This is a genomic window from Nocardia sp. CC201C (genome assembly GCF_030010695.1).
GTDB classification, from domain to species: Bacteria; Actinomycetota; Actinomycetes; order Mycobacteriales; family Mycobacteriaceae; genus Nocardia; species Nocardia otitidiscaviarum.
The window spans coordinates 1-48,202 of record NZ_JASCXP010000004.1 but is presented as its reverse complement, the minus strand read 5'-3'; the positions used below and the strand labels follow the sequence as shown (position 1 = coordinate 48,202).

47 protein-coding genes and 4 tRNA genes are annotated in these 48,202 nt (G+C 67.4%); 15 read left to right on the top strand and 36 right to left on the bottom strand.

Annotated elements, in window-relative coordinates; translation table 11 throughout:
- Positions 1-560: serine/threonine-protein kinase (locus tag QK444_RS01130; protein ID WP_282776151.1), on the bottom strand; the 560-nt coding region annotated here is incomplete at its 3' end.
- 197 nt (positions 561-757) lie between these two features.
- On the opposite strand from QK444_RS01130, the gene QK444_RS01125 reads away from it, so the two are divergent.
- The gene (locus QK444_RS01125) at positions 758-1,531 is read left to right on the top strand and encodes an acyl-ACP thioesterase domain-containing protein (protein WP_282776149.1); all 774 of its coding nucleotides are present in this window, start codon (positions 758-760) and stop codon (positions 1,529-1,531) included.
- Positions 1,532-1,591: 60 nt separating this feature from the next.
- Here the strand turns inward: QK444_RS01125 and QK444_RS01120 are convergent, their stop codons facing one another.
- Positions 1,592-3,262, bottom strand: a complete 1,671-nt coding sequence (locus QK444_RS01120; protein ID WP_282776147.1) for an FAD-dependent oxidoreductase — start codon at positions 3,260-3,262, stop codon at positions 1,592-1,594.
- Between the two features lie 288 nt (positions 3,263-3,550).
- Here QK444_RS01120 and QK444_RS01115 point away from each other — a divergent pair, with 288 nt between their 5' ends.
- A complete protein-coding gene (locus QK444_RS01115; RefSeq protein WP_282776145.1) occupies positions 3,551-4,042 on the top strand; it encodes a histidine phosphatase family protein in 492 nt (163 codons plus the stop codon).
- 4 nt (positions 4,043-4,046) lie between these two features.
- Here the strand turns inward: QK444_RS01115 and QK444_RS01110 are convergent, their stop codons facing one another.
- Complete coding sequence (locus QK444_RS01110) at positions 4,047-4,250, bottom strand: hypothetical protein (protein ID WP_039817494.1); 204 nt, start codon at positions 4,248-4,250, stop codon at positions 4,047-4,049.
- 31 nt (positions 4,251-4,281) lie between these two features.
- Entirely contained in the window at positions 4,282-4,851 is a 570-nt protein-coding gene (locus QK444_RS01105) for a Uma2 family endonuclease (protein WP_282776143.1), read from the bottom strand.
- A 151-nt stretch (positions 4,852-5,002) separates the two neighbouring features.
- On the opposite strand from QK444_RS01105, the gene QK444_RS01100 reads away from it, so the two are divergent.
- The 3 genes from QK444_RS01100 (at position 5,003) to QK444_RS01090 (ending at position 7,096) form a co-directional block, all read left to right on the top strand.
- Entirely contained in the window at positions 5,003-5,455 is a 453-nt protein-coding gene (locus QK444_RS01100; RefSeq protein ID WP_282776141.1) for a MerR family transcriptional regulator, read from the top strand.
- Entirely contained in the window at positions 5,452-6,462 is a 1,011-nt protein-coding gene (locus QK444_RS01095; RefSeq protein WP_282776139.1) for an aldo/keto reductase, read from the top strand. Before QK444_RS01100 ends, QK444_RS01095 begins: the two co-directional genes overlap by 4 nt.
- A 208-nt stretch (positions 6,463-6,670) precedes the next feature.
- The gene (locus QK444_RS01090; protein WP_282776137.1) at positions 6,671-7,096 is read left to right on the top strand and encodes a VOC family protein; all 426 of its coding nucleotides are present in this window, start codon (positions 6,671-6,673) and stop codon (positions 7,094-7,096) included.
- Between the two features lie 4 nt (positions 7,097-7,100).
- Here QK444_RS01090 and ribA read toward each other — a convergent pair whose 3' ends face one another.
- Both ribA and QK444_RS01080 read right to left on the bottom strand, forming a co-directional pair.
- Entirely contained in the window at positions 7,101-7,724 is a 624-nt protein-coding gene (gene ribA, locus QK444_RS01085) for a GTP cyclohydrolase II (RefSeq protein WP_282776135.1), read from the bottom strand.
- A 97-nt stretch (positions 7,725-7,821) separates the two neighbouring features.
- Positions 7,822-8,793, bottom strand: coding sequence for a helix-turn-helix domain-containing protein (locus QK444_RS01080; RefSeq protein WP_282776133.1), 972 nt, complete (start codon positions 8,791-8,793; stop codon positions 7,822-7,824).
- Between the two features lie 100 nt (positions 8,794-8,893).
- Between QK444_RS01080 and QK444_RS01075 the strand changes: the two genes are divergently transcribed.
- From QK444_RS01075 to QK444_RS01060, 4 genes are all read left to right on the top strand, one after another.
- The gene (locus tag QK444_RS01075; protein ID WP_306356959.1) at positions 8,894-9,838 is read left to right on the top strand and encodes an NADP-dependent oxidoreductase; all 945 of its coding nucleotides are present in this window, start codon (positions 8,894-8,896) and stop codon (positions 9,836-9,838) included.
- Between the two features lie 113 nt (positions 9,839-9,951).
- Positions 9,952-10,434: a carboxymuconolactone decarboxylase family protein gene (locus tag QK444_RS01070; RefSeq protein WP_282776131.1), complete on the top strand. Its 483-nt coding sequence runs from the start codon at positions 9,952-9,954 to the stop codon at positions 10,432-10,434.
- A 3-nt stretch (positions 10,435-10,437) separates the two neighbouring features.
- Positions 10,438-10,749: a GNAT family N-acetyltransferase gene (locus QK444_RS01065; protein WP_282776128.1), complete on the top strand. Its 312-nt coding sequence runs from the start codon at positions 10,438-10,440 to the stop codon at positions 10,747-10,749.
- Positions 10,746-11,717: a pirin family protein gene (locus QK444_RS01060; RefSeq protein ID WP_282776126.1), complete on the top strand. Its 972-nt coding sequence runs from the start codon at positions 10,746-10,748 to the stop codon at positions 11,715-11,717. Before QK444_RS01065 ends, QK444_RS01060 begins: the two co-directional genes overlap by 4 nt.
- A gap of 61 nt (positions 11,718-11,778) precedes the next feature.
- Here the strand turns inward: QK444_RS01060 and QK444_RS01055 are convergent, their stop codons facing one another.
- A complete protein-coding gene (locus QK444_RS01055; RefSeq protein WP_282776125.1) occupies positions 11,779-12,615 on the bottom strand; it encodes a helix-turn-helix transcriptional regulator in 837 nt (278 codons plus the stop codon).
- A gap of 100 nt (positions 12,616-12,715) precedes the next feature.
- On the opposite strand from QK444_RS01055, the gene QK444_RS01050 reads away from it, so the two are divergent.
- The gene (locus QK444_RS01050) at positions 12,716-13,720 is read left to right on the top strand and encodes an aldo/keto reductase (RefSeq protein WP_282776122.1); all 1,005 of its coding nucleotides are present in this window, start codon (positions 12,716-12,718) and stop codon (positions 13,718-13,720) included.
- A gap of 217 nt (positions 13,721-13,937) precedes the next feature.
- Here the strand turns inward: QK444_RS01050 and QK444_RS01045 are convergent, their stop codons facing one another.
- The gene (locus QK444_RS01045) at positions 13,938-14,408 is read right to left on the bottom strand and encodes a DUF4442 domain-containing protein (protein ID WP_282776121.1); all 471 of its coding nucleotides are present in this window, start codon (positions 14,406-14,408) and stop codon (positions 13,938-13,940) included.
- A 158-nt stretch (positions 14,409-14,566) separates the two neighbouring features.
- Here QK444_RS01045 and QK444_RS01040 point away from each other — a divergent pair, with 158 nt between their 5' ends.
- Positions 14,567-15,199, top strand: coding sequence for a hypothetical protein (locus QK444_RS01040; RefSeq protein WP_282776119.1), 633 nt, complete (start codon positions 14,567-14,569; stop codon positions 15,197-15,199).
- A gap of 283 nt (positions 15,200-15,482) precedes the next feature.
- Here the strand turns inward: QK444_RS01040 and mqo are convergent, their stop codons facing one another.
- Together mqo and QK444_RS01030 are read right to left on the bottom strand one after the other, a co-directional pair.
- Positions 15,483-16,997 (bottom strand): malate dehydrogenase (quinone), encoded by a 1,515-nt coding sequence (mqo, locus tag QK444_RS01035; RefSeq protein WP_282776117.1) that lies wholly within the window; start codon positions 16,995-16,997, stop codon positions 15,483-15,485.
- Between the two features lie 218 nt (positions 16,998-17,215).
- Positions 17,216-17,746: a CGNR zinc finger domain-containing protein gene (locus tag QK444_RS01030; protein ID WP_282776115.1), complete on the bottom strand. Its 531-nt coding sequence runs from the start codon at positions 17,744-17,746 to the stop codon at positions 17,216-17,218.
- Positions 17,747-17,784: 38 nt separating this feature from the next.
- Between QK444_RS01030 and QK444_RS01025 the strand changes: the two genes are divergently transcribed.
- Both QK444_RS01025 and QK444_RS01020 read left to right on the top strand, forming a co-directional pair.
- Positions 17,785-18,756, top strand: coding sequence for a DMT family transporter (locus tag QK444_RS01025; protein WP_282776113.1), 972 nt, complete (start codon positions 17,785-17,787; stop codon positions 18,754-18,756).
- Between the two features lie 113 nt (positions 18,757-18,869).
- Positions 18,870-19,583: a hypothetical protein gene (locus QK444_RS01020; protein WP_282776111.1), complete on the top strand. Its 714-nt coding sequence runs from the start codon at positions 18,870-18,872 to the stop codon at positions 19,581-19,583.
- Between the two features lie 40 nt (positions 19,584-19,623).
- Here QK444_RS01020 and QK444_RS01015 read toward each other — a convergent pair whose 3' ends face one another.
- The gene (locus tag QK444_RS01015; RefSeq protein WP_282776109.1) at positions 19,624-20,082 is read right to left on the bottom strand and encodes a hypothetical protein; all 459 of its coding nucleotides are present in this window, start codon (positions 20,080-20,082) and stop codon (positions 19,624-19,626) included.
- Positions 20,083-20,203: 121 nt separating this feature from the next.
- Here QK444_RS01015 and QK444_RS01010 point away from each other — a divergent pair, with 121 nt between their 5' ends.
- Positions 20,204-20,593 carry a hypothetical protein gene (locus QK444_RS01010; RefSeq protein WP_282776108.1) on the top strand — a complete coding sequence of 130 codons (390 nt, stop codon included), beginning with the start codon at positions 20,204-20,206 and terminating at the stop codon, positions 20,591-20,593.
- Positions 20,594-20,674: 81 nt separating this feature from the next.
- Here the strand turns inward: QK444_RS01010 and QK444_RS01005 are convergent, their stop codons facing one another.
- The 25 genes from QK444_RS01005 to QK444_RS00885 all read right to left on the bottom strand — a co-directional run bounded on the left by QK444_RS01005 (position 20,675) and on the right by QK444_RS00885 (position 47,537).
- Positions 20,675-24,628, bottom strand: a complete 3,954-nt coding sequence (locus tag QK444_RS01005; protein WP_282776106.1) for a DNA-directed RNA polymerase subunit beta' — start codon at positions 24,626-24,628, stop codon at positions 20,675-20,677.
- A gap of 93 nt (positions 24,629-24,721) precedes the next feature.
- Positions 24,722-28,231 (bottom strand): DNA-directed RNA polymerase subunit beta, encoded by a 3,510-nt coding sequence (locus QK444_RS01000; protein WP_282776104.1) that lies wholly within the window; start codon positions 28,229-28,231, stop codon positions 24,722-24,724.
- 484 nt (positions 28,232-28,715) lie between these two features.
- Positions 28,716-29,417, bottom strand: a complete 702-nt coding sequence (locus tag QK444_RS00995; protein ID WP_282776102.1) for a hypothetical protein — start codon at positions 29,415-29,417, stop codon at positions 28,716-28,718.
- 321 nt (positions 29,418-29,738) lie between these two features.
- Positions 29,739-30,545: a hypothetical protein gene (locus tag QK444_RS00990; protein ID WP_282776100.1), complete on the bottom strand. Its 807-nt coding sequence runs from the start codon at positions 30,543-30,545 to the stop codon at positions 29,739-29,741.
- A gap of 28 nt (positions 30,546-30,573) precedes the next feature.
- On the bottom strand, positions 30,574-31,836 hold the full coding sequence (locus tag QK444_RS00985) for an MCE family protein (protein ID WP_282776098.1): 1,263 nt from the start codon (positions 31,834-31,836) through the stop codon (positions 30,574-30,576).
- A complete protein-coding gene (locus tag QK444_RS00980; RefSeq protein WP_282776096.1) occupies positions 31,833-33,140 on the bottom strand; it encodes an MCE family protein in 1,308 nt (435 codons plus the stop codon). Before QK444_RS00980 ends, QK444_RS00985 begins: the two co-directional genes overlap by 4 nt.
- A complete protein-coding gene (locus QK444_RS00975) occupies positions 33,137-34,393 on the bottom strand; it encodes an MCE family protein (protein ID WP_282776094.1) in 1,257 nt (418 codons plus the stop codon). The genes QK444_RS00980 and QK444_RS00975 overlap by 4 nt, the downstream gene beginning before the upstream one ends.
- A gap of 2 nt (positions 34,394-34,395) precedes the next feature.
- The gene (locus QK444_RS00970) at positions 34,396-35,403 is read right to left on the bottom strand and encodes an MCE family protein (protein WP_282776092.1); all 1,008 of its coding nucleotides are present in this window, start codon (positions 35,401-35,403) and stop codon (positions 34,396-34,398) included.
- The gene (locus tag QK444_RS00965; RefSeq protein ID WP_282776090.1) at positions 35,403-36,482 is read right to left on the bottom strand and encodes an MCE family protein; all 1,080 of its coding nucleotides are present in this window, start codon (positions 36,480-36,482) and stop codon (positions 35,403-35,405) included. The genes QK444_RS00970 and QK444_RS00965 overlap by 1 nt, the downstream gene beginning before the upstream one ends.
- The gene (locus QK444_RS00960) at positions 36,479-37,831 is read right to left on the bottom strand and encodes an MCE family protein (RefSeq protein WP_282776088.1); all 1,353 of its coding nucleotides are present in this window, start codon (positions 37,829-37,831) and stop codon (positions 36,479-36,481) included. The genes QK444_RS00965 and QK444_RS00960 overlap by 4 nt, the downstream gene beginning before the upstream one ends.
- Positions 37,832-37,841: 10 nt before the next feature.
- Complete coding sequence (locus QK444_RS00955; protein ID WP_029925925.1) at positions 37,842-38,708, bottom strand: ABC transporter permease; 867 nt, start codon at positions 38,706-38,708, stop codon at positions 37,842-37,844.
- A 3-nt stretch (positions 38,709-38,711) separates the two neighbouring features.
- On the bottom strand, positions 38,712-39,506 hold the full coding sequence (locus QK444_RS00950; protein ID WP_282776084.1) for an ABC transporter permease: 795 nt from the start codon (positions 39,504-39,506) through the stop codon (positions 38,712-38,714).
- 10 nt (positions 39,507-39,516) lie between these two features.
- Positions 39,517-40,569, bottom strand: coding sequence for an ATP-binding cassette domain-containing protein (locus QK444_RS00945; RefSeq protein WP_282776083.1), 1,053 nt, complete (start codon positions 40,567-40,569; stop codon positions 39,517-39,519).
- Positions 40,570-40,836: 267 nt separating this feature from the next.
- Complete coding sequence (gene rplL / locus QK444_RS00940) at positions 40,837-41,223, bottom strand: 50S ribosomal protein L7/L12 (RefSeq protein ID WP_029925930.1); 387 nt, start codon at positions 41,221-41,223, stop codon at positions 40,837-40,839.
- Between the two features lie 71 nt (positions 41,224-41,294).
- Positions 41,295-41,825, bottom strand: coding sequence for a 50S ribosomal protein L10 (rplJ, locus tag QK444_RS00935; RefSeq protein ID WP_029925932.1), 531 nt, complete (start codon positions 41,823-41,825; stop codon positions 41,295-41,297).
- Between the two features lie 493 nt (positions 41,826-42,318).
- Entirely contained in the window at positions 42,319-43,032 is a 714-nt protein-coding gene (rplA, locus tag QK444_RS00930; protein ID WP_029925934.1) for a 50S ribosomal protein L1, read from the bottom strand.
- 144 nt (positions 43,033-43,176) lie between these two features.
- On the bottom strand, positions 43,177-43,611 hold the full coding sequence (rplK, locus tag QK444_RS00925; protein ID WP_029925936.1) for a 50S ribosomal protein L11: 435 nt from the start codon (positions 43,609-43,611) through the stop codon (positions 43,177-43,179).
- Positions 43,612-43,783: 172 nt separating this feature from the next.
- A complete protein-coding gene (gene nusG, locus QK444_RS00920; protein WP_282776154.1) occupies positions 43,784-44,569 on the bottom strand; it encodes a transcription termination/antitermination protein NusG in 786 nt (261 codons plus the stop codon).
- 131 nt (positions 44,570-44,700) lie between these two features.
- The gene (secE, locus tag QK444_RS00915; RefSeq protein ID WP_282776079.1) at positions 44,701-45,087 is read right to left on the bottom strand and encodes a preprotein translocase subunit SecE; all 387 of its coding nucleotides are present in this window, start codon (positions 45,085-45,087) and stop codon (positions 44,701-44,703) included.
- A 31-nt stretch (positions 45,088-45,118) separates the two neighbouring features.
- Positions 45,119-45,191 (bottom strand) — tRNA-Trp (locus tag QK444_RS00910).
- 205 nt (positions 45,192-45,396) lie between these two features.
- A complete protein-coding gene (locus tag QK444_RS00905; RefSeq protein WP_282776152.1) occupies positions 45,397-46,452 on the bottom strand; it encodes a fused (3R)-hydroxyacyl-ACP dehydratase subunits HadA/HadB in 1,056 nt (351 codons plus the stop codon).
- Positions 46,453-46,674: 222 nt separating this feature from the next.
- Positions 46,675-46,845, bottom strand: a complete 171-nt coding sequence (gene rpmG, locus QK444_RS00900) for a 50S ribosomal protein L33 (RefSeq protein ID WP_029925945.1) — start codon at positions 46,843-46,845, stop codon at positions 46,675-46,677.
- Positions 46,846-46,886: 41 nt separating this feature from the next.
- Positions 46,887-46,959, bottom strand: a tRNA-Met gene (locus QK444_RS00895).
- A gap of 79 nt (positions 46,960-47,038) precedes the next feature.
- Positions 47,039-47,111 (bottom strand) — tRNA-Thr (locus QK444_RS00890).
- A gap of 343 nt (positions 47,112-47,454) precedes the next feature.
- Positions 47,455-47,537, bottom strand: a tRNA-Tyr gene (locus QK444_RS00885).
- A gap of 142 nt (positions 47,538-47,679) precedes the next feature.
- Between QK444_RS00885 and QK444_RS00880 the strand changes: the two genes are divergently transcribed.
- On the top strand, positions 47,680-48,171 hold the full coding sequence (locus QK444_RS00880) for a YajQ family cyclic di-GMP-binding protein (RefSeq protein ID WP_039817512.1): 492 nt from the start codon (positions 47,680-47,682) through the stop codon (positions 48,169-48,171).
- Positions 48,172-48,202 lie beyond the last annotated feature (31 nt).

Sequence of the window (48,202 nt, the reverse complement as noted above, 5' to 3'; positions counted from 1 at the left end):
TGTTCGAACCGCTCGGGGGCCATGTAGGCGAAGGAACCGATGGCGCTGCCGGTGCTGGTCAGCTGCACATCCGATTCGGTGTACGCGATACCGAAATCCACCAGGTAGGCGAACATGTCGTCGGTCAGCAGGATATTGGCGGGCTTGATGTCGCGGTGTACCAGTCCGCCGTCGTGCGCGGCATCGAGCGCGGCGGCGATCTGCTCGACCACCGCGACCGCCGCGTCCGGCGCGAGCGGCCCCTCCGCCCGCAGCCGCGCCTTCAGATCGCGCCCGCGCACCAGCCGCATGTCGATGTAGAGGACCCCATCCACCTCACCCCAGTCGTGCACCGGGATGACGTGCGGTTCCTGCAATCTGGCGGCGGTCCGGGATTCACGCCGGAAGCGCTCCACATAGCTGGGGGTCCGGGCCAGCTCTTGGTCCAGCAGTTTCAGAGCCACCACGCGGTCCCGGACGGTGTCGTACGCCTCGTAGACCTCGCCCATGCCGCCGACCCCGAGCAGCGTACGAAGTTCGTACTGCCCGAACCGCGATCCGGCCCGCGCCCCGGCAACCACGTGCGCCTCCCCTGCCTGATGTACAACCAAACAGGCTACGGCCTGGACAGCCACCCTGTCATGCCCTGGAAAATGAGTAGGCGACTCGACGCGAGGGGCGGGCGACCGCACCGTAAAGTCGTGTCCAGCAAGCACCGCACGAGAACGCGGCACACCGGATCCGCCCCATGGATCACCGTGTCGCGCGAGGAGCACCAGTGTCACTCGATGAGCCACTCGCCCCGCTGAGTCAGGAGGGCTTGGGCTTCGCCTCGGCGTGGCCCGTCCGGGCCGGCGATGTGGATCCGTACAACCGGCTGCGTTTCGACGGCACGGCCCGCTACCTGCAGGACATCGCCTGGGAAGACTTGCACTCCGGCAGCTTCCACCGCACCGACCCGAGCTGGATCGTGCGCCGCACGGTCATCGATGTGGTCCGGCCGGTGTACTGGCCGGATCGGGTGCAGCTACGCCGCTGGTGTTCGGCCCTGTCCACGCGCTGGACCAATATGCGGGTGCGGATCACCAGCGAGAACGGCGGTCTCATCGAGACCGAGGGTTTCTGGATCAATATCAACGAATCCACCAATATGCCGACCCGCATCAGTGACGAGGGACTGGCCCAGCTGGCCCGCACCACCGATGAGCACCGGCTGCGGTGGCGGCCCTGGCTGACCGATCCGATGCCGCCGGAATCCGATGTGGATCTGCCGTTTCCGCTGCGCGCGACCGATATCGACCAGTTCAACCATGTGAACAACGCCGTGTACTGGCAGGCGGTGGAACAGTACCTGGTGGACTATCCGAAGCTGGTGGCCGCGCCGCACCGTGCGGTGATCGAATACATCGCGCCGGTGCAGGCGCGCCAGCACCTCACCGTGCGGGCCCGCTACGAGCCGGGTGATCGCACCGGGCATCCGGTGCTGCGGCTGTGGTTCGTGGTCGGCGGCATCACGACGACGACGGTGCGGATCGGTCCGCTGCCGGGCTGAGTCGAGCGTCGAACGGCACGGCCCCACCGGGTTTCGGTGGGGCCGTGCCGTGCGTTCGGACTAGCTCTTGGCGGCTTTGAGCAGGTTTTCCAGGCTGGTGAACTTCACGCGCGGGCGGCCCGCGGTCTTGCCCGCGGTCTTCTCCGCCGCGTCGATGGCCTTCCAGCCCGCCCGATCCACCAGATCCGGCTGCCGCTGCGCCAGCAACGCCCGCAACGCCGCCCGATCCGAGCTCGGCGCGGCCAGCTTCCCGGCGATGAAATCCTCGATCAACGCATCCACGGTCTGCGCGGAATCGACCCGGTTGGAACCGATCACCCCGCGCGGACCCCGCTTGATCCATCCCGACACATACACCCCGGGCAACGGCGAACCATCGGCTTGCAGCACGCGCCCCCTGTCGTTCGGGATGACCCCGTTGACCTCGTCGAAGGGGATATCGGCCACCGGCTCGCCCCGATACCCGATCGACCGCAACACCAGCGACGCGTCGAGACAACCGGTGCGGTCCGATGCGCGGGCGACGGTACGACCGTTCTCGGTGACCAGGTCGTTGTGCACGAACTCCACCGTCTCGGCCTTGCCGTCACCGGTGATGGCGGTCGGCGACACCAGATACCGGAACACGATCCGCTTGTTACCCGGCTTCGGCGACTTGGCCGCGTACTCCCGCGCGAGGGTGTACTTCAACTTCAGGTGCGGTTCGACGTCCGGATCATCCAGCAGCGCCCGAGACTCGGGATCCAACTCGAGATCGGCCGGGTCCACCACCACGTCCACCCCCTTCAGGTGGGTGAGCGCCATGAATTCCGGGCTGCTGTACGCCGCCTGCAACGGGCCGCGCCGCCCCAACACCACCACCTCGGTGATGCTGCTGCGCCGCAACGCGTCCAGGGCATAGTCGGCGACATCGGTCTTGGCCAGCGCCTCGGGATCCATCGTCAGAATCCGCGCCACGTCCAGCGCGACATTGCCGTTGCCCACGATCACCGCCCGCTCCCCGGACAGATCGAACTCCCGATCCGCGTAGTCGGGGTGCCCGTTGTACCAGGCCACGAACTCCGTCGCGGAGTGGCTGCCGGGCAGGTCCTCGCCGGGCACGCCCAGCTGCCGGTCGGTCGACGCGCCCACCGCGTAGACCACCGCGTGATGATGGGCCATCAGCTCCTCGTGGCTGATGTGCTTGCCGACCTCGACATTGAGGTAGTACTGCAGGGTGTCGCGACGGAACGCCGTCTCGAACATGTTCGCCACCAGCTTGGTGCCCGCGTGATCGGGGGCCACGCCCGCGCGGACCAGACCGTAGGGGGTGGGCAGCCTGTCGAACAGCTCCACCTCCACCTCCGCGCGCCGCAGCAACTCCTCCGCCGCGTAGCAGGCGGCCGGACCCGCCCCGATCACCGCCACCCGCAACGTGCCCAGCTCCTTGGGCGCGCGCGTCGGCGCGACGAGGGGCTCGAAGTTGGATTCCAGGGGGTGGCGCTGGAAATAGGCGGCGTTGACATCTTTGAACCGGGCCAGCGACGCGGTCAGATCGTCCTCGGAGAAAATGGCCTCCACCGGACACGCGTCCACACACGCACCACAGTCGATACAGGTGTCCGGGTCGATATACAACTGCTCCGCCGTCGCGAACTCCGGAGACTCCGGCGTAGGACGGATGCAGTCGACCGGACACTCCGGAACGCAGCTGGCGTCGTTGCAACAACGCTGCGTGATCACATAGGCCATATCTCGCAGATCCTCGAAACAGTCGCGGTGCTACTCAGCTCGGGTTCGAGCGGGGTCGGTAGAACACGTTCTAATATAGGTGTCACGCGGCATGGATCGGCACACCGGTGTGACGTCCCCTTCAGTGTGCCTCGAGTGTGACGGTGATCTCCTGCCGGGCCACGGGCTGAAATGTGAACTGTGTCTCCGCGCACGCGATCGACGCATGACAACCGGGCGGTTTCGGCATTCCGGGCACGATCCGCGTCCTGCCCCCGAGCGGGCACCGCAGGACTTACGGTGGTGCGCATGGCGCGGACGCTCATCCTCATGCGGCACGGCAAATCCGGCTATCCGGACGGGGTCGCCGACCACGATCGACCGTTGGCCCCGCGCGGACGGCGGGAGGCGGCACTGGCCGGGGATTGGCTGCGGGAAACGCAGCCGGCGGTGGGCGCGGTGCTGTGCTCGACGGCCACCCGCACCCGGGAAACCCTGTCCGCGACCGGGATCAGCGCCCCGGTGTCCTACGAGAAGTCCATCTACGAGGCGTCCCCGCGCACCCTCATCGAACTCGTCCAGCTCACCGACGACGCGGTGGACACCCTGCTGGTGATCGGGCACGCCCCCGGAATGCCGTGGACGGCATGGGAGTTGGCGAGCAACCGTGACTCCGAGGCGGCGGAGCGGATGAGCCGGAAATTCCCCACCTCCGCCCTGGCGGTGCTGGAATTCGACCGGGCATGGCGGGACGCCGATCCGGGCACGGGCGAGCTCCGACTCTTCCACGTGCCGCGCTGAGAGCTCAGCCGAGCAGCTTTCCCTTCCACACCACGACACCACCGAACACCAGCAGGAGCAGCAGCGCCGGGAAGAACCCCAGCAGCCACCACACCACACCGAACACGGCGACCACGGGCAACAGCGCGATCCCGGCGATGACGGGATTCTCCCGCACCGTCTCCAGCGCCGAACGCCCCCGGATGCGATCTATGTCTTTTCCAGCCATGACACCAGCGTAGGCGCGTACGGCGGCAAGGTCAGCGCAGTCGATCCAAGTCGATCGTGAGATCGCAGGGGAAATCACCGCGGTAGGTGCCGGTCGCGCGGCCCGTGTCGACATAGCCGAGCTCCTCGGTACGACAGAGCGGGAGCAGACTGACAGGTTCATCCGGGTCGACGATCCAGTAGCTGGGGATACCCGCATCGGCGTACTCACTGCGCTTGGTCACCCGATCGGCCCTTCGTGAGCCTGGAGCGACGACCTCGACGACGAGCAGCGCCTGATCCGCACGAAGGACTCCCCCTCCGGATGACACGCGCCGCAGTTCGGAACGCGGCACGACGGTCACATCGGGTCGACGTACCGTCGCCGGTTCATGCTCCGGCACGAGGCGCAGGTCGAGGTCCACGCCGGGAACGGCGACCAGATCCGATGGTAGGCAGGAGTCCAGCTGAGCTGCGATGCCGAAGGCGACGATGTTGTGCCACGGCGACGGCGACGGCAGCATGACCGGCAATCCCTCTTGCAGCTCCCAGCGAGTCTCGTCGTCCTCAGGGAGCGCGGCGTAGTCGGAGATCGTCAGCAGGCGGCGGGGATCGAGAATCATCGTCGCCTCGCCTTCCGTCGTCGGTGGGTTCGATCGTCCTGCCGGTCATTCGTTGTGACGTGGGCGACGGATGCTTTCCGGAAGAATGGGGCTTGCTTGGAGTGCACTCCAGGCGATTAGCGTCGGTGGGGTTCGACGAGAGGAGCGAGCGGTGAGTGTGGCGGCGGTGCGGTACGAGGCGGACTACGAGCTGCCGAAGTATTCGATCGGTGAGGTGTCGGAGCGGTCCGGGCTGACGCGGGACACGCTGCGGTGGTACGAGCGGATCGGGCTGATGGATTACGTGGGGCGCGATCACACCGGGCAGCGGCGATTCAGCGATCGGGACCTGGACTGGCTGACGCTCATCGGGAAGCTGCGCCGCACCGGGATGCCGGTCGCCGACATGGTCCGCTACGCGGAACTGGTGCGCCAGGGTGACGAGACCTTCCCGCAGCGACTCGAGATGTTCCGCCGCACCCGCGAGGACGTGCTCGCCCGCATCGCCGAACTACAGCAGACCGTGGCCGTTCTGGACTGCAAGATCGCGCTCTACGAGGGCGATCCGACGCGCGACTGGCGGACCGTGGTCACACCGGACACACGCGAAGGGAAACACGCATGACCACCACGCGGGCACTGCCCACCACCGCCCTCGGCGAGACCCGGATCGGGGTGCAGGGCTACGGCTGCATGGGTATCAGCGAGTTCTACGGTCCCACCGATGCGGACGAAGCGCGGGCGACGCTGGAGCACGCCCTCGAGCTCGGGGTCACCCTGTTCGACACCGCCGATATGTACGGATCCGGACACAATGAGGAGTTCGTCGGCGAGTTCGTCCGCGCCCACCGCGAGAATGTGGTGCTGGCAACGAAATTCGGCATCGTGCGGAAGGCGGACGAGCCGACCTACCGGGGTATCGACAACTCCCCCGACTACATCCGGCGCGCGGTGGACGCCAGCCTGCGACGGCTCGGCATCGACGTCATCGACCTGTACTACATGCACCGGCGTGATCCGCGGGTGCCGATCGAGGAGGCCGTCGGCGTGATGGCCGAACTCGTGGCGGCGGGCAAGGTGCGTCAGCTCGGGCTCTCCGAGGTGACCGGGCCGGAGCTGCGCGCCGCGCACGCGGTGCATCCGATCGCGGCCGTGCAGTCGGAATGGTCGGTGTTCTCCCGGGATGTGGAACGGGCCGTGGTCCCGGCCGCCGCCGAACTGGGCGTGACCTTCGTGCCGTACTCGCCGCTGGGTCGGGGCTTCCTCACCGGCACCGTGGCGGCGACCGGCGAACTGGCCGAAGGCGATACGCGCCGGGCGTTTCCGCGCCTGTCCGGCGAGAACGCGGTACGCAACGCGGAACTACTGGCTCCGCTGCGGGCCGTCGCGGAGGCGCGGGGCATCACCCCGGGGCAGGCCGCGCTGGCCTGGGTGCACGCGCGGGCGCGGGTGCACAATCTGTCGGTGGCCCCGATCCCCGGCACCCGCCGCCGCCACCGGCTGGCGGAGAACGTCGCCGCCGCGACGGTCGAACTGACCGCCGACGAACTGGCCACCCTGGAGCCGATCGCCGCACAGGTCGCCGGAAATCGGTACGCGGACATGAACTTCACATCGGCCGGCCGCGAATAGGGCACTGCGCCCGCCATTCGCACGGTGGCCGGACCCCGAACACCGCAGGGTTGTCGGGATTCCGGCCGCCTGCGCGCCGGCCGCGACCGATACCGCCGTGCCGCACCGGATAGCGTCGGCGCGGGGCCGCCGCCCCTGGCATCCGGGCTTGACTCTCCCGCTGCGGGAGACCCGATGCTGGTCTCACCAGCGAGAAAGGGATTCAGCCATGATCACCAGCATCTTCCCCACCCTCTGCGCCGACGATGTGGCGGCGGTCCGGGACTTCTACGTGGAGCTGTTCGGCTTCCAGGTGGTGTTCGACAGCGGATGGTACGTGCAGTTGGAGGCGCCGGACGGGGCCAAGCCGCAGATCGGCGTGGTGGAGCGCAACCACGAGAGCGTGCCGGAGGCGTACCGGGTGCTGCCGTCGGGTTTCCTGGTCGCCATCGAGGTGGACGATGTGGACGCGGTACACGCCCGGGCCGTGGAGATGGGGCTGAAGATGCCGCTCGAGCTGCGCAGCGAGGACTTCGGCCAGCGTCACTTCATGACGGTCGACCCGAGCGGGGCGCTGGTCGACGTGATCACGCCCATCCCGCCGAGCGCGGAGTACGCCGAGAACTACGCACAGCCCGAGGCTCAGGCGATCTGAAGGCTCAGGCGATCTGAATGGTGTGGCCGGTGTGGTCGGCCTTGGCCCGCAGGTAGCGCAGGTTGCTGGGGGTGGCGTGCACGCCCGTGCGGACGGTGCGGCGCACGCCCACCCCCAGCGCGTCCAGCTGACGCGCCTTGTCGGGGTTGTTGGTGAGCAGGTCCAGCTCGGAAATGCCCAGCGCCGTGAGCATTTGGGCGGCGGCGGTGTAGTCGCGCGCGTCCTCGGGTAGGCCCAGCGCGGTATTGGCCTGGTAGGTGTCGAGCCCGGAATCCTGGAGCGCGTAGGCGTCGAGCTTGTTGTACAGCCCGATATCGCGCCCCTCCTGCCGCAGGTACAGCAGCACGCCGCCGGTGTCGGTGATGCGCTCCACCGCCTCGCGCAGCTGCGGACCGCAGTCGCAGCGCGCGGAGCCGAAGACGTCGCCGGTGAGGCATTCGGAGTGCAGCCGCACCAGCGGCACCCGCCGCGGGTCGGGCTCCCCCAGCACCAGCGCGAGATGTTCCCGGCCGTCGCTCAACCCGTCGAAGGTGACCGCCTCGGCGGCGGTCGCGTACCCGTCCGCGAAGGTCAGCGGAATGCGCACGCGCGTCCGCACGCCCGCGCCGACGCGAGTGCTGCTCTCCATAGCGGCTCCGAGATCGCAGTGACCGTTCGATGGACAGTGAACTCGACCGCACGCCCGGTTATTCCGGACGAAGGGCCCCACCGCACCCGGACGCGGCTCAGGCGGCGCGGCGGAAGGTGCGCCGGTAGGCGTGTGGTGAGGTGTTCAGCAGGGCGCGCATATGTTGCCGCAGCGAGTTGCCGGTGCCGAAACCGGACCGCTCGGCCACCAGATCGATGCTCAGATCGGTGTGTTCGAGCAGCTCACGGGCGCGGTCCAGACGCTGGGCGGTGAGCCAGCGGCCCGGCGTGACACCGACCTCCGCGCGAAAGCGCCGCGTGAAGGTGCGCACGCTCATCCGCGCGTGCGCGGCCATGTCCTCCAGGGTGACCGGGGCCGCCAGCCGGTCCAGCAACCAGGCCCGGGTGGCCGCGGTGGACGCGGCGTCGGGATTCGGCACCGGACGTTCGATGAACTGTGCCTGACCGCCGTCGCGCCACGGGGGGACGATCAGGCGGCGGGCGACCCGATTGGCGAGGGCCGCGCCGTGATCTCGGCGGACCAGATGCAGGCACAGGTCCAGGCCCGCGGCGACACCGGCGGCGGTGAGGACGTCGCCGTTGTCCACGAACAGCACGTCCTCGTCGACCTGGACCCGGGGGTAGGCGCGACGGAACGCGGCGGAGTGCATCCAGTGCGTGGTCGCGATCCGGCCGTCCAGCAGCCCGGCCGCCGCCAGCACGTAGCTGCCCGTGCAGATGGACACCATGCGGGTCCCCGGGCGTATCCGGGCCAGCGCGGCGGCCAGCGACGCGGGCAGCGCACCGCCGTGTTCCAGCTCACCGAGGTCCTCGGCGGGCGGCACGATCACGGTGTCGGCGAGTTCGAGCGCCTCCGGACCGCGTGCCACCGCCACCGACAGCCCTTCGGCGGTCGACACCGGCTCGCCGTCCGCACTGCAGACGACCACCTCGTACAGCCCGCCCCCGCCCTCGTCCTCGGCGAAACCGAAGACCCGCGAGGGAATTCCGAGTTCGAGCACGGGTACCTGATCGAGCGCGAGGACGACGACGCGGTGCGGAACGGCCATGGCCGGATCCTGTCACATGTTGACCATCCGGCCACTACTGCGACCCGAGATTCCGGCGCAATCTGGTCACCGTTCGTTCACCGACGAGAGGAGAGCAGTTGTGAGCACCGGTGACACCATGCGCGCCATGATCGTCCGGGAGTGGGGTGGGCCCGAGGTCCTCACCCTCGCCGAGCTCGCGCGTCCGGAGCCGGGCGTGGGCGAGATCCAGGTGCGCGTGCACGCGGCGGGCGTCAATCCGGTGGACTGGAAGACCCGGGCGAGTGGCGGCCTGATCGCCTGGGGTACGCCGCCGATCCTCGGCTGGGATGTGTCCGGCGTGGTGTCCGCGGTCGGTCCGGGGGTGAGCCTCTTCCAGCCCGGTGACGAGGTGTTCGGCATGCCGAGCTTCCCGGCGCAGGCGGGGGCATACGCCGAGTACGTGGTCGGCCCCACCCGGCACTTCGTGCGCAAACCGCGGGAGATCGACCACATCCAGGCCGCGGCCCTGCCGCTGGCCGCCCTCACCGCCTGGCAGACGCTGGTCGACACCGCCGGTGTGCGCGCGGGACAGCGCGTCCTGATCCATGCCGCCGCGGGCGGCGTGGGCCACCTGGCCGTGCAGATCGCCAAGGCGCGCGGCGCGTATGTCATCGGGACCGCCCGCGCCGACAAGCACGACTTCCTGCGCGATCTGGGGGCCGACGAGCTGATCGACTACAGCGCAGTCGATTTCGCCGAGGTGCTGCGCGATGTGGACATCGTGATCGACGGCATCGGCGGCGAGTACGGGGAACGCTCCCTGCGGGTGCTGCGGCCGGGCGGCCACCTGGTGACCCTGCCCGACGCGGATTCGGTGCCCGATACCACCGGCCTGGAGGTGCGGGCGGGCTGGACCGTGGTGGAACCCGACGCCACGGGCCTGCGAGAGATCGTCGACCTGATCACCACCGGCCGCCTGCGGGTCGAGATCGACACCGTACTGCCGCTGCCCGAGGCGGCGAAGGCGCATCTGCTCGGGGAGAGCGGGCGTACTCGCGGCAAGATCGTGCTCAGCGTCGCCTGAGGGATGAATCCGGCTCCCGCGGTGTGACTTCCGCCCCTCGATCCCGGTTCCCGCCGCGCGGTGGCGTGGATCGGGGAGCGCGGAGCCACCCTTCCGCATACGATGAACCGACTATGCAGTCTCCAGCGGTTCCCGCCCGGGTCTGGATCGACAAACAGTCACCGGCGATATACCAGGCCCTGAAGGGCGTCGCGCAGTCCGTTCGCACCGCCGCCGCGGCCGTCGATCTCGATCGGGCCGTGATGGAGTTGGTGAACGTGCGCGTGTCCCAGCTCAACGCCTGCCCCGTCTGCCTCGATATCCACGAGCGAGCCGCCCGGGCGGCGGGGGTCACCCCGCAGCAATTGGCGGTGCTCCCGGCCTGGCGGCGCGACCCCGAGCTGTACACCGACCGCCAGCGAGCGGCGCTGATCCTGGCCGAGAGTGTCACGAATCTTCCGGATGATGCGATCTTGGAGCGTGAGTATGCTGCTGCGCGGCAACATTTGTCGGATGACCAGATGTCCGTTGTGATCTGGGCTGCGACCACTATCGGCGCGTTCAACCGAGTGTCGATTCTGAGCAAACATCCGGTGCGGGTGCGGAAGGAGAACTGAACAATGAGCGAACAGGCCGTCGTGGCCGCGGTCGTGCGCAACGACACGCAACACCGGTACGAGGTGTGGTACGGCAACTCGCTCGCAGGTTTCAGCGAGTATCGGGAACGCGACAACGACACCGTCTTCATCCACACCGAGGTGGACAGCGAGTTCGGTGGTAAGGGGCTGGGCAAGGTGCTCGCCGAGGAGGCGGTCAAGGACGTGATCGAGCGAGGGAGGGTTATCGTGCCGCGCTGCCCCTTCATCAAGGGCTGGTTGGACAAGCATCCGGAGTACGACGAGCACGTCGTCGGCAAGGGCATCAAACGGTGAGCGACCTCGAGTCGCGTCCGGAGGAGTCGCTGTGCGAATCCTCCGGAAAGCCGGGGCCACGGGCGGACTTCTTCCCGTCCCGCGAGGTGCCCCTCGGCGGGGTGCGCGGGGTGACCGTGCACCGCAGTCTGCCGCAGCGTGATCTGCCGACGGTCGGCGCGTGGTGCTTCCTGGACTACTTCGGGTCGAATTCGCCCACGAATCCGCAGGGCCACGATATCGACCCCCACCCGCACATCGGATTGCAAACGGTCACTTGGCCTTTGGAGGGCCGCATCCGCCACCGCGACAGCGTCGGCTCGGATGTGGAGATCCGGCCCGGACAGCTGAACCTGATGACCTCCGGACGGGGTATCGCGCATTCGGAATACCGGGTGCCGGGGCATCCCTCCGGACGCGGTCTCCAGCTGTGGATCGCACTGCCGGACGAAAGTCGCGGTATCGCACCACATTTCGAACAGCATCGGGATCTGCCCGGTTTCGAGCTGCCGGGAGTGTCCGGCACGGTGCTGATCGGATCGCTCGGCGGCGCGACCTCACCCGCCACCGCCTACACCCCGATCGTGGGCGCGGATCTGCGGGTCGACGCCGGGACCGATGCGCGGCTGCCGTTGGACCCGGCGTTCGAGCACGCCGTGCTGGTGGTGGACGGCGCGCTGTCCGTGGACGGCACCCCGGTCGAGCCCGGCAGCCTGTTCTACCTGGGCAGCGATCGCACCGGAATTCGCGTGCACGACACCGCGGGAGCACAGCTGCTGCTGATCGGCGGCGAGCCGTTGGACGAGGATCTGGTGATGTGGTGGAACTTCGTGGGGCGCAGTCACGAAGAGATCGAGGCGGCCCGAAATGATTGGGAGAAACACGATCTCGAGCGTTTCCCGGATATCGCGGGACACACGCCGCAACAGCGCATCCCGGCGCCGCCGCTGCCTGGGCTGCACCTGAAGCCGCGCAAGAGGCGGTACTAGCACCATGATTCGCTCCCATTCGTGGGGGCGAAGGCGTCGCGCTGGGTGACCGCGGGCGGGCCTACCTCTCGCTCATCAGCTGCGTGCCGATCACCCGGAGCAGATCCAGCTTCTCCTGGGTGTCGGTGCCGGGTTGCGGATAGTAGACGAGCAGGTGTCGGGTGGCGCTGGGGGTCAGCAGCGGCTCGCACACCAATTCGAGCAGCCCCACCTCGGGATGGATCAGTCGTTTGACGTAGCCGGTGCCCGCACTGACCTCATGGTCGTCCCACAGCCGCTCGAATTCCGGGCTGCGCTCGCGCAGGCGGCGGATCAGGTCGATCACCTCGGCGTCACCGGATCGCCGCGCCGCGGTCGCCCGCAGGCTCGCGACGTGGTGGCGCGAGAGTTCCTCCCAGTTGTCCTCCGGAAACTTGCGGCGATCATCCGGGTCGGTGAACCACAGCCAGGGCACACAGCGGTCCAGCCCCCGACGGTCCCCGAGATCGCCCACCAGCAGGACGTGCATCCGGTTCTGCACCAGCACCTCGCCCAGGTCGGAGATGACGCAGGCCGGCGTGTCGTCGAGCTTGGCGAGCACACGCAGCAGGCCGGGGCCGACGTGCGGGTCGCCGCTGCGCGGCGGCTCGTGCCCGCACAGGTGGTAGAGGTGATCCCGCTCGCCGTCGGTGAGCCGCAACGCGCGGGCCAGCGCGGCCAGCACCTGGGTGGACGGCCGTGGTGCGCGCGACTGCTCCATGCGCGTGTAGTAGTCGGTGGACACGCCCGCCAGCAACGCCACCTCGTCGCGGCGCAGGCCCGGGGTGCGCCGCCGGTTGCCGGGCGCCAAGCCCACATCCGAGGGTTGCAGCACCGAACGGCGTTTCCGCAGGAAGTCGGCTAGTTGGTCACGATCCACCCTTACCACTGTGCCGGATCATCGGGAATCAGCCAGGGATCGCCGAACCCTGGATAAGCGAGTCCTGCCGCCCCGCCGGGCGCGGTCGCAGGATCGGATCATGACCGAAATCGCGAAGCATCGCCTCGGCGGCACCGGGCCCACCGTCTCCCGCCTCGGACTCGGGGCCATGGGCATGTCCGGGATGTACGGCGCGGCCGACGACGCCATCTCCATCGCCACCATCCACGCCGCGCTCGACTCGGGCGCGAACCTCATCGACACCGGCGACTTCTACGGCATGGGCCACAACGAAAGCCTCATTCGCACAGCGCTTTCCGAACGTTCGCGCGACGATGTGGTGCTGAGCGTGAAGTTCGGCGCACTGCGCGGGCCCGACGGCGACTGGAACGGCTTCGACTCCCGCCCCGCCGCCGTCCGCAACTTCCTGACCTACTCCCTGCAACGGCTCGGCACCGACCACATCGATGTCTATCGGCCCGCACGACTGGACCCGACGGTGCCGATCGAGGACACCGTGGGAGCCATCGCGGAGCTGGTGCAGGCCGGATACGTGCGCCACATCGGTCTGTCAGAGGTCGGCGCGGCCACCCTGCGACGCGCCGCAGCCGTACATCCGATCGTCGATCTGCAAATCGAGTACTCGCTGATCTCACGCGGCATCGAGAACGAGATATTGCCCACCACAAGGGAACTCGGGACCGGAATCACCGCATACGGGGTACTGTCCCGCGGCCTGCTCAGCGATTCGCTGCGCAACGGCACCGCCTTGGCGGCCCGGGATTTCCGCGCGCACAGCCCACGCTTCCAGGGCGAGAATCTGACCGCCAATCTGCGGCTGGTGTCGGCGCTGGCCGAGATCGCGGAGCGGCGCGGGGTCACGGTGGCACAACTCGCCATCGCGTGGGTGCTGGCACAGGGAGCGGACATCGTGCCCGTCATCGGCGCGCGCAGCCCCGAACGCTGGGCGGAAGCCGTCGCCGCACTGGATATCCAACTCTCCGCGGACGAGTTGGTCGCGATCGAGGCCACGGTGCCCGCCGACCGGGTGGCGGGCGACCGCTACACGGCCGAGCAGATGGCCATGCTCGACAGCGAGCGCTAGCACAGCCGCCCCCCCGGGGGGCGACACCCGCCGATTCGACCGCCGCGGTGGAACGCCGGGGCGGGTCCGGTCGACTACCGCGAGGCCATCGCTTGCGACAAGGGCGGTCGGCTGTGATACGACCGGTCGGGCTGCGGCAGCACCACCGGCTGCGGCAGCACCACCGGCCGCAGCGGGGCCGTCAGTTGCGGCAGGGCCGACATTCGCGGCCGGGGCGTCAGCTGCGGCGGGGCCGGATGACGGCGGTGAAATTTGCTGTGGCGACGGCCTTTCCGGTGCTGTCGGTGATCGTGACCGGGACGGCGAGTTCGATTTCGGTGCGTGACTCGATATTCGCGCGCATGGTCTCGACGGCGCCGTCGGGGAGTTCGGAGGTGGCGAGGAAGGGGCTTGCCGTGCCCTTGGCTCGGGCCAGGTATTCGATCTTCCCGTCGCGGGCGACGATGAAGGTCTCGCTCATCAGGTCGACGATGCCGGAGACGGCCGCGCCCATGGCGGCGGTCTCGGCGAAGCCGAAGAGGATGGCAGCGTGGATGTCGCCGTTGTGATTGAGATGCTCCGGCCGTGCCGCCATCCGCACCACAGTGCGGCCGCTGGCGAAATCCTCGGCGTCGATACCGGCGAACTGGATGAAGCCCAGTTTCTTGAAACCGTCCATCACCAGGGCACCCATGGTCGCGCTGTCCATCGCATCTCCAATCGAATTGAAACGTGTTCCAATTTCTATACCGGCTGCGCACCACGGTTGTCCATGCTCGAGAAGCGGACGAAACGGTAATAGCGGTAAGTTTTCTGCGACGTGCCCACCGCAGCCGCCGACGAAAGAACACGATGCCCCTCCCCCCGATGACCTTCAGCAAGATCACCGCGACCGCCCTGCTCGCCCTGGGGGCCACCGCCCTCTCCGCCGGAATCGTCCACGCCGATTCGCCCGCCCAGCTCCAGCCCGCGCCCCGCACGGTGGCGATCCACGGAAACGACCACGGTGTCGGCTATCTCGTCGCACTGTCCGACGATCAGCGCTCGGCGGTCACCACCCTGCGCTCCGGCCGTTTCGTGGCGGCGACCGACACCGTCACCCTGCTCGACGACGCCGGGCGCACGGTGACCACCCTGCCGCTGGCCTTCGACGTCGCCGGACAGCGGGTGGAACTGCTGCCGACCGTGGACGCGGCGGGGCGGCAGCTGACCCTCTCCCCCGTCGGCGCGGCAGCCACGCCGCTGCACGACATCTCCGCCCAGGACACCTTCTGGGCCGAATTCGAGAAGGCCAAGGCCGCCGGGATCGCCGGACTGGTCATCGGCGCGGCGATCGGCGCCGTGCTCGGCTTCCCGCTGGGCCTGTTCGTCCTCGACTTCATCACCGTGCCGGTGGCCGCCGTGGTCGGCGGTGTGATCGGCGGGCTCGCGGGCCTGGCCATCGGCGGCGGCCAGCCTCTCATCGACGCCGCCGTCGCCTACGCCAGCGGACAACCCTGATCCATCCGAGCCGCGCCGAAGACGATGCCCCGCCGCACATTCCGGTGCGACGGGGCATTGTCGTCACGGGGTGACCCGAATTGCGATCCCCGAATCGAAGCAGCAACGCGAGCCGAGGGTGCCGAGGAGCGCCGGCAGCCTGGCCAGGCGGCGGCCGCATTCGAGCCGGGGGACGGCGTTCGGGCCGCCGCATCCCCGTCGCAGCCCGGGATCGCTCGCCCGAGCTCCGCGACCGGCCGGGCGTCGCCGCCGTGGTCGGACGGACAACCGCGCCGGAGCCGGATCAGCCGGCGGTCGGGGCGGCCAGGCCGAGTATCTCGGCGGTGCGGGTGGTGGTGCGGCGGGCCAGGGCTTCGTTGTCGATCAGGGAGCGGCCGATGGTGGGCATGAGTTCGTGCAGGCGCGGCGCCCACAGGTGGCGGTAGTGCGGGAAGCAGCGGCGCAGCACCTCGAGCATGATGGCGGGGGCGGTCGAGGCGCCGGGGGACGCGCCGAGCACGGCGGCGATGGAGCCGTCCTGGGCGGCGACGACCTCGGTGCCGAATTCCAGGACGCCGCCGCGCACCGGATCGGCCTTCACGATCTGGGCGCGCTGCCCGGCGTCGATCATGGTCCACTCGTCGCCCACCGCGGCGGGAAAGAACTCCCGCAGTGCGGAGATCTTGCGCCGCCGCGTGGACACCAACTGGCCCGCCAGCAGCCGCACCAGCCCCAGATTGCTCGCGGTCACGGCCGCGAGCGGACCGATATTGTGCGGCCGCAGCGAGGCCGCGACGTCGAATACCGAGCCCTGCTTCAGGAACTTCGGGCTGGAACCGGCGTACGGGCCGAACAGCAGCGCCTGCTGGCCGTCGATGATGCGGGTATCCAGATGCGGCATGGACATCGGCGGCGCCCCGGCCGGAACCTTGCCGTAGACCTTGGCGTCGTGCCGCTCGACCACGGCCGGATTGTCACAGCGCAGGAACCGTCCACTCACCGGCAGCAACCCGTAACCGCGCACCTCGGGAATTCCCGCCCGCTGCAACAGTTTCAACGCCCAACCGCCCGCACCAGCGAAGACGAAGCGGGCGTCGACCCGGGAGGTGATGCGATCATCGGTGTCATCGGTCGCGACCAGCCGCAGCTTCCAGGAACCGTCGTTGTTCTTGCGCAGCCCCCGCACCTCGTGCCGCAGGTACACGTCCACGCCGAGAGTTTCCAAGTGCGCGAACAGCTTTCGGGTCAGCGTCCCGAAATCGACATCGCTGCCGGTGATATCGCGGGTGGCGGCGACCGGTTCGCCCTTGGCACGGCCGCGCAACAGCAGCGGCGCCCATTCCCAGATGGTCTCCGGGTCCGCACTGAACCGCATGGAGCCGAAGAGCGGATGCTCCGACAGCGCGGCATGACGGCGGCGCAGAAAGTCCACATCGCCGGCACCGCGCACGAAGGTCATATGCGGTACCGGATTGATGAATTCCCGTGGTTTGTCCAGGATTCCGTCTTCCACCAGATACGACCACAACTGGCGGCTCAACTGGAATTGCGCATTGACCCGCAGCGCCTTCTCGATATCGACGCCACCGCCCGGTTTTTCCGAGGTGTAGTTGAGTTCGCACAGGCCCGCATGCCCCGTGCCCGCATTGTTCCAGGCCGCCGACGCCTCGCCCGCCACCTCCGGCAATCGCTCGTACACCGCGATGGACCAGGTCGGTTCCAGATGCCGCAGCAGAATTCCGAGCGTCGCGCTCATGATCCCGCCGCCGATCAACACCACGTCATAAGTACCCAGCGGCCCATGCCGTCTCGTCGTCATTGCCGAAAGACTCCCAACCGATCCTCGAGCGAGCAGGGGCACGCTAACACCGGAGTTGTACGCGCGTATAGCCGGAGCGGAAGCGACAGTGATAAACCCAACAGCTGACTCTTTTGCGACGTCGGTGGGCGAATTGGCAACGCAATTCCGCACTCGAGCTGCGATTCCGGTCGCCTCCGCCTCCCGGCCGCTCCGAGCAGGGTTGCGACTCCCGCAGGCTACTTCTTCCGGGCTCGATAGGCCGCGACCGCGTTGCGGTTGCCGCAGGCGGTGCTGCAGTAGCGGCGGGAGCGGTTGCGGGAGAGGTCGAGGAGGATGCCCTCGCAGTTGTCGTCGGCGCAGACGGCGAGGCGGGAGAGTTCGTCGGCGCGGATGAGGTCGATCATGGCCATGGCGATTTCCACGGCTATGCGGACCGGCAGCGGGGCCTCCGGTGGGACGGCGTGGATGTGGTAGTCGAGGTCGTCGTGGCGGACCAGGCGGGGGACGGCTCGATGCTCGGCGAGGATGTCGTTCACCAGGACCACCGCGCTGTCGCGATCGCTGGTGAGGAGTTGTCGCAGATGTGGGCGCAGGGCGCGGACATCCGCCAGTTCCCGCGCGTCACCGGTCCGGACACCGGTATAGCCGTGCCGCACGAAGAAGTCCGCGAGTTGCGCGGATTCCGTCAAGGTGTCCGGCTCCTCCGCCGAGTTCACCAGCTCCACCGCCGCGGCCATGGACGCCTCGGTGTCATGAGCAAAAATCATGTTGACACATTACCAACTCGACCTTAGCGTCATTAGCCATGACGACGTTGACTCATGACGCAGCCGTTCGGAATCGATTGCGCACCGGGCTGCTGCTAGCCCTGCTGTCGGCGTCGTCGTTCGGGCTGTCGGGATCGCTGGCGCGCGGAATGATGAATGCGGGGTGGAATTCCGCGGCGGTGGTGGCGGTCCGCGTACTGCTGGCGGCGGCGGTGCTGGCACCCGTCGCGCTGGTGCAGTTGCGCGGGAACTGGAAGCTGTTGCGCGACAACGCGGCCCTGATCACCGGTTACGGATTGCTGGCAGTCGCGGGCACGCAGCTGGCCTATTTCAACGCCGTCGCCCATATTGAGGTGGGCGTGGCACTGCTGGTCGAGTACACCGCGCCGGTGGCGGTGGTGGGCTGGCTGTGGCTGCGGCACCGACAACGCCCCGGGGCCACCACCGTGGTCGGCGCCGTGGTCGGACTGACCGGGCTGGTGCTGGTACTCGATCTGACCTCGGGGGCCGATACCAGCGGGGTCGGCATCGCCTGGGCGCTGGCGGCCATGCTGGGCGCGGCCTCGTACTTCGTTCTCTCCGCCCACGGTGACGGGTCCCTACCCGGAACGGTGCTGGCCGCCAGCGGTTTGCTGATCGGCGGCGTGGCGCTGCTGGCCGCGGGTGCGATCGGCGTACTGCCGCTCCGTTCGAGCACCGAACCCGTTGTCTTCCAAAGCTTCACTACCGTCTGGTGGCTGCCGCTGCTGTTCCTGGGTGTGGTCACGGCGGCATTGGCCTACGTCACCGGCATAGCGGCCACCCGGCTCCTCGGGTCGCGATTGGCCTCCTTCGTGGCCCTGTTCGAAGTGCTGGCGGCACTGGCCTTCGCGTGGGTGCTGCTCGGCGAAGCGCCGCGACCGATTCAATTGCTCGGCGGCACACTGATTCTCATCGGCGTGGTGACCGTGCGGCGCGGTGAGCCGGAGACAGTCGCAATCGACGACACAGCGGCCCCCGCCTCGCGGTAGCCGACTCGGCGGCGAGCTGTCCTCTATGTGTCGCGGGGTTTCGATCGCCACACCACCCGGGTAGGTTGTGCGCAGACATCCGGGGCCACGTGGGCCGCAAGCCGAGGAAAGAAATGCGCCGAGCCGAAAACCGCTCTGTAACAACCCGACTCGCCGGAGCGCTGGTTCCACTGCTGCTGTGCGCGATCACCACGCTCACCGCCACGGCCAGCACCGCGACGGCCGGACCGGCGGAACCCGCGCTGCGGGTGCAGGGCCGGGAGAACGGCATCGACTACGCGGTGGAACTGGCGGCGGACAACCGGGCCGCCGTCGCCACCATCGCCTCGGGCCGCTTCCTGCCCACCTGGGACGGCGAGGCCGTCATCGTCACCGATGACAACGGCATCCTGGCCGCCACCGTTCCGCTGACCTACGACATAGTCGGCAAGACGCTCGAACTCACGCCCGCCATCACCGACGACGGCCGCCGCCTCACCCTCGCCCCGGCGGACCAATCCCCGGTCCCGCTCCGCGATATCAACGCTCAGCAGCACTTCTTCGACGTCGTTCAGGCCAACCTGCCCGCCGTGGCCACCGGGGCCGCCATCGGCGGCGCGATCGGCTTCCTCATCGGCTTCCCCGCGGGCCTGTTCATCCTGGACTTCATCACCATCCCCATCACCACGGTGGTGGGAGCACTCATCGGCGGCGCCATCGGCCTCCAGCAGAGCGGCGGCGACCCGGCGGTGGAGGCCGCCCTCAGCTACGCCGAATCCCTCGTCCCCGGCGCCTCGGACACCATCCGCCCCGCCTTCGACGCCCTCCCGGAACCCCAGCCCCGCTGAGCAATTCGCACGCGACGGATGGCGCGAGAAGTCGGGCACGCTACGACACGAAGGACAGCGACTCGATTCCCATGGGATGCTCGGTGTAGTACCAGTCCCCGGTCATCTCCATGGCGAGGTCGAAGCGCACGGCGTGCCCGCTTCCCGGCCCGGACGTGATCGTCCACAGACCGTTGGGCAACCCGCTCACCGCGCTGGCACTGCCGTCCGACCAGGTGAAATCGCCCGATGTCGGCGCACCGAAACCCCGCCAGGGCAATTCGGCCCGGAACCACCCCGCCGTGATCCCCGGCAGCAGCGAACTCCGGCAGTCCCACACCTCCCCCGCCCGCCGCACACTCTGCCCGGCACTCCCACTCCCCGGAATTCGTTCGGCGGTCAGCACGCCGCCCCGATAGCATCCGCCGAACTCGGTGCCCGGCGCGGCCGCAACAGGATCGACCACTGCCGACGCCAACACCGCACCGACGAGCACAGCCAGCCCGCGAGAACCGAACACATCTACCCTCCCAACCATGGCAGCTACAGGGTGGCAACCAGCATAAGTCCAAGCGACCATCCGGATGCCGGGTCCGAGCGAATAACTTTCCATGCCGGACCCGACCCTCGCGGAACTCAGCGTGCAGGACATCGAACTGGAATTGATCCGCCGACGCAGATTCCACGCATTCGACGGCGCTCGAATCGCTGACAGTCTCGAACGCCATTCCCAACTCTGGCTCGCAGCGCATATGGACCGCTTCGGTCTCGGGCGGACGGCGCACCCGGACTGGTTTCCGCAAGGTTCCCTCATCAAGCTGCGCGACCTGCGGAGTAACCGGTGGAATGTGGACACGCTGGTGGTTCTCACCACTGACATCGGTGGCGCCGGTGAGCTCGCGAATATCGCGAGAGTCGAGAACTGGTGCGCGAATGAGCTGGCGGTACAGGAGGATACGGAGGAGGAGATCGCGGCGGCGCTCGGGTGTTCGTCGCTGGGTTTCGGGGTGTTCTCGGCGTGGTGGGACTGAGAGCGGGGACGTCCACGACGCGGTTCGGCCCCCGCTCCGTTGCCGGGGCGGGGGCCGAATGTCAGTGCGTCCCTATCGGTGTCAGCGGTAGTCGCTGAAACCGTAGTCGTCCAGCGGGACCGCGGCACCGGTGGTGGCGCCGAAGCCGTCCGGGGTGTAGTAGGTGTCGTCGTAGGACGGCACCGCGTACGCGGCCTGGCGGGCCTCCTCGGTGGGCTGGACCTGGATGTTGCGGTAGCGGTTGATACCGGTACCGGCCGGGATCAGCTTGCCGATGATGACGTTCTCCTTCAAGCCGATCAGCTTGTCGGAGCGGCAGTTGATCGCGGCATCCGTGAGCACGCGGGTGGTCTCCTGGAAGGAGGCCGCCGAGAGCCAGGAATCCGTGGCCAGCGACGCCTTGGTGATACCCATGAGCACCGGGCGACCCGAGGCGGGCTCGCCACCCTCCGCGACCACGCGGCGGTTGGCGGCCTCGAACTCGGCGCGCTCCACCAGCGAACCGGGCAGGAACTCCGTCGCGCCCGAGTCGATGATGGTGACACGGCGCAGCATCTGGCGGACGATCACCTCGATGTGCTTGTCGTGGATGGACACACCCTGCGAGCGGTACACCTCCTGGACCTCGTGGACCAGGTGGACCTGCACCTGACGCGGACCCATCACACGCAGCACCTCGTGCGGATCGGCCGAGCCCTCGAGCAGCTGCTGACCGACCTCGACGTGATCGCCGTCGGCGAGCAGACGCTCGGTGCCGTCCTCGTGCTTGAACACCCGCAGACGCTGACGCTTCGACAGCTTGTCGTAGAGCACCTCGTCCGAACCGTCGTCCGGAATGATGGTGATCTTGTAGAAGCGATCGTCGTCCTCCAGGCGCACGCGGCCGGAGACCTCGGCGATGGGCGCCTTGCCCTTGGGCACCCGAGCCTCGAAGAGCTCCTGCACGCGGGGCAGACCACCGGTGATGTCGTCACCCGCGACACCACCCTGGTGGAAGGTACGCATGGTCAGCTGCGTACCGGGCTCACCGATGGACTGCGCGGCGACGATACCGACGGCCTCACCGATGTCGACCAGCTTGCCGGTCGCCATGGAGCGGCCGTAGCAGGTCGCGCACACGCCGGTGCCGGTGGTGCAGGTCAGCACGGAGCGGACCTTCACCTCGGTGATACCGGCCTCGAGCAGCGCCTCCAGGGCGGGGTCGCCGAGGTCGTGGCCCTTCTCGACCACCACGTTGCCCTTGGCGTCGATCGCGTCGGCGGCCAGAGTGCGTGCGTAGGTGCTGGTTTCGACGTGCGCGTCACGAATGACGGTGCCGTCGGCCAGCTTCTCCGCGATCGGGACGACGATGCCACGCTCGGTGCCACAGTCGGTCTCGCGCACGATGACGTCCTGCGACACGTCCACCAGACGACGGGTCAGGTAGCCCGAGTCGGCGGTGCGAAGCGCGGTGTCGGCCAGACCCTTTCGCGCACCGTGGGTGTTGATGAAGTACTCCAGCACCGTCAGGCCCTCGCGGAAGGAGGACTTGATCGGCCGCGGGATGAACTCACCCTTCGGGTTGGTCACCAGACCCTTCATACCGGCGAGGGTACGAGTCTGGGTGAAGTTACCGGTCGCGCCCGAGTCGACGATCGTGATGATCGGGTTGTCGGCCGGGTAGTGCGCGCGCAGCGCCTGACCGACCTCTTCGGTGGCCTCCTGCCAGATCTTGACCAGGGCGTTGTTGCGCTCCTGGTGATCGAGCGCACCACGCTGGTACTTCTTCTCGATCTGATCCGACTGCGCCTCGTAGCGCTCCATGATCTCCGCCTTCTCCGGCGGAACGAGCACGTCCGACATGGAGACGGTGACACCGGAGCGGGTGGCCCAGTAGAAGCCCGCGTCCTTGAGCTTGTCCACGGTCTGCGCCACCACGATCATCGGGTAGCGCTCGGCCAGATCGTTGATGATCGCGGCCTGCCGCTTCTTCGGCATCGGCTCGTCGATGAACGCGTAGTCCGCCGGGAGCAGATCGTTGAACATGACGCGGCCCAGCGTGGTCTTGGTGGTCCACGCGTCGCCCCGCTGCCAGCCGTCGGGGAACAGCTCGGCCTCGACGTCCTTCGGCGGCCGCTGATCGGTCAGGCGGACCTTGATCAGCGAACGCACGGTCAGCTCACCGCGGTCCACGGCCATCTGCGCCTCGGCGGGCGAGGAGTAGACGCCGAACTCCGGCTCGTCCTTGGTGGCCGCGCGGTACTCGCCCTGCGCGCCCTCCTGCAGGCGGGTCAGGTAGTACAGGCCGGTCACCATGTCCAGACGCGGCATGGCGAGCGGACGACCCGAGGCCGGCGACAGGATGTTGTTCGAGGACAGCATGAGGATGCGGGCCTCGGCCTGCGCCTCCGCGGACAGCGGCAGGTGCACCGCCATCTGGTCACCGTCGAAGTCGGCGTTGAACGCCTCACAGACGAGCGGGTGCAGCTGGATGGCCTTACCTTCGACCAGCAGCGGCTCGAACGCCTGAATGCCCAGGCGGTGCAGGGTGGGCGCGCGGTTCAGCATGACCGGGTGCTCGGCGATGACCTCTTCGAGGACATCCCACACCTGGGGCCGCTGCCGCTCCACCATCCGCTTGGCGGACTTGATGTTCTGCGCGTGATTCAGGTCCACGAGCCGCTTCATGACGAACGGCTTGAACAGCTCGAGCGCCATCAGCTTGGGCAGACCGCACTGGTGCAGCTTCAGCTGCGGACCGACCACGATGACCGAACGGCCCGAGTAGTCGACACGCTTGCCGAGCAGGTTCTGACGGAAACGACCCTGCTTGCCCTTGAGCAGATCCGACAGCGACTTGAGCGGACGGTTGCCCGGACCGGTGACCGGGCGGCCGCGGCGGCCGTTGTCGAACAGCGCGTCCACCGACTCCTGGAGCATGCGCTTCTCGTTGTTCACGATGATCTCGGGCGCACCGAGGTCGATGAGGCGCTTCAGGCGGTTGTTGCGGTTGATGACGCGGCGGTACAGGTCGTTCAGGTCGGAGGTCGCGAAGCGGCCACCGTCCAGCTGCACCATGGGGCGCAGCTCCGGCGGGATCACCGGCACGGCGTCGAGCACCATGCCCATCGGCGAATTGCCGTTGGCCTGGAACGCGGCGACGACCTTCAGACGCTTCAGGGCGCGCAGCTTCTTCTGGCCCTTACCGGTGCGAATGGTCTCGCGCAGGTTCTCGGCCTCGGCCTCGATGTCGAAGTTCTCCATCAGCTTCTGGATGGCTTCGGCACCCATGGCACCGGTGAAGTACTCGCCGTAGCGGTCCTGCAGCTCGCGGTAGAGCACCTCGTCCACGATGAGCTGCTTGGTGGCCAGCTTGGTGAAGGTGGTCCAGATCTCGTCGAGACGATCCAGCTCGCGCTGGGCGCGGTCGCGCAGCTGACGCATTTCGCGCTCGCCGCCGTCCTTGACCTTGCGGCGCACGTCGGACTTGGCGCCCTCGGCCTCCAGCTCGGCGATATCCGCCTCGAGCTTCTGTGCCCGCGCCTCGAGATCGGCGTCGCGCTGATCGGCGACGGCCTTCTTCTCGACCTCCATCTCCGCCTCGAGGGTGGAGAGTTCGTTGTGGCGCAGCTCGTCGTCGACACCGACGATGACGTAGGCGGCGAAGTAGATGATCTTCTCGAGATCCTTCGGCGCCAGGTCGAGCAGGTAGCCCAGGCGCGACGGCACACCCTTGAAGTACCAGATGTGGGTGACCGGGGCGGCCAGCTCGATGTGGCCCATCCGCTCACGGCGCACCTTGGCGCGGGTCACTTCGACGCCGCAGCGCTCACAGATGATGCCCTTGAAGCGGACGCGCTTGTACTTACCGCAGTAGCACTCCCAGTCCCGGGTGGGACCGAAGATCTTCTCGCAGAAGAGGCCGTCCTTCTCCGGCTTCAGCGTGCGGTAGTTGATGGTCTCCGGCTTCTTGACCTCACCGAAGGACCAGTTGCGAATGTCTTCGGCGGTGGCCAGGCCGATCCGGAGTTCATCGAAGAAGTTGACGTCTAGCACGTAACTTCCTTTCCCCTGTTCGGGTTGAGTATGAGCAAAAGTTCGCTAAATCCGTTGCCCCGGAGCTCCTTTCAGAGCTCCGGGACCGATCGCTCACTGCGCCAGGTCGTCGACCGTCGCAGCCTCGTTGCGGGACAGGTTGATACCCAGGTTCGCCGCGGCGCGCTCCAGGTCCTCGTCGTCGCCGTCGCGCATCTCGATGGCGGCGCCGTCGGAGGACAGCACCTCCACATTCAGGCACAGCGACTGGAGTTCCTTGAGCAGCACCTTGAACGACTCCGGAATACCCGGCTCCGGAATGTTCTCGCCCTTGACGATGGCCTCGTAGACCTTCACGCGGCCGACCACGTCGTCGGACTTGATGGTGAGCAGTTCCTGCAGCGTGTAGGCCGCGCCGTAGGCCTGCATGGCCCAACATTCCATCTCACCGAAGCGCTGACCACCGAACTGCGCCTTACCACCGAGGGGCTGCTGGGTGATCATCGAGTACGGGCCGGTCGAACGCGCGTGGATCTTGTCGTCGACCAGGTGGTGCAGCTTCAGGATGTACATGTAGCCCACGGCCACCGGGTACGGGAACGGCTCACCGGAGCGGCCGTCCAGCAGCACCGCCTTGCCGTTCTCGTCGACCATGCTCTCACCGTCGCGGTTGGGCAGGGTGGAGCCGAGCAGACCGGTCAGCTCCTCCTCGCGGGCGCCGTCGAACACCGGGGTGGCGATATTGGTGTCGGCCTCCTGGCCCCACATCTCCTCCGGCAGGTTCTTGGCCCACTCCGGATTGCCCTCGACCTTCCAGCCGGTCTTGGCGATCCAGCCCAGGTGGGTTTCGAGCACCTGGCCGATGTTCATACGACGCGGGACACCGTGGGTGTTGAGGATGATGTCCACCGGAGTGCCATCCGGCAGGAACGGCATGTCCTCCACGGGGAGGATCTTGCCGATCACACCCTTGTTGCCGTGCCGGCCGGCGAGCTTGTCACCGTCCTGGATCTTGCGCTTCTGCGCCACGTACACGCGCACCAGCTCGTTGACGCCCGGCGGCAGATCGTCGTCGTCGTCACGGGAGAACACCCGCACACCGATGACCTTGCCCGACTCACCGTGCGGCACCTTCAACGACGTGTCACGGACCTCGCGGGCCTTCTCACCGAAGATCGCCCGCAGCAACCGCTCCTCCGGCGTCAACTCGGTCTCACCCTTCGGCGTCACCTTGCCCACCAGAATGTCACCGTCACGCACCTCGGCACCGATCCGCACGATGCCCCGCTCGTCGAGGTCGGCGAGCACCTCGTCGGAAACATTCGGGATATCGCGGGTGATCTCCTCGGCACCGAGCTTGGTGTCCCGCGCGTCGATCTCGTGCTCCTCGATGTGGATCGAGGTCAGCACGTCCTCCTCCACCAGGCGCTGCGACAGGATGATCGCGTCCTCGTAGTTGTGACCCTCCCACGGCATGATCGCCACCAGCAGGTTCTTACCCAGGGCCATCTCACCGTTCTCGGTGCACGGACCATCGGCGAGCACATGACCGGCCTCCACCCGCTGACCCTCGTCCACGATCGGACGCTGATTCGCGCACGTGCCCTGGTTCGACCGCTCGAACTTCCGCAGCCGGTAGCTGCGGCGGGTGCCGTCATCGTGCATGACGGTGATGAAATCGGCCGAAACCTCTTCCACCACACCGGCCTTGGCGTTCACGACCACGTCACCGGCGTCGACGGCGGCGCGCAGCTCCATACCGGTGCCGACCAGCGGCGCGTCGGAACGGATCAGCGGCACGGCCTGACGCTGCATGTTCGCGCCCATGAGGGCGCGGTTGGCGTCGTCGTGTTCGAGGAACGGGATCATGGCGGTCGCCACCGACACCATCTGGCGCGGCGAGACATCCATGTAGGTGACCTCGGCCGGGGAGACGTACTCCATCTCCTCGTTGCCGCGGCGCGCGAGCACGCGTTCCTCGAGGAAGTTGCCGTCGGCGTCGATCGGCGAGTTCGCCTGGGCGCGGACCTCGCGGTCCTCCTCGTCGGCGGTGAGGTACACGACCTCATCGGTGACGATGCCGTTCACGACCTTGCGGTACGGGGTCTCGATGAAGCCGAACGGGTTGACCCGCGCGTACACCGAGAGCGAGCCGATCAGGCCGATGTTCGGGCCTTCCGGGGTCTCGATCGGGCACATGCGGCCGTAGTGCGACGGGTGGACGTCGCGGACCTCGAGGCCCGCGCGCTCCCGGGACAGACCGCCCGGACCCAGCGCCGACAGACGACGCTTGTGGGTCAGGCCCGACAGCGGGTTGTTCTGGTCCATGAACTGCGACAGCTGCGAGGTGCCGAAGAACTCCTTGATCGCCGCCACCACGGGGCGGATGTTGATCAGGGTCTGCGGCGTGATGGCCTCGACGTCCTGGGTGGTCATGCGCTCACGCACGACGCGCTCCATGCGGGACAGGCCGACGCGGATCTGGTTCTGGATCAGCTCGCCGACCGTGCGCAGGCGGCGGTTGCCGAAGTGGTCGATATCGTCGACCTCGACCGGCACCTCCACGCCGCCGGGCGCGGTCATGACCTTGTCGCCCTGGTGCAGACGGACCAGGTACTCGATGGTCGCGACGATGTCCTCGCGGGTCAGCACCGAACCCACGACCGGCTCACCGGCGTGCAGGCCCAGCTTCTTGTTGACCTTGTAGCGGCCGACACGCGCGAGGTCGTAGCGCTTCTCCTTGAAGAACAGGTTCTCCAGCAGGGTCTGCGCGGACTCCTTGGTCGGCGGCTCGCCCGGACGCAGCTTGCGGTAGATATCGAGCAGCGCCTCGTCCTGGCCCGGAGTGCTGTCCTTCTCCAGGGTGGACATCATGATCTCGGAGAAGCCGAAGCGCTCGGTGATCTCCTCGGTGGTCAGGCCCAGGGCCTTCAGCAGCACGGTGACCGGCTGGCGGCGCTTGCGGTCGATGCGCACGCCGACGGTGTCGCGCTTGTCCACGTCGAACTCCAGCCACGCACCGCGCGACGGGATGACACGCACCGAGTGCAGCATCTTCTCGGTGGACTTGTCGATGGTCTCGTCGAAGTAGACACCGGGCGAACGCACCAGCTGCGAGACGACGACGCGCTCGGTGCCGTTGATGATGAACGTGCCCTTGTCGGTCATCATCGGGAAGTCGCCCATGAAGACCGTCTGAGACTTGATCTCACCGGTGTTGTTGTTGATGAACTCCGCGGTCACGAAGAGCGGCGCCGCGTAGGTCATGTCCTTGTCCTTGCACTCCTCGATGGAGGCCTTGACCTCTTCGAAGCGCGGGTCGGAGAAGGACAGCGACATGGAGCCGGAGAAGTCCTCGATCGGCGAGAGCTCCTCGAGCACCTCCTCGAGACCGCCGGTCGGATTGACGTCGCCGCGCGCCGCCGCTCGCTCCCGCCAGTCTGACGCGCCGATCAGCCAGTCGAACGAATCGGTCTGTAGATCGAGAAGACCCGGAACCTCCAGAGGCTCACGGATCTTCGCGAAAGACACCCGCTTCGGGGCTCCGGGGACTGTGTAGAAATCACGGCCCGCCGTGGTGGCCTTGGTCTGGGTGGAGACTGCCAAGATGCGTCCTTCCAGCACCTCACGCGCAGTCGCGTGGTGGTCCGCGACCGTCGCTTGTCTGCTACGAATTCCGCTGGTCCCCACCCGAACGAAACCCGAACAGCAAGCAGCGGAAGTAACACCGGAAGGTGGAACTTTCGTCGATGCGAACAAGGTATGGACAGGAGGCAGCCAGCGCAACGTCCAAAACTACACCCAAACCTACGGGGGTGTCAAAGTACCACCCGTTGCGGGTCGCGGCGGGCTGGCGCGCCGTACCGGTTCAGCTGACACGCTGTCGGCGTTCCCGGCCCACCGGGAGTCCCGTCTTCCGCTGGCTGCGATTGCCGGGTCACCGTTCGGGGCGAACCCCTGTGACAGCTGCCGCTGTTGTGAATAGCGTGACGGCTCGGACGAAACTCGTCAAGTGCGGCCGGTCCGACGCGTGGCGCGAGATCGTTTGGCGCGCTGGCAGATCACCGAAAAACCGGCCCCCACCAGGGGTGTGAATTTCCTTGACGGATCAGTTGTCGGCGATCTCGGCGGCCAGCCAGCGGCCGTCCACCTTCTGCATGCGCAGCACCACCGGACCGGACGCGAGCGGTTCCGGGGTGCCGTCCCGGACCGCGGAGACATTCAGGTTGACCAGCAGTTCGGCGCGCCCGGGCGTGAGCAAAGTCACACCGATCGGATCGGTGGTCACCTCGGTGTCGGTCGCCGCCTGCTTGATGGTGCTGACCGTGGTGTCGATGTACTTCTCCAGATCCGCGCGCATCCGCTCGGTCAGCACCGCGCCGACGGAGTCCTTCCACTGGTCGATCTCGGCGGCCCGGTAGCCGTAGAGCGTGGACAGGGCGTGATCGGCGGCGGCCTTCACCTCATCGGTGGCCTGATTGTCGACATAGGCGAGATTGTCGTCGTCGACGCCGGGACGCAAGGCCGCCACGACGGCGAAGACGCCGAGCAGGACCGCGGCGATCCCGCAGCCGATCGCGAGCCGCCAGGAACCGCCGGGGACGGGCGAGTGCCCGTCGACACCGGACGCGACATCGACACCGCGGGACGCGGCACCCGCACCGTGGGACGCGGACCGCCCCGGCGCGGATGTCGCGGTGACGCGCGGCTTGGTCGAACCGGCCTTCGCGAGCCCGGTCTTCGCTAGCCCGGTCTTCGCGCGCCCGGTCGTGGCGGCACCGCTCTCCCCGGCCCCGCTCGTCGTGCCCACGTCCTTCGCGGCCCCAGCTTTCGCGGCCCCGGCCCTCGCAGTCCCAGCTTTCGCGGCCCCAGCTTTCGTAGTCTCAGCTTTCGCGGCCCCAGCTGTCGCGGCCCCGGCCCCGGCCTGCGTGGCCCCGTTCTTCGGGTCTGTGCCCGTGTTCGCGGTGGAGGCTCGCGGGTGGTCGGCATCTGCCGACGTCCGCCGTGCCGATCCGGCCTGCCCCTCGCGGCCGAGGGCGCGGCGGGAGGACGAGTCCTGTGGCGTGCCGGAGGTGCGGCGCTTGGGGGTGACGCGGTTGACGGGTCGCTTGTCGGCCATGGTCGCTGCCTCCTATCGGCCCGGCTCTTGCGGCTGCTGATCGTTCGACTGCTGCTCCGCGGCCACCGGCTGCTCGCCGGGCTGCGGCTGCTCGCCGGGCTGGGACTGCTCGCCGGGCTGCGGCTGCTCGCCGGGCTGGGACTGCTCGCCGGACTCGGGCTGGCCACCGGACTCGGGCTGGCCACCGGACTCGGGCTGGCCACCGGACTCAGGCTGGCCACCGGACTCGGGCTGCTCGGCGGGTGCGGGCTCGGTGGGCAGCGCGCCCGCGTCGAGCGATACCGGCTCGCCCAGGTTCCGCGCCTGCTCGGCCTTCCAGGTGTCGCCTTCCTTCACCATGTCCAGATTCCACAGTTGGCGGAAGGTGGCGGGTTGGCCGCCGGGCCAGGCGCGGGTGATGCGCAGCACGACGAAGGCGGTGGCGCGGTCGTTCTCGCTGGCGAGCGAGGTGACGGTGGCGCCCTCCACCTCCGACCGCATACGCGTCTGCGCCTCGGCGACCTGGGCTTTCAGCGAATCGAGGTCCTTGGTCTGCTCCTCCCGGAGCGCACCGGTGGTGGAGGACAGCATGGTCCGCAGCGATCCGTCGACGTCGTCGGGGTCGAAGGTCATGAGGTTGACCGCGGCCTGCCGGGCGTCGTTCAAGGCGGTGTCGCGAGCGTCGGCGCGGCCGTTGTCCTGCACGAGCCCGCCCACGATCCAGGCGTAGCCGAACCACACCGCCGCCACCGCCGCCACCGCGAGCAGGGCGACGGCGGCCACCGTGACACCCGTGCGCACGGAGCGGTCGACGGATTCGCTGTCGTGTTGCTGACTCACGCCGTCACCATACTTTCCGCCGGATTCCTCACCGTTTCGGCGTCACGCCGAGCAGCGTGGCCAGTTGGGTGGCGACCGGATTGAGATTCAGCTTGTCCGGATCGACCTTGGGGTTGTCGTCCCACGGCTGGGGAACGCTCGGATCGGCGAACTCGGCCCGTTCACCACCGCGCACGGCCGTCGGATTACCTTGCGGCACCAGGCATTTGGCCTCGGTATTGAACGGGAAGTCGTCGCGGCTGTCGTCGAAATCCGGGTTCTGCGCCCGCATCTCGTCCAGAATCCGCTGGGTGCCCTCGTAGCCGACGGTGCAGGCGGGCGGATTGTTGGTCTCCAGCACCAGGCCGAAGTGGGTGGTGCCGTCGCCGGGAGCGGTCGCGGACGCGCCGATGGACAGCAGCGGCAGCATCTGCAGCACCGGGCCGAGCGCGTAGAACTTCGGCGAGATGGTGAGCAGCAGGGTGCGCAGGTTCGCCAGGTCGCGAGTGAGCGCGTCACCGCTCTCCCGCAGCAGCTGCGAGATCTGGCTGCCCGCGTCGGTGCCGGTGCCGATCAGCCGCCGCACATCCGGATCGCTGGAGCGCAGCTGCGCCGAGAGCCGGTCCAGGCCGTCGCTGAACTGCCGGATGGCCGGGGACTGTTCGGCCTGGGTGGTCAGCACCGTCTGCGCGTCCCGGATGAGCCGCAGGGTCTGCGGCAGCGCGTCCACGCCGGTCTCGGTGAACCGGGCCAGCGAATCCACCAGCACCTGGAGTTCGTCGCCCTTGCCGTCGAACGCCTTGCCGAGTTCGGTGATGGTGGTGGACAGCGCCACCAGGTCGGTGCTGCTGGCGAAGTGATTCACGCTGGCGAGCAGATCCTCGACCGGGATCGGGGTCCGCGCGCCGTCGATGACGGAGCCGTCCCGCAGGTACGGCGCACCCGCGGTGCTGGGCACCAGGTCCACGTACTGCTCACCGATGGCGGAACGGTTGGCCACCACGGCTTTCGCGCTCCGCGGCACCTTGGGCGCGCCGGAGTCCAGCTCGAGCGTGATCAGCACGCCGTCGGGGATGATCTCCTGCTTGCCGACCCGGCCCACCGGAACGCCCCGGTAGGTGACCTCCGCGCCCGGGGACAGATTGCCCGTGGTCGCCTGCTTGTCGTCGGTGTCGACGATCCGCACCTGCACCCGGTACAGGCCGAAGCCCAGCATATTGTCCAGGCGCACGTATTTCGCGCCAACGAACACCACGCCGAGCACGGCGATCAGCCCGAAGGCGATCAGCTGGTAGCGCACCAGTTTGCTCATCGCGGACCACCCACTCCCAGCTGGTCGAGCAGTGAACCGAGCGGATCGGTCGGAATGGGCAGTCCGGCTGGGAGCTGCGGGCGCACCACGGTGGGCGGCAGCGGCAGCAGCGAGACCGTCGGCCAGCCCGGACGCGGACCGTTGCCGTTGTAGTACGGATTGGATCCGTCCACCGGCACCGGCCGTCCGTTCGGCGGGATGTACACCGGGTCCTGTTTGCCCACACCGAGATTCGACAGCAGCGTGCCGATCTGCAGGTCCACCGACAGCCAGGTGTTGACCTGTCCGCCGAAGGCGGACTTGATGGCCTCGTCCGGGAACGGGTAGGTCGGTATGAGCGGGAACGCGGTGACCAGGTCGTCGGCGCCGCTACCCAGCGCCTGCAGGGTGGGGCGCAGCGAGTTGAGGTCGCGGATCAGGTCGTCCTTGGAGTTGTCCAGGACATCGAATCCGGCCTGGCCGACCCGGTCCAGCTGGCCGAGCAGCTGGATCAGCTGCGGCCGCTGCTCCTCCAGAATCCGGATGCCCGTGGGCAATTCGTCGAGCACCTGCGAGATCTGGGTGGTCTGCCCGCTCAGGCGACTGCTCAGGGTGTCGAGCCCGTCCAGTGCGCGGGTGATGTCGTCGACCTGCTGGTTCAGCCCGTCGATCAGGGTGTTCGCCTGCTCCAGCAGATCGCGCACCGTGCTCTCGCGACCCTCGAGCGCCTTGTTCAACTCCACCACGATGGGCTGCAACTGCGCCACGCCGCCGCCGTTGAGCAGCAGGGACAGCGCGCCGAGCACCTGCTCCACCTCGGTCGCGGTGCGGGTGTTCGCCACCGGGATGACCGCGTTGTCGGCCAGCTTGGCCGCGGCGGGATCGTGGGTGGGCACCGACAGTTCGATGAACTTCTCGCCCAGCAGATTCGTCTGCCGCACCTCGGCGCGGGCGTTGGCGGGCAGGTCCACCGAATTTCGCACCACGGCCTTGACGCTGGCGGTCCAGCCGTCCGGCGCGAGTTCGATCGTGTCGACGCGGCCCACCGCCACCCCGTCCACCTTGACCGTGGACTGCGGCACCAGATCCAGCACATCGGCGAAGCGGATGTCGAGGTGCAGCGGATCGTCGCCGACGCTCGGCCCGCCGGGCAGCGGAATGCTGTACGCGCCGTCACCGCATCCGGCCAGCAGCGTCACCGCACTCAGTGCGGTCGCAACGGCGGCAACGCGGCGGCCGAACGCACCGCCGCGAAGGCGGCCGAACGCACCGCCGCGGCGGCGGGTTCCGGCCGCCAGCGCGCGCGGACGACGGGGAGCGCTCATCGCTGTCCACCTCCTTGCGACGGCGGGGCCTGGTCCGACGGATTGCCGGGCACGGTGCCCGGCACCGGGGCACGCTGCTGGTTCTCGCCGCTGAGGATGCCGAACGGCAGGATCAGCGACGGTGTGGTCACGCCCGCGGTGATCTGCGCGGCAATCGTCTCGCAGTGATCGAGGATGGGCCGCATCTGCCGGGTGATGGCGTCGAACTTCGGGTCGCCCGGGCGCAGCTTGCCCAGATCCAGCATCTTGCAGATGACCCCGAAGGGGTCTTGCAGATCGGTGAAGTTCGGGCGCATGTCGAGGGTGCCGGTCTCACCGTTGTGCACATTGATCAGATTGCTCAGCGCGGTCGGGATGAGTGGCAGCGCCGCGGCCAGATCCTCGCGTTGGTCGGCGAGGGTCTGGGTGAGCTGGGTCAGCGCGTCGGCATTGGCCTGCACCAGTTCCCGGTTGTCGTCGATGAACCGGGCCACGTCGCCGAGCGCGACGGACAGCAGGTTCAGCGCGTCACCGAGGGTGCTGCGTTCGTCGGCGAGGAAGCCCGCCAGATCGGCCAGCTGCGCGTTGAACTGCCGCACCTGGGCGTCGTTGCGCGCCAGCGCCGTCACGAACACCTGCAGGTTCTTCACCGTGTCGAAGATGTCGGATCGCGAATCACCCAGCACCGCGGCGGCTTTGGACAGCTGCTCGAAGCTGTTGGCCAGCGCCTCGCCGTTTCCGGCCAGATTGGCGGAGGTGGTGCGCACCAGCTCGTTGAGCGCACCGTCGGCGTTCGCGCCATCGGGTCCGAGCGCGTCGGAGAGTTCGGTGATGCTCCGGTAGAGCCGGTCCACCTCGACCGGGGTGGCGGTGCGCTCCTTCGGAATGGTCGCCTCGCGCCCCATCTTCGGCCCGCCCCGGTACACCGGCGTGAGCTGGATGTAGCGGTCCGACACCACCGAGGGCGTGATCTGCGCGGCCTTGGCGTCGGCCGGGATGTCGTATTCGCGATCGACGCTCATGACGATCTTCACCTGATCGCCCATGGGCTCGATGGAGTCGACGCGACCCACCGGCACGCCGAGGATGCGCACATCGGAGCCCTCGTAGATGCCGATGGACTTGTCGAAGTAGGCGGTGATCCGGGTGGTGGTGAACCTGTCGAAACCCCACCACGCCACGGCGGCGATGAGCACCGCGCCCGCTACGGCGGCGGCGAGAATCGCCCTGCCGCGCGAGGATTCCCGCAGGCCGGTCAGCACGTCGCGAGCCATGCCTAGCCTCCCATCTTCCGGATCGGCTCGCGGTAGCCGGGCACTTCCGGCAGCGCGGGCGGAATCAGGTTGGTGATCACCGCGTCGAACCAGCGGCCGGTGCCGAGCACATTGGCGTAGAGGCCGTAGAAGGGCGCGGCCAGTGTCAGCGTCTTGGAGATGTCGGCCTGGTGGGCATTGAGGATGTCGATGGTCTTGCGGAGATTGGTGAGCGCGGGCCCGATCTGTTCCTCGTTGTCGTGCACCAGCGCGCTCAGTTCCGCGCCGATGGTCTTCGCGCCCGTGAGCAGCTGCCGGATCGCCTGCTGCCGGATATTGAGTTCGGCCAGCAGCTGTCCGCCGTTCGCGAGCAGCCGTTCGAATTCGGCATTGCGGTCGGCGAGCACCTGACTGGTCTGCTTGGTGGCGGCGAACAGGGTGCGCAGCTTCTCGTCCCGCTTGGCGATGGACTCCGAGAGCCGGGCGACGCCGTCGATGGAGCCGCGGATCTCCGGCGGGGTCGCCGAGAACGCCTCCGACAGCACCCGCATGCTCTGGGCCAGCTGCGCGGTGTCGGTCTGCTCGATGTCCTCGGCGGCGTCGCTGAAGGCGTCCACCACGTCGTAGGGGGATACGGTGCGCGACAGCGGGATTCGCGCGGAGGGGTCGGCCGCGCCGGAGCCCTTGGGGTCCAGGGCCAGATACTTCTGGCCCAGCAGCGTCTTGATCTGGATGGAGGCGGTGGTCTCGTTGCCGATCCAGGCGTCCTGGGTGCGGAAGTCCACCAGCACCCGGTCGCCGTCGAGCCGCACATCCTGGACGGAGCCGACCTTGACGCCCGCGATGCGGACCTCGTTGCCCTGCTTCAGCCCGGCGGCCTCGGAGAACTCCGCGGTGTACTTGGTGCCCGCGCCGATGATGGGCAGCCGGTCCAGGCTGAACGCGGTCATGGTCACCAGCAGCACCATGGCCAGGCCGATCCCGCCCATGAAGGCCGGGCTGCGCGCGCCGAGTACGGTCCGGTCGTCCATCAGCGGCCTCCCTTTCCGTGGCAGCGCGGCGCCGGGTTGGTGTAGATCGGCTGGTTGATGGTGGGCATGTCGGCGGGCAGGTTCAGCTGCGGCGCGTCCGGCACACCCGGCCCGGCGACGATGTCGATGCCGCACAGGTAGAACTGGAACCAGGAGCCGTAACTCGCGGCCCTGCCGAGCTTCTCCATCTTGATGGGCAGATTCGTCAGTCCCTCGTCGACCTCGGGCTGCCGGGCATTGAGGGTGCCGGTGAGCTGGTTGAGGCCGGCAATCGCGCCCTGCAGATTGGGTCGGGTCGGCACCAGTAGGTCCGCGGTGGCGGCGGCCAGATCGCCCAGGGAGCTGACCGCCCGGCCGATGGTGCCGCGTTCGGCGTTCAGTCCGGAGATCAGCGCCTCGGTGTTGACGATCAACTGATCCAGCTGCCCGTCCCGCGAATTGACGGCGTCCAGCACGGCGTTCAGGTTCTCCACCACCGCGCCGATCACCGCGTCCTTGTCGGCGATCTTGTTGGTGAGGCTGGCGGTGCTGGCCACCAGATCCCGGATAGTGCCGGATTCGCCCTGGAAGACCTGGATGATCTCGTAGGACAGTTTGTTCACGTCATCCGGTGTCAGGGTCTGGAACAGCGGCCGGAAGCCGTTGAACAGCTCGGTGAGGTTGAGTGCGGGCGTGGTGCGCTCCAGCGGGATGGTGGCGCCCTCGTTGATCTTGCGCCCCTGCTCCCCCGCGCCCTGCTCCAGCGCGATATAGCGCTGCCCCACCAGATTCCGGTACTTGATGGTGGCCGTGGTGGAGGCGGGCAGCCAGTCGCGGTCGTTGAGTTCGAACCGCACCTCGGCCAGCCGCCGCTCCACGATGGACACCCCGGTCACCTTGCCGACCCGCACCCCGGCGATGCGCACCTCGTCGCCCGGATTGAGCGAGGTGACATCGGTGAAGCGAGCCTTGAACTCGGTGCCGCCGCCGGTGTAGTTGGCGATGGTCAGGCCCAGCACGCCGGTGGCCAGCACGGTCACCACCACGAAGGCGATGAGCTTGGCCAGGGTGGGGCCGAGGCCGCGCAGCTTGTCGGTCATCGCACGCTCACCTCACTGCCGCGCAGGGCCGGGGCCGCGATCCGGGTCACCCAGCTCGGCACCTCGTCCGGCGAGACGCCGTGTGCCGCACCGTAGATCGCGCCGAGGGTCTGCTGTTCGGCGGGCGATCCGACGGAGCTGGGAGCGAATGGTCCGTACACGCGGTACTGGGGTTCGGGCATGAGTCCGATGCTCTGGTCGCCGGGGTTGCGGCTGGGCGGCTGGTAGGAGCCGTCGTTGCCGGAGCCGTTGGTGTACTGGCCCGGGTCCACGCCGAGCGGATACTCCGGGATGCACATGGCCCCACGGGGATCGAACCAGCGCGGCTCGTCCTGGTTGGGCAGGTAGCGGCCGCGCGGATTGACGATCTCCACGGACACGCGCGAGCCCGGAAGATCGGTGCCCTTGCCGAAGATGTCGTCGATGCGCGGCTTCATCTGCGCGAAGTTCGCCAGCGCGCAGGAGTAGCCGGGCGAGTACTTCGCCAGCGCCTCCAGTGCGGGCCGGGCGTCGGCGGCCACGTCGATGATGTTGTCGCGGTTGGCGATCAGGAAGTCGGCGGTGGTCGCGGCGCTCGGGGTGAGCGTGGCCAGCAGGGTGTCGATCTGCGAACGCTGCTGCACGATGGTGGCATTGGTGGTGCGCAGATTGTCCAGCGCGGAGACCAGCTGCGGGGCGGCGTCGGCGTAGGTGTCGGCGACGGTGGCGAACTGGCGCAGATCCTCTTGCAGCGTCGGCAGTTCCACATTCACCTCGGTGAAGATGCGGTGCAGGCGGTCGATGGTGTTGCCGAGTTCCTCGCCCCGGCCCTGCAACGCCTGCGAGAGCGCGCCCAGCGTGGAGGCCAGGTACTGCGGCGGCACCGCCTGCAACAGCGGCAGCAGATTGTCCAACAGCTGACTCACCTCGACGGCATTGCCGGAGGTGTCCTGCCGCAGGGTGACATCCTCGGTCAGCGTGCCGGTCGGGTTCTCCGGCCACACCAGGTCCACGTACTTCTCGCCGAAGAGGGTTTTCGGCAGCAGCCGGGCGGTGACATTGGCCGGGATCTGTTCGGCCCGATCCGGATCGATGGCCAGGTGCAGGGTGACCTCGCCGTCGCTGAAATCGCTGGAGCGCACCTCGCCCACCGTGATGCCGCGAACCTTCACATCCGCGTTGCGGGTCAACGCGTTTCCGACCGTGTCGGTGATGAGGTCGACCCGCACGGTCTCCACGAACGCCTTGTTGTAGACGGCGATCGTGGTGCTGAGGAACAGCGCCATCACCACGAAGAACAGCACCCCGAGGGTCCGGGTGCGCAATGTCTCCGTGGACCGCCACAGTTGCACGCGCCTCGGATTGCTCATGCTGTCTCACTCATCCGGCCACCCGCACCGTCGTGGTCGTGCCCCAAATCGCCAGGGACAGGAAGAAATCGAGAATGTTCACCAGCACGATCGCAGCGCGCACCGCGCGTCCCACGGCCACGCCGACACCCGCCGGACCGCCGGTGGCGTTGAAGCCGTAATAGCAGTGCACCAGGATGATGACGAAGGCGAATACCAATACCTTGAGGAACGAATAGAGCACGTCCTCGGGTGGTAGGAACAAACTGAAATAGTGGTCGTAGGAGCCGCTGCTCTGCCCGTTGAAATAGATGCTGATCGACCGCGACGCCAGATAGGTGCCCAGCAGGCCGACGATATAGAGCGGAATGACGGCCAGGAAGCCCGCGATCACCCGGGTGGTCACCAGGAACGGCACGCCCGGCACCGCCATCACCTCGAGCGCGTCGATCTCCTCGGAGATGCGCATGGCGCCCAATTGCGCGGTGAATCCACAGCCCACCGTCGCCGAGAGGGCCAGCGCCGCGACCAGCGGCGCGAGTTCACGGGTGTTGATGTAACCGGTCAGGAAGCCGGTGAGCACGCCGGAACCGAGGGCGTCGAGCGCCTTGAAGCCCTGTAGACCCACCACCACGCCGACCGACGCCGACATGAACACGATGACGCCGATGGTGCCACCGATCACCGCCAGCGCGCCCGATCCGAAGGTCACCTCGGCCAGCAGCCGCATGACCTCCTTGCGGTAGTGCACGGCCGTGCGCGGAATCCAGGCGATGGCACGGGTGTAGAACGACATCTGATCGCCCGCGCGGTCGATGACGTTCACCGGCGATTTGAGCACGCCGACCACCCGGCGCGCCGACCGACCGAGGGGTGTGGTGCGCTGCGCGACGACCATGGATCACGCGCCCTTGGCGGGGACGACCTGAAGATAGATCAGGGTGAGGATCAGGTTCAGGAAGAAGAGGACCAGGAATGTGATCACCACGGATTGATTCACCGCGTCACCTACTCCTTTCGGACCCCCTTTCGGATGCAACCCCTTGTACGAGGCGATGACCGCCGCGACCAATCCGAAGATGGCCGCTTTGATCTCGCCGATCCACAGATCCGGCAGCTGCGCCAGCGCGGAGAACGACGCCAGATACGCGCCCGGCGTACCACCCTGCAACCCCACGTTGAAGAAATAGCCGCCCGCGATGCCGACCACCGAGACCAGGCCGTTGAGCAGCAGCGCCACCAGCATCATGCCCAGCACCCGCGGCACCACCAGGCGCTGCACCGGATCGATGCCGAGCACCTCCATGGCGTCGATCTCCTCGCGGATGGTGCGCGAGCCGAGATCGGCGGCCACGGCCGATCCGGCGGCGCCGGCGATGATCAGCGCGGTCACCACCGGAGCCGCTTGCTGGACGGTTGCGAGCACACTGGTCGCGCCGGTGAACGACTCCGCGCCGAGCTGCTTGATGAGCGAGCCGGTCTGCAGGGCGACCACCGCGCCGAACGGGATTGCCACCAGGGCGGCCGGGAGGATCGAGACGCTCGCGATGAACCACGACTGCTCGACGAACTCCCGCCACTGGAAAGGCCGGCGAAAGGTCTTGCGCGCCACGTCGAGCAGCAGCGCGAAAATGTTGCCAGCTTGGGCAAGTCCCGACTCGACCGGTGTGCGCAGCCGTGTCAGGGATCGATTCACGGGCCGTATGTTACCCGTTAGTCAGGTCGTGTCCAGCCGTAGTGTCGTAGGCGCCCTGGTAGGCGGGAATGACCTGCGTGTCGCCGTTTTCGTCGAGGGACTCCTGAATGGCGACCTGGGCGGCGTGCGGCAGCGTGTGCATGATCTGGCGCACCCGCTCGCGACGGCGGTGCACCGCCTGACGCACCGGCATACCCGGGGTCGCCCGCATCTGCGGAATGATGCCCTCGACCTCTTCGGCGCCGCCGGCGTGGTGACCGGAGTCGAACATGGCCTGCTCGCGCGCCATCTGGGCCTCGTCCTTCTCCTCGGACATGCCGATGGGACCCTGCATGCGGCCGTTGAGGAACTGCTTGACCACCGGTTCCTCCGAGGTGAGCAGCACCTCGCGGGGGCCGAACATGACCAGTTGCCGACGGAACAGCATGCCGATGTTGTCGGGCACCGAACGGGCCAGGTTGATGTTGTGGGTCACGATCAGGATCGTGGCGTCGATCTGCGAGTTGATATCGATCAGCAGCTGCGACAGATAGGTGGTGCGGACCGGGTCCAGACCGGAGTCGGGCTCGTCGACGAGGATGATCTGCGGATCCAGCACCAGCGCGCGGGCCAACCCGGCGCGCTTACGCATACCGCCGGAGATCTCACCCGGGAGCTTGCCCTCCGCGCCGAGCAGACCGGTCAGCTCCAGCTTCTCCATGACGATCTTCTTGATGTCCGACTCGGACTTCTTGGTGTGCTCCCGCAACGGGAAGGCCACATTGTCGAAGAGGTTCATCGAGCCGAACAGCGCGCCGTCCTGGAACAGCACGCCGAAGAGCTTGCGGATCTCGTAGAGTTCCTTGTTGGAGCAGGTGGTGATGTCGGTGCCGTCGATGTAGATGGACCCGCGCTCCGGGCGCAGCAGACCGATCAGTGACTTCAGGAAGACGGATTTACCGGTACCGGACGGGCCGAGCAGAGCGCTGACTTCCCCCGGCGGCAGGGTCAGAGTGACATCCTGCCAAATACGCTGCGAACCGAACGACTTGGTGATGCCTTCGGTCCTGACCTCGACGCCCACGCCAACCTCCACAATTCTCCGACGAGCGCACTACTGCGGCAGACCACGGGTTACTTCGCGCGGTGTGGCGCATCACAGTAGGTCCGGTCACTGTATCGCATGTGACCCGTCCCGGACACCGGGACCTGACTCACGAGTAGAAACAACTGTTCGTGATCGTCGATCACGGCACGATCACAATGGTGAGCCGACATCGGATACCGGTATCGGAAATACGAAAAGGGCGGCCCCGTGACGGGACCGCCCTTCGCGGCGTGTGCCGTGAAATTACTTCACGGAAACCTTGGCGCCGGCCTCTTCCAGCTTGGCCTTGGCGGCATCGGCGGCGTCCTTGGCGACCTTCTCCAGGATCGGCTTCGGGGCACCCTCGACCAGGTCCTTGGCTTCCTTCAGGCCCAGGCCGGAGACGATCTCGCGGACCACCTTGATGACCTGGATCTTCTTGTCGCCGGCACCCTCGAGGATGACGTCGAACTCGTCCTGCTCCTCGGCGGCCTCGGCGCCACCGGCGGCCGGGGCACCGCCGACAGCGGCGACGGCGACCGGAGCGGCCGCGGTGACCTCGAACTTCTCCTCGAACGCCTTCAGGAACTCCGAGAGCTCCAGCAGGGTCATGTTGCCGATTTCCTCGAGCAGCTGCTCAACGTTGGCCATTGTGCTTCCTTTCGGTGGTGATCATCGCCGCGCGGCGGCGACGACATGCTTGTGGTGGTGAGGTGCAGCCGTCAGGCCGCTTCGCCCTCGTTGCGCTTCTTCTCTTCCAGCGCAGCGACCAGGCGGGCGGTCTTCGAAGCCGGGGCGGCGAACAGCCCGGCGGCCTTGTAGAGGTTGCCCTTCATGGCGCCGGCCAGCTTGGCCAGCAGGACCTCGCGGGACTCCAGGTCGGCGATCTTCTCGACCTCGGACACGGACAGCGCGGCGCCGTCCATGTAGCCGCCCTTGATGACCAGCTGCTTGTTGTCCTTGGCGAACTGCTTCAGGGCCTTCGCGGCATCGACCGGCTCACCGGAAATGAAGGTGATCGCGGTCGGACCGACGAACAAGTCATCCAGGCCAGTGACGCCCGCCTCGGCGGCGGCCAGCTTGACCAGGGTGTTCTTGGCGACGGAGTAGGTAGCGTTCGCACCCAGCGCACGACGCAGCTCGGTGATCTTGCCGACCGACAAGCCACGGTACTCCGTGACAACGGCGGCCGTGGATCCCTTGAACTGCTCCGCGATCTCCGCGACCGCGGTGACCTTCTCGGGCTTGGCCATACTTCGCCTCCTCTCTGGATGGTCGGTTCTCGATGAACTACCGACGTCCGGTGGGAGGCCCGGAGACAAAGCAAACGCCCCGGACGCAGAGTGGTCCCGGGGCGTACAAGAAACATATGGCGAGGTGATTCGCGATGTTTCCCAACCTCGGCTCTCCCTGCGTGGGCCGCCGGCAATATCGCCGGACCTTCGACTGCCTGACGGCAGCGACCAACGGTCTTCGGTAGAACGATTGGGGTGGACATCGAACGCGTCGATGACCGTGGATCAGAATAGCCGAAGGGCCACCCATCCGCCAAAACGGGGGTCGGTGACCCTCGCCTCGAGCGCAGCGGCCCACACGGCGGGCCGTCCGCGCCCTCGCACGGGGATCTGGGGGGCGAGGTCCCACAGCTACCCCCCGTGCGCGAACCCGACGGGTGCGCAAAGCAAAGAGCCGGTGCGGAATTCCGCACCGGCTCTTCGTTTTCGCGTTGCTACGCGACCGGGAGGATTACGCGTCCTCGTCGGTCAGGTTGCGGGTGCGGTTCGGGTCCACCGGGATGCCCGGTCCGGTGTTGGTCGAAATCGTCACCTTCTTGACGTAGCGGCCCTTCGCGGTGGAGGGCTTCACGCGCAGGATCTCCTCGAGGGCGGCGCCGTAGTTCTCGACCAGCTTGGTGTCGTCGAAGGACGCCTTGCCGATCACGAAGTGCAGGTTGGCCTGCTTGTCGACGCGGAAGTTGATCTTACCGCCCTTGATGTCGTTGACGGCCTTGGTCACGTCGGGGGTGACGGTGCCGGTCTTCGGGTTCGGCATCAGGCCGCGGGGGCCCAGCACGCGCGCGATCCGGCCGACCTTGGCCATCTGATCCGGGGTGGCGATGGCGGCGTCGAAATCCAGCCAGCCGCCCTGGATGCGCTCGATCAGGTCCTCGGCGCCGACGGCGTCCGCACCGGCGGCCTCGGCCTCGGCGGCCTTGTCGCCGACCGCGAACACGATGACGCGGGCGGTCTTACCGGTGCCGTGCGGCAGGTTGACGGTGCCGCGGACCATCTGGTCGGCCTTGCGGGGGTCGACGCCCAGACGGACGGCGACCTCGACGGTCGCGTCGGTCTTCTTGGTGGCGGTCTCCTTCGCCAAGCGGGTGGCCGCCAGCGGGGAGTACAGCTGCGAGCGGTCGACCTTGGCGGCCGCCTCGAGGTAAGCCTTGCTTCGTTTTGCCATGATTGTCTGTCCTTGTCTCAGTCAGAAGTGGTGCGGGACTGGCCGTCCCTCCCACGGGAGCCTGTATCCAACTGCGGCATTCGCGGGGTCCTACGTGGTTACGCAGGCTGCCGCCTCCGGACCCTGAGCGCATGCCGCGAAGGCTCACTCCGCGATGGTGATACCCATCGAGCGGGCGGTGCCAGCGATGATCTTCGCCGCGGCGTCGATGTCGTTGGCGTTCAGGTCTTCCTGCTTGGTCTTGGCGATCTCACGGATCTGGTCCATGGTGACCTGGGCGACCTTGTTGCGGTGCGGCTCGGCCGAACCCTTCTGCACACCGGCGGCCTTGAGCAGCAGCTTGGCGGCGGGCGGGGTCTTCAGCTTGAAGTCGAACGAGCGGTCTTCGTAGACCGTGATCTCGACCGGGATGACGTTGCCGCGCTGCGACTCGGTCGCGGCGTTGTACGCCTTGCAGAACTCCATGATGTTGACGCCGTGCTGACCCAGCGCCGGACCGACCGGCGGAGCCGGGTTGGCCTGGCCGGCCTGGATCTGGAGCTTGATGAGCCCAGCGACCTTCTTCTTCTTCGGGGGCATCTTTCTTCCTTGGGTAGGTTCCTTACGGATTCCCGTAAGCCTTATCCGGGACATGCGCCCATTCGCGCTCCGAATGTCAAGTCGAAACGCAGGCGCAACCCGGCAAGTCTACGCGGACGCGAAAAAGGCGGTGATACCGGCCCGTCGGCCGGATATCACCGCCCGATCGCGCTTAAATCTTGGCGACCTGGGTGAAGGCCAGTTCGACCGGAGTCTCGCGGCCGAAGATCGAGACCAGCACCTTCAGCTTCTGCTGCTCGGCATTGACCTCGGAGATGCTGGCCGGCAGCGTCGCGAACGGACCGTCCATGACGGTGACCGACTCGCCGACCTCGAAATCGACCTCGATGACCGGCTTGGCGGGCGCGGCCTCGCCACCGGCGGCGGGGGTCGCGGCGGCAGCGGCGGCAGCCGGGGCGGCCTTCTTCTGCTGCGCGGCCGGAACCAGGAACTTCACCACGTCGTTGATCGACAGCGGGGACGGCCGCGAGGTCGCGCCCACGAATCCGGTGACGCCGGGGGTATTGCGCACCGCACCCCACGACTCGTCGTTCAGATCCATGCGGACCAGGATGTAGCCCGGCAGCACCTTGCGATTGACGTTCTTCTTCTGGCCGTTCTTGATCTCGGTGACCTCTTCGGTCGGAACCTCGACCTGGAAGATGTAGTCCTCGAGACCGAGGTTCTGAACGCGGGTCTCGAGATTGGCCTTCACCTTGTTCTCGTATCCCGCGTAGGAGTGCACGACATACCAGTCGCCGGGGGCGCGACGCAGCGCGGCCTTCATCTCCGCGACCGGGTCGGCGGGCTCGGCGTCAACGGGCTCGGCGGCTACGGGCGCGGCGGGCTCAGCTTCCGCGGTCGGCGCAGCGGCCGCGGATTCCTCGACGCTCTCGGTGGCCTCCACCGTGTCGTCGACCGGGAATTCGTCGGTTGTGCCGTTCTCCGGGGTGCTCACTGGGCACTCGCTTTCCTGTGTCGTCACGTACATCCTGTGCGCGCCGGGTGTCTTACCCGGCGGATGGCTCCGCCCTCTCGGACATTCGGCCGAACCACCTGTCCGCGACGGTACCCGGCGTCGGCGGTCAGCTAGCCGAACAGCCAGTCGACACCCTTCACGAACGCCACATCCAATCCGGCGATGAACGCGACCATGAAGACCACGAACACCAGGACCACGCTCGTATAGGTGATCATCTGCTTGCGGTTCGGCCAGATGACCTTGCGCAGTTCCGAGATGACCTCTTTGAGGAACTTCACCAGGCGCTTGAACGGATTGCCCGAACGACCCGTGTCGGCCTTCGCCTTCTTGGACGGCCGGTCGATGGTCGCGACCGGACCCGTCGAGGTCTTCGTCAGCGACGGCGTCGAGGCCGCGGTACGTGTCCGCCGGGCGGAACGCTTGCCGCTCGGACGAGCCACCGCGGTGTCCTCGCCATCCTCGGCAGCGCCGTGGCGATCATCCCGCTCGCTCACGTCGATCCTCTCTCGTCGCTGGCATTCAGGGCAGGGGCGACAGGACTTGAACCTGCAACCTGCGGTTTTGGAGACCGCTGCTCTGCCAATTGAGCTACGCCCCTTCGGCTGAACAGAGTTGTCGGTCGTCCAGCCACCGTTACATATTCATTTTTACCCGAGGATTCAATCCCCGGACAGGCGGGGAACACAACACGCGCGCCGCTCCTCCGAGCAGCGCGCAGCGGCTGGTGACCCCAGATTTCCGAGTGTACGGGAAGCACATCGGGAATCGCCAATCGGGTACGCGGCCTGTGTCGTGTGCCTCGGTCAGGCCAGCTGCACCGTGGCGGTGGCGCGGCCGAAGATCTTGCGGCCCTGGGACTTGGCGACGATGGCGACGACGGCCGTCTTGGTCTCCGGGTCCATCGACTTCACCTTGCCGGTGTACTCGATCTCGGCGGCCCGGTCCACGGGGACGTAGACGGGGCTGGTGAAGCGGACGTTGTATTCCTTGACCGCGCCCGGATTGCCCAGCCAGGAGGTGACGAAGCCGCCGCCCAGGCCCATGGTGAGCATGCCGTGCGCCACCACGTTCTCCAGGCCGACGAGCTTGCAGACGTCGTCGCTCCAGTGGATCGGGTTGGCGTCGCCGGAGACGCCGGCGTAGTTCACCAGATCGCCGCGGGTGAGCCGGACGATGCGGGTGGGCAGCTCCTGGCCGACGGTGACGTCGTCGAAGCGGATGGCGTGCTTGGCGGGCACATCACCCTGGATCTGCTGGACCGGAACCGGGGTTACGTGCACCTGGTCCTCTGCATCGGCGTCCGCCTGGTGGTCGGGCCGCTCATCCGGGCCGATGCCGTGCATGAGCACATTGCGCACCGCGTCGGAGAGATTGGGATCGATGTCACCGCCGCTGCGGCCGATCAGGGTGGTGTAGGTGGTGAGCACCAGCTCGTCGTTCTGCGCGACCACGTCGTTGCGGGTGACGATGATGTCGCCGCCGAACGCCTGCCGGAACGAGTGCAGGTAGACGATGCAGGACAGCCGGTCACCGGCCTTGATGGGACGGTGGAACTCCAGGATCTGATCGGTCTGCATGATCTGGCTCAGGTCGTAACCGGTGACGACCTGTTCGAACAGCTTGCGCTGGGCCAGGATTCCGACCAGGGAGATGAAGGTGAGCGGCGCGACCAGACCGTCGTAGCCGTACTCCCGCGCGGCATCCTCGTCCCAGTGCACCGGGTGGTAGTCCTGCACGGCGCGGGCGTATTCGCGCACCTTCTCGCGGCCGACCTCGTAGTAGTCGGCCACGCGGTAGTGGTGGCCCACCATGGCGGCGGCGTGTGCGGCGGGATCGAAAGCTTCACCCGAATCGACCATGTCGGCCTCGATATCCTGTGCGGCCTCGGAATTGAGAGTCACGGCAGAGTTGAGAGTCACGGCAGAGAAGTCCCTATCTGATCCCAACCCGGGATCGGCGGAGCGCTGAACCACCGCTATATACACCAAGTGCCGGACCGGGGCCACTGTCCCTGTGTAGGAGGGACGTAGCGGCTTACCGTTCCGGCACTTCTTCCACGCGGTAGAGCGCGCGGGGTTAAGTTAGCGGGATTCGCGGTGCGCCCGGTGGGTACCGCAGTTCGGGCAGAACTTCTTCAGTTCCAACCGATCCGGGTCGTTCCGGCGGTTCTTCTTGGTGATGTAGTTGCGGTGCTTGCACTGCTCGCAGGCCAAGGTGATCTTTGGCCGGATATCAGTGGACTTCGCGGCCACGATTTGCCTTCTTTCCGGTCAGCCTGATGGGTATCAGTATGTAGCGATGGCCGGACTCGAACCGGCGACACAACGATTATGAGTCGTTTGCTCTACCGCCTGAGCTACACCGCCTTACGCGCGGTATTGGCAGCAGCGACGGCCCGGTCATTCTTCAGGGAGTGCCGAGTCGGTCACCACCGGCAATCCGGCGAGCCCCCTAACGGAATCGAACCGTTGACCTTTTCCTTACCATGGAAACGCTCTGCCGACTGAGCTAAGGGGGCATGTCTACTTGGCTCCGACCCGAGGGGCGGGGCGCTGAAGACTTGAACGAGGTTACACAACATCTCACCACAACTCCAAACCGCCTGGTCAACCGCGATTTGACCGCCATTCGCGGAGCAGCCCCGCCGTCGGTTCGCGGCGTGTCTCGGTTCTGGACTGACCGGAGCGGAGGAGCGAAGCGGGGGAGCGGAGGGAGGGAAGAACCGAGACCTGCAGCGCCGCGAACCCGCCCGGAGCGAAGCGGAGGGCAAATCGAACACAGCACCCGCCCGGGGCGAAGCGGAGGGCAAATAGATACAGCAGAACCCCTTGGGACCGGTTCGGTCCCAAGGGGTTCGAGTGTGGCAGGTGTAGGATTCGAACCTACGTAGGCTCTCGCCGACAGATTTACAGTCTGCTCCCATTGGCCGCTCGGGCAACCTGCCTGGGTACGCCTTGCAGCGCGGTGACGAGAATACATCGAACCCCCGCCCGGAATGCAAACCGGCTGGAAAACGCGGTGTCCGACGGACTACGGTCGGCGTTCGAACCCCCCACAAACTTCCGATCTCGGACAGGAGCACAAGCGTGGCCGATTCATCGTTCGATGTCGTCAGCAAGGTCGACCGACAGGAGGTGGACAATGCGCTCAACCAGGCGGCCAAGGAGCTGAACACCCGCTACGACTTCCGCGGGACCGGTGCGGGCATCGAATGGTCCGGCGAGGAGAAGATCGTGATCCAGGCCGAGTCCGAGGATCGCGTGAAGGCGGCGCTGGAGGTGTTCAAGGAGAAGCTGATCCGCCGCGACATCTCGCTCAAGGCGTTCGACGCGGGTGATCCGCAGGCCTCCGGCAAGGTGTACAAGATCACAGGAACCCTGGTGCAGGGCATCTCCCAGGACAACGCGAAGAAGATCTCCAAGAAGATCCGCGACGAGGGGCCCAAGGGCGTGAAGGCGCAGATCCAGGGCGAGGAACTGCGGGTCAGCTCCAAGAGTCGCGACGACCTCCAGGCCGTGATCTCGCTGCTGAAGAACAGCGATTTCGAGGTGGCGCTGCAGTTCGTGAACTACCGCTAGCAGCGCGACATCCGCGTCGGAGCGGAGTCCG

Coding starts and splice junctions, on each gene's coding strand:
- QK444_RS01120 (WP_282776147.1), bottom strand. CDS start 3,262: ATGGCCTATGTGATCACGCAGCGTTGTTGCAACGACGCCAGCTGCGTT.
- QK444_RS01115 (WP_282776145.1), top strand. CDS start 3,551: ATGGCGCGGACGCTCATCCTCATGCGGCACGGCAAATCCGGCTATCCG.
- QK444_RS01110 (WP_039817494.1), bottom strand. CDS start 4,250: ATGGCTGGAAAAGACATAGATCGCATCCGGGGGCGTTCGGCGCTGGAG.
- QK444_RS01105 (WP_282776143.1), bottom strand. CDS start 4,851: ATGATTCTCGATCCCCGCCGCCTGCTGACGATCTCCGACTACGCCGCG.
- QK444_RS01095 (WP_282776139.1), top strand. CDS start 5,452: ATGACCACCACGCGGGCACTGCCCACCACCGCCCTCGGCGAGACCCGG.
- QK444_RS01090 (WP_282776137.1), top strand. CDS start 6,671: ATGATCACCAGCATCTTCCCCACCCTCTGCGCCGACGATGTGGCGGCG.
- ribA (WP_282776135.1), bottom strand. CDS start 7,724: ATGGAGAGCAGCACTCGCGTCGGCGCGGGCGTGCGGACGCGCGTGCGC.
- QK444_RS01080 (WP_282776133.1), bottom strand. CDS start 8,793: ATGGCCGTTCCGCACCGCGTCGTCGTCCTCGCGCTCGATCAGGTACCC.
- QK444_RS01070 (WP_282776131.1), top strand. CDS start 9,952: ATGCAGTCTCCAGCGGTTCCCGCCCGGGTCTGGATCGACAAACAGTCA.
- QK444_RS01065 (WP_282776128.1), top strand. CDS start 10,438: ATGAGCGAACAGGCCGTCGTGGCCGCGGTCGTGCGCAACGACACGCAA.
- QK444_RS01050 (WP_282776122.1), top strand. CDS start 12,716: ATGACCGAAATCGCGAAGCATCGCCTCGGCGGCACCGGGCCCACCGTC.
- QK444_RS01045 (WP_282776121.1), bottom strand. CDS start 14,408: ATGGACAGCGCGACCATGGGTGCCCTGGTGATGGACGGTTTCAAGAAA.
- QK444_RS01040 (WP_282776119.1), top strand. CDS start 14,567: ATGACCTTCAGCAAGATCACCGCGACCGCCCTGCTCGCCCTGGGGGCC.
- mqo (WP_282776117.1), bottom strand. CDS start 16,997: ATGACGACGAGACGGCATGGGCCGCTGGGTACTTATGACGTGGTGTTG.
- QK444_RS01030 (WP_282776115.1), bottom strand. CDS start 17,746: ATGATTTTTGCTCATGACACCGAGGCGTCCATGGCCGCGGCGGTGGAG.
- QK444_RS01025 (WP_282776113.1), top strand. CDS start 17,785: ATGACGACGTTGACTCATGACGCAGCCGTTCGGAATCGATTGCGCACC.
- QK444_RS01020 (WP_282776111.1), top strand. CDS start 18,870: ATGCGCCGAGCCGAAAACCGCTCTGTAACAACCCGACTCGCCGGAGCG.
- QK444_RS00985 (WP_282776098.1), bottom strand. CDS start 31,836: ATGAGCAAACTGGTGCGCTACCAGCTGATCGCCTTCGGGCTGATCGCC.
- QK444_RS00980 (WP_282776096.1), bottom strand. CDS start 33,140: ATGAGCGCTCCCCGTCGTCCGCGCGCGCTGGCGGCCGGAACCCGCCGC.
- QK444_RS00975 (WP_282776094.1), bottom strand. CDS start 34,393: ATGGCTCGCGACGTGCTGACCGGCCTGCGGGAATCCTCGCGCGGCAGG.
- QK444_RS00970 (WP_282776092.1), bottom strand. CDS start 35,403: ATGGACGACCGGACCGTACTCGGCGCGCGCAGCCCGGCCTTCATGGGC.
- QK444_RS00965 (WP_282776090.1), bottom strand. CDS start 36,482: ATGACCGACAAGCTGCGCGGCCTCGGCCCCACCCTGGCCAAGCTCATC.
- QK444_RS00960 (WP_282776088.1), bottom strand. CDS start 37,831: ATGAGCAATCCGAGGCGCGTGCAACTGTGGCGGTCCACGGAGACATTG.
- QK444_RS00955 (WP_029925925.1), bottom strand. CDS start 38,708: ATGGTCGTCGCGCAGCGCACCACACCCCTCGGTCGGTCGGCGCGCCGG.
- rplL (WP_029925930.1), bottom strand. CDS start 41,223: ATGGCCAACGTTGAGCAGCTGCTCGAGGAAATCGGCAACATGACCCTG.
- rplJ (WP_029925932.1), bottom strand. CDS start 41,825: ATGGCCAAGCCCGAGAAGGTCACCGCGGTCGCGGAGATCGCGGAGCAG.
- rplA (WP_029925934.1), bottom strand. CDS start 43,032: ATGGCAAAACGAAGCAAGGCTTACCTCGAGGCGGCCGCCAAGGTCGAC.
- rplK (WP_029925936.1), bottom strand. CDS start 43,611: ATGCCCCCGAAGAAGAAGAAGGTCGCTGGGCTCATCAAGCTCCAGATC.
- QK444_RS00905 (WP_282776152.1), bottom strand. CDS start 46,452: ATGGTCGATTCGGGTGAAGCTTTCGATCCCGCCGCACACGCCGCCGCC.